Here is a 56,599-nt window from a genome sequence, read left to right on the forward strand (position 1 = left end):
GCCATCCAGCATCTGGCCGGCATGAAGGACAGCAAGGTCATCGTCGCCATCAACAAGGACGAAGAAGCCCCCATGTTCCAGGTCGCCGACTACGGTATCGTCGGTGACCTGTTCAAGATCGTCCCAGAACTGNTGGGCGGTTGACCGGACGGTGCGGCCCGGTGGCGGCCCCGTCCGGTCAAAGTTTCGGTAGCCGGCGCAGCGCAAATCCGGTGATCACCCCGACAAGGCTGAACACCAGCACGTAAAAGGCCGGCGCCAGCGGGCTGACCTGCTGCATCATGGTCACCGCGATTGGTGTCAGGCCGCCAAAAACCGCATAGGCAAGGTTATAGGAGGCCGAAAGGCCGCTGAACCGCACTGACGCCGGAAACACATGCACCATCGCATAGGGTACGGCCCCGATTGTACCCACACACAGACCGACCAGGGCTGACAGCACAAACAGCCAGGACGGGTCGATCCGCAAAGTCATGAACAGCAGGAAGGCCGACAGGGCCAGCAGCGGGCTGAAGAACATAAAGAATCGCGCAGCCCCGATCCGGTCCACAATCAGCCCGGCTAAAACACAGCCAATTGACAGGAACAATGTCGACAGGCTGTTGGCGCTAAGCGCCGTTGCGGGGTCGATCCCATAGGATTTCTGCAAAATGGCGGGTGTCATCAAGATCAGGACGATGATGCCGGATGACAGAAGTCCGGTCAGGGCCACCGACACGGCCACGCCCCGCAGGTGATCACGCGCCACCACCCGCAGCGGCAGTTCCTCGGTCAGGGTCTTACGTTCCTGCATCGCCTTAAACACCGGCGTTTCCGCCAGCCAGCGGCGCAGATAAACGGAAATGAACCCAAACACACCACCCAGCAGGAAGGGCAGGCGCCAGGCATCATCCAGGATCACCTCCTGGGTGAAGAATGTGTTCAGGCCGGTCGCCGACAAAGAACCCAGCAGAATACCCACCGTCAGGCCGCAGGTAACAGTGCCGCAGGCCAACCCTACCCGGTTGGGTGGCACATGTTCTGCCACAAAAACCCAGGCGCCGGGTACCTCGCCACCGATTGCGGCCCCTTGCGCAATCCGGAGTGCCAGCAACGCCACCGGGGCGATGATGCCGACCTGCGCATAGGTGGGCAACAGACCCATGCCCAGGGTGGAGATGGCCATCATCAGGATGGACAGGGTGAACATGCGTTTGCGGCCCAACCGGTCACCGAAATGGGCCATGATGATGCCACCCAGGGGGCGTGCAAGATAACCGGCGGCAAAGATGCCGAAGGTCTGCAACTGCTTCATCCAGTCCGGCAATTCCGGCGGAAAGAACAACTGCCCGATAATGGCCGCAAAATAGACAAAAATAATGAAATCATAAAATTCCAGGGCTCCGCCCAGGGCCGCCAGGGCCAGAGTCCGCACATCGCGGCGGGTCATGGACTGGTTCTGTGTCAAAATCGCTTCCTCCCCAACAGGCCCGGAAGCTATTGGCCGTCAGGCATCCGCTGTCAAGACGCCTTCAGATGCGCCTCCACCAGACCGACATGCAGTCGGATACCGGTGGGGATGATGGCGTCGTTGAAATCATAATGCGGGTGGTGCAATGGGCTGCTGCACGCCCCCTCGCCAGGGTTCGCCCCCTGGCCCAGCCACAGATAGGCACCCTTGGTCACTTGCAGCATGAAGGCAAAATCCTCCGATGTGAAGGCAGGCTCTGGCGCGATCTGTATATGCGGGGCCACCTTCGCCGCCACCGCCAGCGCTGCTGCCGCCGCATCGGCATCATTGATGGTGGCGGGGTAATAGCGGTCATAAGTGATATCGGCGGCGACGCCATGGGCCAGGGCCACACCCTCCACAACCTGGCGCAGGCTGGCCTCGATCCGGTCCTGGATGACAGGATCAAAGCTGCGCACGGTACCGCCCAGGTTGACGGTAGCAGGGATGACATTATGGGCATGGCCGCCGGCGATGCGGGTAACGGACAGGACGGCCGTCGCCATCGGCGGGATGCGACGCGCAAGGATGGTATTAAGCTGTCCCACCATCTCACTGGCGGCCAGGATGGCATCTGGTGTGACATGCGGCATGGCCGCGTGGCCGCCCTTGCCCTTGACCACGATCTCGAACTTGTCCGCTGCGGCCATGATCGGGCCGGGACGGGTTGCAACATGGTGGGCGGGCAGATCGGGCCAGTTATGCAGGGCGAAGACCCGTTGGCAGGGGAACCGATCGAACAGCCCCTGCTTCACCATTTCCCGCGCCCCGCCCAGACCTTCTTCGGCGGGCTGGAAAATAAAATTGACCGTGCCGTCAAACTGTCGGGTACCGGCTAAATACCGGGCGGCCCCCAGCAGCATAGTTGTATGGCCATCATGGCCACAACCGTGGAAAACACCGGCCCGGGTACTGGCATATGGCAGGGATGTGGCTTCCTGAAGGGGCAGCGCGTCCATGTCGGCGCGCAGACCGATGGTCCGGTCCGAAGATCCAACACGCAAGGTTCCCACAACACCTGTGCCCCCGATGCCCTCATGCACGTCCAGTCCGATTTCTTTTAAGGCGGCGGCGACCAGGGCGGCGGTGCGATGTTCCTGAAACCCCAGTTCGGGATGGGCGTGAATGTCGCGGCGAAAGGCCACCAACGCGGGCAGCAGATCGGACAGCGCGTCGGGCATGATCAGGCCTGATCCCCGAAAAGGGTTTGAATGGGCAGGTGATGTTTGATGAAGGGGGACTTGATCACGACGTAACTGAAATATTTTTCAATGCCGAAATCACCCTCCAGCATCCCCTCGATGATGGTCTGATAATGGGCGACCCCCTGGGTCACGAATTTCAGCAGATAATCATATCCACCGCTGACCAGATGGCATTCGACAATCTCGTCGATCTTGCGGATACGCGTTTCGAACCGCGAAAAATCGCCCGACCGATGTTCGGTCAATGTCACCTGCGTGAACACGGTTAGAAATTCACCCAGCTTGGCCAGATTGATGTGAGCGCCGTAGCCGGTGATGTAGCCTGCCTTTTCAAGCCGCTTGACGCGGGTCAGACACGGGCTTGGCGAAAGGCCCACGGCGTCCGCCAGCTCGACATTGGTGATGCGGCCCGCCTGCTGCAACTGCGCCAGGATCTTCAGGTCGATCCGATCCAATTTGGGTCCCGGTATCATCTATCGAGCGCCTTTTTCCTGAAGGTCAAAGACTAAAGATCAAGCCAGGGCCGCCCTGACATCCGGGGCGTCCAGCAGATCATCCAGGGTTTTCCGGATGCGCTGGAAAATCAATGCCATTTCGGCAGCGTTACAACAGAGCGCTGGTGCCAGTCCAATGATGTTGTCGCCAAAGGCCCGGAAAATCACGCCGTTCGCATAGCCTTGTTTGAACAGTCGGTCCGGCAGCTTCAGGGATGGGTCGAAGCGGCTCTTTTGCTGCTTGTCGGCCACCAGTTCAATGGCCCCCAGCAGCCCCCGACCCCGTACATCGCCGACCAAGGGGTGGTCAGCCAGGGACTCCAATTCGGCAGCGAAATCCTCTGCGCGCGCCTGACCATTGGCCAGGATACCGCCTTCGGTGTAAAGCCGGATCACCTCCAGACCAACAGCGGCACTGACCGGGTGACCGGAATAGGTGAAGCCATGGCCAATCACATCGGCGCCTTTGGCCGCCTCGGCAATGCCCTGATAAATCTCTTCCGACATCAAGACCGCTCCCATCGGGGCATAGCCGGCGGTCAGACCCTTGGCCACTGTCATCAGATCGGGTTCAACCTCTTCCTGCTCACAGGCGAAAAGCGGGCCGGTACGGCCAAAACCGGTGATGACTTCATCCGCCAGGAACAGGATGTCGAGATCGCGGCAGGCGTCACGCATGGCCTTCAGCCAGCCCTTGGGCGGCACGATCACGCCGCCAGATCCCTGGATCGGTTCACAGAAAAAGGCAGCGACATTGTCCGGGCCGCCCAGTTCATCGACCTTGGCCTGAAACTGGGCCACCGAACGGGCAATGATGGCCGCAGCATCGTCGCCAAGATCGGACCGGTACGGATAGGGGGACGGGATATGGTGCTGCCACGGGCGCGGCAGATCAAACAGGCGGTGGAAATTCGCCAACGCCGTCAGGCCTGCGCCGGTCGAGGACGAACCGTGATAGCCCCGCTCCAGCGCGATGTAATGCTTCTTGGTCGGCTTGCCGACAGCGTTCCAATAGTGGGTGATATAGCGCACGGCAGAATCCACCGCATCCGACCCGCCCAGTGTGAAAAAGACGCGCGTCAGGCTGGAGGGCGCCAGTTGCACCAGTCTTTCCGCCAGCTTTACCGCCGGTTCACTGCCAAAATGGAAATAGCCGGTGGCGTAGGGCAGACGGCGCATCTGTTCGGCGGCCGCCTCAACAATGCTCTCCTGACCATAACCGACATTGACGCACCACAGCCCGGCGAACGCGTCCAGCAGTTCGTTCCCGTCCCGATCCTTCACCCACATCCCCTTGCCACTTTCCAGAAAGGTGGCACCCCGCGCCTCATGCCCGTGGAAAGAGGTCACGGGATGGATCAGGTGGTCGCGGTCAATATCAAGCAGGGAGCGGTTGCGCTTCAGCATCAGCTTTGGCCTTGGCAGAGTGTCCTTGCAAAGAAGCCTAGGCGATGGCTGGCGGGGAAAGGCGCCGTTGTTGCTGGCGGATTGGCGGGGGCGGGGTCATTCGCCATCGAATGACGGCATGATATGCCGTTGGTGGGCTGACAATCAGTCGGACCCCAGCTTGGTCTCCAACTCGTCCAGGCGCCGCGCCATTGTGCGGATATTGTCGATCAGCAACTGCACCAGTTGGCGCAGCAGCGGGTCGGCCCCATAAAGGCTTTCGCGCAGCACGCTGGCAGGCATCCGCATCAGCACCGATTCCACCTCGGCTGTGGCATTGGCCATGCGTGGTTTGCGGTCAAAGATGGCCATTTCGCCAAAAATACCCGTGGTTTCGACCCTGCCGATCACCGTCGGGTGTTCGCTATCGCCGCGCCAGATGCATACACGCCCACTTTCCACCACATAAAGGCTGTCACCGGGATCACCCTCCTTGAAGATCAACTCGCCCGGTGCGAAAGTTCGGCGTTCAAAAGCGGCGGACATGGTGATTGACCCCTGCATCTGGCGGCGCCCGCAGAAAGCGCAGGCCTGCCAAGCATTACGCTGATTGCTTCCCATTTACCATGGGCTTGACAATAGTACGACCGTTCGTATTATTTGGACCTTATGAGCAAAGGCGAACGCACACGTGCCGCAATCCTGGACCAGGCGCTGGCGATGACCAGCACGGACGGACTGACCGGCTTGACCATCGGGACACTGGCCGACCGGCTGGGCATGTCGAAATCCGGGCTTTTTGCCCATTTCGGCAGCAAGGAACAGCTTCAGGCAGCGGTGTTGGAACGGGCAGCGGAACTGTTTGCCGATACGGTTGTGCGGCCGGCTCTGGCCCAGCCACGGGGGCTGCCGCGGGTGCTGGCATTATTTGAGAATTGGATTGCCTGGACGATGGACACGGTGCTGCCTGGTGGTTGCCCGATCCAGGCGGCCTCCATCGAATTTGACGACCGCCCTGGTCCTATCCAGGACTTGATCGTCAAGCAGCAGGAGGACATGCGCCGCGTTGTCATTGGGGCTACCCGCCGCGCGGTGGAGGAGGGGCATCTGCGCAGCGATCTGGATGTGGAACAGTTCGCATTTGAAGGGATTTCGCTCTGTTACGGCTTCACCCAGTCATATCGGCTGCTGAAGAATCCGAAGGCAGAGATGTGGGCGCGAACCGCTGTCCATGGTCTGGTCGACCGGGGCCGCAACCGGCAATAAAAGGGTCCTCCGGTTCCGCGTGCGGCGGGACCGGGTTAATGGTCATCGTGGCGCCCGCCCGCCTGGACGGACGTCCCCAGTCAGGGAGAGAATTCCATGGCTTATTTTTTCTCTAGAAAAAGCACGAACGTTCGTCGCATTCGGGAGGGATCGGGCTGGGTAGATGGGCTTGCCAATCTGGTGCATCCGTGGTCAGGGCAGGGGCGGGTCCTGGCGGAAGGGCGGCGCCTTTACCTGATGCCCGAGCGGACGGTGGCGCCGCCGGCCCTGCCGGAACCGGCGGGGGGTATTGTTCTGGCCGTGCCGGGCTTCACGCCACACCTTGCGGCCCGCCTTTGGGGTGCGCCTCTGGGTCCTGACGCACCCTTGGTCCTGCTTGTGCATGATTGGGAGGGGCAGACCCATGACATGCTGGCTTTTGTTCAGCCCTTGCTGGATGCTGGCGCCCGTGTTGTGGTCTTTGATGCGCCCGCGCATGGGCGCAGCAGTGGACAAGAGGTGACAGTCCTGGATATGGCTGCCGCTATTCAGGCTGTGGCGATGGCAGCCGGGGGGCGGGTATGCGCAGTGATTGCCCATGGCGTGGGGGCGGCGGCCCTTGTCCTGGCGATCCAGGAAGGGTTTGATGCCGGGCGTGCCGTGCTCCTGGCGCCATTGGTGGATCTGACCCTGCCATTACGCCAGATCGCGTATGTGTTGCGTCTGGACCTGGACGGGGAACATGCGTTGGTGCGGGAGATCGACCGTGCCTTGGGCCGGCCTCTCGCCTGCCTGCATTTGCATGGGGATGCGGATAGACCGGCGCTGCTCATCCATTCCGTCGATGACCGGATCATGCCGGTGTCTGACGGGCTGCTGCTGGCGGCGTCGTGGCAAGGTTTGTCAGCCTATCTGGTCAATGGCCTCGGCCACCGCCGGTTGCTGTCGGATACGGGTGTCGTCGACCGCGCGGTCGGCTTCGCATTGCGGGGGGAATGAACCCTCCACTATGGTGTAACAACAGAGACAAGACTGACAGGGGGGATTATGCACGTTGCTCTTTCCGCACTCTATGCCGGGCTGCTGGGTGTGCTGCTGCTGGTGCTGAGTTATCGCGTATCCATGTATCGCCGTCGTCATGGCGTGTCGCTGGGCGATGGTGGGCATAAGGACCTGCAGGCCGCGATCCGGGTGCAGGGCAATTTTGTCGAATATGTGCCCACAGCCCTGGTGCTGCTGGTTCTGGTTGAACTGTCGGGATGGCCGCCGGGCGTGGTTCATGGTCTGGGTGCTGCCCTGTTTCTGGGGCGTGTGCTGCATGCACAGGGCCTGACCGCCAATCCGGGTGGCAAGAGTTTTGGCCGCCTGACAGGCATCTTGCTGACCTGGCTGATGCTGCTGGCCGCTTCCATCCTTCTGGTGGTGGGCGCTGTTGGTCATCTTTAACCAGGCCGGTCCCTGCTGCGCGACGGTGCCGCAGGGGCAGGCAAAGTCCCACCCGCCGATAACGCCGGCCTGCCATGGCCTTGTTGGGGGAGCCCCGATCTTGCATTGGGCGGGCGTCGGCATTAGGGTCCGGCCGCATCGGGGGGCCGTCCCGGTGATGGTCCGCCGCCTTCCCTCCACCAACGGAACGGGTAACGCGGGATGAAGTCCGCCGTCATCGTCTTCCCTGGTTCCAACTGCGACCGCGACATTGCGGTTGCCTTGGAACAGGCTTCCGGCAAGAAGCCCCACATGGCCTTTCACAAGGATACGGACCTGCCGGACGTCGATGTCATCGCCGTCCCTGGCGGTTTTTCCTATGGCGACTATCTGCGCTGTGGGGCCATGGCCGCCCATTCGCCCATCATGAAGGTGGTGAAGGAACGCGCGGCCAAGGGCGTGCGCGTTGTGGGCATCTGCAACGGCTTTCAGATCATCACCGAGGCGGGTTTGCTGCCGGGTGCCCTGATCCGCAACAAGTCGCTGAAATATGTGTGCCGCACGGTCGGCCTGCGCGTTGAGACCAACGACAGCGACTTTACCCGCAAATATGCCAAGGGCCAGGTGATCGGTATTCCGGTCGGCCATGGCGAGGGCAATTACGTCGCCGACGACGAGACGCTGAAGCGTCTGGAGGGCGAGGGGCTGGTGGCGTTCCGCTATGCCGCTCTGCCGGGCCAGAGCGCCGATCAGGCCAACCCGAACGGGGCGACCAACGACATTGCCGGCATCTTCAACGCACAGCGCAACGTGCTGGGTATGATGCCGCATCCCGAACGCGCCTTCGATCCGCTGCATGGCAATACCGATGGCCGTGCCTTCTTCGATAGCCTGGTGGAGACCCTGTCGTGAGCGCCCACAAGGAACCCGTGGTGAACGAGGCCTTGGCCGCCGAACATGGCATCAAGGCCGACGAATATAAGCGCCTGCTGGAAATTGTCGGCCGTCAGCCGACCTTTACCGAGCTTGGCATCTATTCCGTGATGTGGTCGGAGCATTGCTCCTACAAGTCGTCGCGCGTCTGGCTGAAGAAGTTCCCGACCACGGCCCCCTGGGTCATCTGTGGTCCGGGCGAAAATGCCGGTGTGATCGACATTGGTGATGGTCAGGCCGCCATCTTCAAGATGGAGAGCCACAATCATCCGTCCTATATCGAGCCCTTCCAGGGTGCGGCAACGGGCGTTGGCGGCATTCTGCGCGACGTGTTCACCATGGGTGCCCGTCCCATCGCCAACCTGAATGCGCTCCGCTTTGGCGAGCCGGACCATCCCAAGACCCGCCAGCTTGTCGCCGGCGTCGTGTCGGGTATCGGCCATTACGGCAATTGCGTCGGCGTGCCCACGGTGGGTGGCGAAACCAATTTCCACAAGGCCTATAACGGCAACTGCCTGGTCAATGCCATGACCGTGGGCATCGCCGACCAGGACAAGATTTTCTATTCCAAGGCGGCGGGCGTTGGTAACCCCGTGGTCTATGTCGGGTCCAAGACGGGCCGCGACGGCATCCATGGCGCTACCATGTCCTCGGCGGAGTTCACTGAGGACAGCGAGGCCAAGCGGCCCACGGTGCAGGTCGGCGATCCGTTCACGGAAAAGCTGCTGATCGAAGCCTGCCTGGAATTGATGAATACCGACGCCATCCAGTCCATCCAGGACATGGGGGCTGCCGGCCTGACCTCCTCCTCGGTCGAAATGGCCGGCAAGGGCGGTCTGGGGATTGAGCTGCATCTGGAAAAGGTGCCGCAGCGTGAGACGGGGATGACCCCCTATGAGATCATGCTGTCGGAGAGCCAGGAACGCATGCTGATGATCCTGAAGCCCGGTTCCGAGGATGTGGCCCGCGCCATCTTCGAAAAGTGGGAACTGGATTTCGCCGTGATCGGTCACCTGACCGATACGGGCCGTTTCGTCCTGAAGATGAACGGCGACACCTATTGCGATCTGGAACTGGCCCCGCTGTTCGACGCCGCGCCGCTATACCATCGCCCCTGGGAAGAGACGCCGGCCCAGCCGCCGCTCGACCTGGACGAGGATGAGCTGTGGCCCGAAGACCTGTCGCTGGGCGATATCCTGACCAAGCTGGTCGCCTGCCCGGACCTGGCCTCCAAGCGCTGGATCTGGCAGCAATATGATAGCCAGGTGGGTGCCGATACCCGCTTCCTGTCGGGTCAGGCTGATGCCGCCGTGGTCCGTGTGCATGGCACGAACAAGGCGCTGGCCATGTCGTCCGACGTGACGCCGCGTTACTGCTTCGCCGACCCGGTGCAGGGCGGGCGTCAGGCCGTGGCCGAAAGCTATCGCAACGTGTCCGCCGTCGGCGCCCTGCCGCTGGCCATCACCGACAACATGAATTTCGGCAATCCCGAAAAGCCCCGGATCATGGGGCAGTTCGCGGGCTGTGTCGAAGGTATGGCCGAGGCCTGCCGCGTGCTGGATTACCCGGTCGTGTCGGGCAATGTGTCGCTCTACAACGAAACCAACGGCGTGGGCATCCTGCCGACCCCGACGGTGGGCGGTGTCGGCCTGCTGGCCGATGGGCACAAGGCGGTGGGCCTGGGCTTCAAGAATGATGGCGACGTCATTCTGCTGGTGGGCGAGACCGAGGGTCACCTGGGTCAGAGCCTTTACTTGCGCGAGATTCTGGGTCTGGAGGAAGGTCCCGCCCCGGCGGTTGATCTGGAAACCGAAAAGCGTCACGGCACCTTCGTGCGCGACGCCATCCAGGCCGGCCTGATCACCGCGTCGCATGACGTGTCGGATGGCGGCCTGCAGGTGGCTTTGGCCGAAATGGCCATGGCCGGCAACAAGGGTGCCGACCTGTCCGGCCTGGATGGCTGGCACGTGGCAGAACTGTTCGGTGAGGATCAGGGTCGTTATGTCCTGACGGTGAAGCCGGCCGATCTCGACGCCGTGGAAGCCCAGGCCGCTGAAGCCGGTGTCACGCTGACCCGCATCGGCACGGTCGGCGGCGACGCTCTGACGGGCGCGTCAGGGGCCATCATTTCGGTCGCGGACCTGATTGCAGCGAACGAGGCTTGGCTGCCGAACTATATGAATGGCAAGGTGGGGTAAGGTTTATCCACCGAACTGCTTCCCCCGCGAAAGCGGGGGGGGCCAGGGGCCGCCTGAACCACATGTTGGTGCTTCTGGCCCCTGGGTCCCCGCTTTCGCGGGGAAGGCAGGGAATGTTCAATGATACGCCGTCGCCATCCAGCGGCGGCGTTGATGTATAAGGACCCGACCTATGGCGATGCACGCATCCGAAATCGAGGCCCTGCTGCGCGAGGCGTTCCCCGACGCCGTTGTCCGTATTGACGACCTGCGCGGTGATGGCGACCATTACGCGGCCTATGTGGAAAGCCCGGCATTCAAAGGGAAAACCCGTGTCGCACAACATCAACTGGTCTATGCTGCCCTTAAAGGCCGTATGGGCAACGAGTTGCATGCGCTGATGCTGACCACAGCGGTGCCGAAGGACGCATGATTGGCCAACCGAACGAACCCCCTGTTAAGGGGAAGCGTTCGGCGCTATATGTCGAGAGATTTGCCATGGCGCCGCAGGGGCGGGGACCTGGCACTGCCAAGGAAGAGTGACAGATGGACCAGACGGTTGCCGAGCGCATCAAGCGCGATATCGCCGACAATGACGTCGTGTTGTATATGAAGGGGACGCCCGTGTTCCCGCAGTGCGGCTTCTCCGCCGCTGTGGTGCAGGTGCTGAGCCACCTGGGCGTCAAGTTTAAGGGCATCGACATTCTGGTCGATCCGGCCCTGCGCCAGGGCATCAAGGAATTCACCAACTGGCCGACCATCCCGCAGCTCTATGTGAAGGGCGAGTTCGTGGGCGGTTGTGATATCGTCCGCGAGATGTACGAGGCAGGAGAGCTGCAGGATCTGCTGCGCGACAAGGGCGTGGCTTTCGCCGACGCTGCCTGACCGGGCTTTTGCCTGATTGCTTAAAAGGGGGCCTTCCGTCTGGAGGCCCCCTTTTTCATTGCGCGATGATCTTTGCAGAAAAACATTACAAATCTGTAAAGGGTTGCATAAACGTAATTTATTGCAATCATTTTTGTTTTAAACGGGCATTCCCTGTTGAATATTTACTGCGGGGCTTATTCGACTGTTAGAGGTTTGGCATGCGCTATATTTCTCTTTGGATGGTTTTCTTTGTTTTGTGCGGGTCGCCGGCAGCGGCCCAGGAAACGGCAGTATCGACGACGGAGCCGATTGTTCAGACCGCACCGGATGACAAGGACCCCAGCCGCCTGATTTGCAAGACGGCAAAAGAAACCGGATCTCGGGTCAAGCGTAACAAGATTTGCAAGACCCAACAGGATTGGGAAGACATGCGGCGCAGTTCCGGCAGGCAGGTGGATGACTATACCAAGCAGGCGCCGCCGAACCCGCTGCCCTCGTCTTGATCTACCATGATCACCGCTGAAGGCGCTGATCGTTCAGCGGTGATCACCCGTCGGGGTACAATTGATTAAAGACAAACGTAGACTTGATAAATATCAAGAAAGTCTATCCATAAAGGATATCGTATACTTTTGGCTAAAATGCCAGGTCTAGACAGGGTGACTTAGGTCAAACAGCATAATCGCTAACAGTCCGATAGGGGCTATAGGGCAAATCGGCGGGAGGCGGCAGTGCGGATGACCATCAAAAAGCTGTTAGCAATGGTTTTGGGCATCTTGGCCCTGATGATCGTTGCATCAAATGTCATCAATCTTCTGGCCCTGGGCCGTGCCGATGATGGCTTGGGCACGGTCTATGTCGACCGCGTTGTACCCTTGCAGCAACTGAAAACCATTTCTGACGATTACGCCGTCTTTATCGTTGATGCCAGCCACAAGGTGAGCAATGGCAGCATGGGTTGGGCGGAGGGCCGCGAAGCGGTAAGCCAGGCCAAGGCAAGGATTGGCGAGGTTTGGCAAGCGTATATGTCGACATACATGACCGCCGATGAAAAGCGTCTGGCAGACACGGCCCAGACCTTGATGCTGGCGGCCAACCGGTCGATCGAGGACCTGACGGCGATCATGATTCGCCAGGACCAGCAGGCCCTCCAGGAATTCATCGCCAACACCCTTTATCAGACAATTGATCCGGTAACCGGTGCCATAGCGGAACTCACAGGTTTGCAGGTACGGGTGGCGGGCGAGGTCTATAAACAAAGCCATAATGATAACCTTGTGTCCTTGGCTGTGGCCAAGCTGCTGCTGGCCTTGGGACTTCTGTTTGCGGCAGCCGGCATCTTTATTGTGGACCGTCGTTTGATCCGTCCGATCGGACGATTGACTCAGACATTGGGAGTTCTGGCGAGGCATGACTTCACCGTGACCGTCACCGATACGGATCGTGGTGACGAGGTGGGAGAAATGGCCAGGGCCGTCGATGTTCTGAAACAGGGAGGGATGGAGGCGCAGCGTCTGCGGGCCCAGCAGGAGATTGCCCGCGCAGCGGCAGAACAGCAGAAGCGCGCGGCGCTGCAAACCATGGCCGCCAAAGTGGAGAGCGAAGCGGGAGCGGCCATGGCCATTGTGGCTGATCGGACCCGACTGATGGATGAGAGTTCGACCGCGATGGCCATGTCGGCGGGGCTTGTCTCCTCGAACAGCCAGAATGTTGCCGCCGCCGCCACCCAGGCTTTGCATAACAGTGAAACCGTCGCCGCAGCAGCCGAGGAACTGGCAGCCTCAATCCGGGAGATCGCGGCACAGGTGGGCAATGGCAGTGCGGCCAGCCGCCGCGCGGTTGAGGTGGGGGACCGAACCCAGGCCACCATCAGCTCCTTGTCGGAGGCCGTTGCCCGGATTGGTGATGTGGCCGGGCTGATCGGACAGATTGCAGGGCAGACAAACCTTCTGGCGCTGAATGCCACCATTGAAGCGGCGCGGGCCGGGGAAGCTGGAAAAGGATTTGCGGTGGTCGCCACCGAAGTGAAGGCGTTGGCCAACCAGACAGCCCGCGCCACCGAGGAGATTGAACGCCAGATCACCGATATCGAGGCCGTGACCCGCGCGGCAGTCGGGGCTGTACAGGAAATCAGCCTGACCATTACCGAGATGGATCAGATTTCACAGGCCATCGCCTCGGCAATTGAAGAACAGGGGGCGGCGACACAGGAGATCAGCCGCAACGTCAATCAGGCGGCCGAGGCAGCACGGGAAGTGAACAACCGTATCACCCAGGTTTCTGCCGAAGCCCAGGGGACCGGTGAGCGGGCCCGATCGATGCGGGAGGTGACGGCAACCGTTACACAATCGGTTCTTGAACTTCGTACAACCCTTGTTCAGGTCGTGCAGGGGGCGATGACGGAGGTGGACACCCAGGCCGCTTGAAGCAGGGCGGCCCTTTCCAGCCTGTGCCTCCGGGCCTCAAGGGCCGCCCCCAACACCGGAGCGGCCCTTTTGTTTTGTCTTCATAAAGGCAGCGTTCAGGCCTTCCGGGCCAGCAGATTATCGACTGCGACCGGGCCGGCGCCATGACCGGCCAGGACCAGGAAGCCGCCAGCCATCGACACATTCTTCCAGAACATGACGGTCTGAAGATAGGCCATCTGCGCATCCGCCACGGCCCAGTAATTATGGAACAGGATGGCGGAGATAATCGAGAAGCCGGCCAGTGCCAAGGCGGCGGCCCGCGTCTGAAAGCCCGCGACGATGAGGGCACCGCCCACCAGTTCCGTCACGATCGCGGCCAGCAGCAGCAGTTCGGACGGCAGTGGCAGGCCAGCGGAGCCAACATAGGCCAGGCTGCCCTCCCAACCGGTCACCTTTGAAAGGCCTGACGTGATGAAGATGGCGGCCAGCAACACGCGGCCGGCAACGGGCAGGTACTTGGCATTGTTGGCAATCAGGGTGTTCATGGTCGTAAACCTTTCCGTTCTCTTGAAGAGTGGCGCCGGCAAGGGGCGCCGTCGTCTTGAGAGGAAAGCTACGCCTGCCGAACCATTGCGACAATGCGCGCTGAATACGATTAATTGTCCTGGAAAATGGGATAATAGAGTTTGGCTTGTGAAGTGCCTCGAACTGCCGATACGGTTGCTTTAGAAATCCCGGCAGATGGTGCGTTTGGAGAAATGTGATGAAAACGCTATTCATCAACAGCATGAAATACCCAGAAGATGAGCATGAGCACATAGGTAAGGTGGTTGCTAATTTTCATTTTTTATCCATACATAATGAAGATATAAATGATGCAATCTCACTATATTTTGCTTTAAATCGGAATTATGAACAGCAAAGGAAGCGTGAATATTTAAAATGGATGTTGGTTCCGGCGCGTGATGGTGCAATATCGCTATATCATTATTGTAAGATGATCGAATTTATTAGAAATTCGTTTAAATTATGCCCGGTCTTTCGCTCTAAAGTTAAGATTGACGAACTTCGGGATGCTCAGAAGAAATTCCAGGAATATTTTCCCTTTGCAAAAGAACTACGTAACGCTGTAGCTCACTCTGCGGAGTTGGTCGAAAATGATCAGAAAATTGATAGAAATGCAGTGCGCAATTTTGAAATGGGAACTACAAAGATCGTTGAATCAAAAACAATACTTCGAAGCCATCTAGATGGAAATACTTTCATGTACACTATAGATGGTGAGGTGGTTTTTTATAATCTTACGAATGATACCTTAAATGCGCTCGCGGCAGTGACAAACCAAATTCACTCCGCATTTCCTGATGATTTAAATTTCCATTCTAAATTATAGCAGCTCAACAAAAAAGGCCGCATCCCGAAGGACGCGGCCTGATCTGTGCCCGAAGGCGACCGGACTTAGCGCGAATAGAATTCGACGACCAGGTTCGGTTCCATCTGGGTCGGGTACGGAACGTCGGCCAGGTTCGGGGCGCGCAGGTAGGTGCCCTTGAAGTTGCCGGTATCGACGGTCACGTAATCCGGGAAGTCACGCTCGCCGGACTGGATCGATTCCATGATGATGGCGAAGTTCTTGGCCTTGGCGCGAACCTCGACCACGTCATTATCCTTCACCTGATAGGAGGGGATGTTGACGCGCTTGCCATTGACCAGGATATGGCCATGGTTGACGATCTGGCGGGCCGAGAACGGAGTCGGGGCGAACTTCATGCGATAGACAACGGCGTCCAGGCGGCGCTCCAGCAACTGGATCAGGTTCTCGCCCGAGTCACCCTTACGGCGAACGGCTTCCTGGTACAGCTTGCGGAACTGCTTTTCGCCGATATTGCCGTAATAGCCCTTCAGCTTCTGCTTGGCCATCAACTGCAGGCCGTAATCCGACGGCTTCTTGCGACGCTGACCATGCTGGCCGGGGCCATATTCACGCTTGTTGACCGGGGACTTGGCGCGGCCCCACAGGTTAACGCCGAGGCGGCGGTCAATCTTATACTTGGCTTCTTGACGCTTGCTCATCACAAACTCCGTTATGCTGCCCGATGTTCAGACAGCGCTGTTGTCCCGGTAGTTCCCTGCCCTTTGACCGCTGGACGGCTCCAAAAGACAAAAACAGGGACGGGGCGCCAAAATGACCGGCGCCCGCCTTCCCAGGAATGGTGGGGGGTATAGTGGATGGCGGGGGCCGTGTCAAACCCGTTGGCAGGCCTCCCGCGCAACCCAGATTGGCGTGTCAGAGGCAGGCGTTGAGTGCTGCCGCAAACCGGCCCGCTGTCTCGACCGACAGGCCTGCCACATTAATCCGGCCGGAACCGGCCATATAAACGGCATGGTCCTCGCGCAGACGCTTCACCACGTCGGGCGACAGCGGCAGGAGGGAGAACATGCCCCGCTGCTGATCCACCCGGCCCAGCACGCCACCATGGGCGGCCAGGGCGGCGCGGATGCCCAGCAGCCGGTCGCGCATCGTATTCAGTTCAAGCGTCCAGTCAGCGACCAGGGCAGCGTCGTCCATCAGGGTGGCGATGACAGCACCGCCATGGTCAGGCGGCATGGACCAGTTGGCGCGGGCCAGCGCCAGCATGTTGGAGGACACGCGATCAGTGTCGGCGGCGCTGCCCGTCTGCACGAACAAGGCGCCGACACGGTCGCGGTAGACGCCAAAATTCTTGTCGCAGGAATAGGCCAGGACCGCTTCCGGGCAGGCATCCATCACCATACGCACACCGGCCGCATCCTGTTCCATGCCTAAGCCCAGACCCTGATAGGCCAGATCCAGGAAAGGCAGGATACCGCGCGATGACAGGGTGTCGGCGATCACCCGCCACTGTTCCAGGCTGAAATCCGCGCCGGTCGGGTTATGGCAGCAGCCATGCAGTAGCGCGACATCCCCCGCCTGCGCCCGGTTCAGCGCGTCCATGACACTATCGAAGGTCAGGGTCTGGCTGGCCGGGTCGAAATGTTTGTAGCTCTGGGCCTTCAGGCCGGCGGCGGCCAGGATGGGCGGATGGTTGGGCCAAGTGGGCGTGCCGACCCAGACGGTGACGCCGGGCCGGCTGGCCGCGATCAGTTCCGCGCCCAGGCGCAGGGCGCCGGTGCCCCCGGGTGTCTGTACGCCCGTCAGACGACCACCCAGGTCGACATCGCCCAAGGCCAGACGCGCCATATGGCGGGCAAAGGCAACATTGCCCTCCGGCCCCAGATAGGACTTGCTGTCCTGGCTTTCCCACAGCTTACGTTCCGCCGCCTTGACCGCGCGCATAACGGGGGTATGGCCGGCATCGTCACGGAAAACGCCCACGCCCAGGTCGATCTTGCCCGGACGGGGATCGTTGCGGAACATGCCGATCAGGGCCAGAAGGGCGTCGGCGGGCTGCTGGGCCAGCGGCTGAAAAAAGGACATTGGAACCTCGGGTGGGCGGGGGAAAATCAGTGAGCACAGGATAGGCTTTCGCTTGCGCAATTACTGTGCGAAGTGCGGATGATCCGGGGCGGTTGTGCCGAGAAACCATGGTTACGGTGACAAATTATTGCGCCGGCTTGCGTGTGGCCAGCCAGATGCCCGGTAGGACCAGGGCCATACCGACCAGATGGTACCCCGCCAGCCGCTCCCCCAACAGCAAGGCCGCCAGGGCGGCGTTATACAGTGGGGTGAGATAGAGGGTCATACCCGCCCGCCCCGGCCCGAAGACCGTGACCAGCCGCCCATAGACAAGGTAAGAGGCCAGGCCTGGCACCAGCGCCAGGAACAGCAAGGTGGCGATGGTGCGCCAGGATGCATCGGCCACCTGTCCCATACCCATTTCCAGCCCATAAAAGGGCAGCATGGCCATGACCCCACCGGCACAGATGCCGGAGAAGCGGGCAAACGGTGTGAGACCGGATGCACGATGGCGCAGCATGAGGGAATAAAAGGCCCAGCCATTGGCGGCCAGCACGATCCAGAGATCGCCCGCCGTGAAATGCAGATGCAGCAGGGCTATCGGGTTACCCTTGGCGATGACAGTGAGAACACCAGCCAAGCTGACCGCCACGCCGGCAGCCTGTACGGCGCTGACCCTCTCCCGCCAGAACAGGCGGCCATAGAGCACAATCAGCACCGGGGCCGACGCATAGATCAGGCTGATATTGGTGGCCGTCGTGGTCTGTCCTGCCAAATAGACAGGCGCGCCGCAGATACCCATGCCCAGCGCCCCCAGCAGCAGGAACCCACGCCAGTCACGTCGCATTTCGGGCCAGCCAGCGATCAGTTCGTGACGGATGAAGGGGGCCAGGATCAGCAGCGCCAGGGTCCAGCGCCAGAAGGCCATGGAAACCGCCGGTATCTCCCCCGCCACAAACCGCGCGGTCAGCACGTTCGACCCGAACAGCAGGGGCGAGGCGGCCAACAGCAGGAACCAGGAGAAGAGAGACGGGCGATGGGGCATGGTCAGCGGCTATAGGCCGACATCTGGACGTTGCCAAGCGTCCGATCAGAGATAAAGGCTGAGCGGTTTGCCCAGCAGGTGCGATGCCAGGGCCTGCGGAGCGACGATCAGGAGCATAATCAGTAGGGCGCAGAGCCATTGTCGGCCGATGCTGGGCCGCGACTGATAGACATTCATGCCAGTCTGATCGTCCCACGGAACGGGCCGCGCACGTTCAAGCAGCAACTTATTGTCCAGCATTGTGAAGCAAACGGCAGGGGGGATGCCGAAGGCGAAACCCAGTTTCCAGAGAAGCTTCTGTCTGTGGATAAGACAATGCAGGGACGGTTGGGTTCCGTCCTGATGACGCAGACGCAGGCCATCATGTTCCAGCCGATAGCCGGCCACTGCCAGCAGCAGCGTGACTGCGGCCTTGAGCAACTGATAATCAAGGGCCTGCGCCCAGAATCGGCTACATGGTCGTGCCAGCCGGGGATTTTCTGTGTTGGGAAGTTCGGCAGGGGACGATCCCGTATCGCAGGCATGAAGGCTGAGACGGGCAGCATGCAATTGATCGGCGAAGGCCGCGACGCTGCCGGCCTGTGCCCAGCCGGTCATCCCCGGTGCCCATAGCCAATGCCCGGCATTCAGATCGCCCATTTCGAGCATATAGCGCAGATCGGATACCTGTATCGGGCCATAGGCCTTGCCATCCTGGGCGTACCACCAGCTTTCCATCCATCTCCCCCTGGCTGATCCCCATTCTGCTGGTCAGCCTGACCAAAATTCCCACAGCAATCGCCCACCCTGGGCGTGTGCCGTTCCTACCATAGGGTTCGCTCCAACCCGTCCAGCAGGGCCTGCACCCGTGATTGTTCCGCCGCATCCTGTTCGGGCCACCAGCCGTAAATGTGCCAGACCTCGCCCGAGGCAAAGCCGCACAGCCGTGTGGTCTTTGTCTGCGGGCCGTCGTCTGTGTCGATCCGCTCATCAAAGGCGATGCAGACAGGGTGATCGGGCGTCAATTCTGGCAACGCCGTTGGTACCGGCTGTCCGGCCGCCGTTAGGGCCGCCGTCGCAATGACGGCGAAGGGCTGTGTGGCATAGGTTCGGTAGATCATACCGCGGCCGGCCCGATCTGCCTTCCAGAACACATAGGCCGTACCGCCGGAACTCAGCACCTGCGTCGTCAGCCTCCAGCCTGTAACCAGTCGCTCTTCCTTGCCGGTAACCGGGTTGGTCCAGCGTGACAGGGTGGGTATCGGCGGCGCGTGTTTCGGCGGGGGGGTTATCGTGACCTGACTGACAGACGGGGTCAGCGCGTGCAGGCCGTTGGGAAGGTTGATGAACACGGAAATGGTCGCCGAATAGACCAGAAATGCAAGCGGGTGGCGGACAAAGCCAGCACTCACCTGCACAACATTAAGACTTTCCGGTTCATCCCATACCGTCCTCTGGCCCTGGACCAATCGGCGATAGGCCATGGCCATGGTAAAGGGGGCGAGCAGGTGCAGGCCGAACCCCAGACCCAGTACCCATAATCGAAGCTGACGGCGCAGCATGGTACCCAGGCCGGGACGGGTACCATCCGCCCGCTCGACCCGCAGGCCCAACAGGCGCTTGCCCGGCGTTGTTCCGAAAAAAGCGAGCTGAAACGCCTGGAGGAGAAGGGCAAAGAAGATAAAGCTGAAAGTAGTAATAAACGTGTCGGCGCGGCTGCCCAATGTCAGTTCGCTTTGATGAAGACCCGCTGCCGTGACCAGGAGGCTGGCCACCATGTTGCCAAACAACTGATCAACACCCTGCGCCAGCAGGCGCCTGACGGGGTGGGCCGGGCGGGGGGCGTCCGGATCAGGGACCGGCAGCGGGGGCCGCGTGTCCTCCGCCCCGTCCATCCTTAAATCGGGCCGGCAATGCAGCAGCAGCGCGTTGATATCCGCTATCCGGCGCCAGCTTTGCATTCGCTGGGGGTCGGGTGACCAGACCCAGTCGGCGGGCCAGAGTGTCCCATTGCGCAGCATGGCGGTCAGATGAAAGGCCCCGGTTGGGCCCATGACCTGACCCTTGTGCAGGTACCACCACTGCGCTGTCATGCCCTTACCCCATACCCTTTATACGGGTGATGGTGGCGCCAAGGCCGTTTCTCGTCAACGGGTTGTGTTTGTCATCCGGTATACCATGCTCCATGGCCTGGGACCCATCGCGTCACCGCACACACTGGCCCGCGGCAAGGGTAGGGTGGACGCTATTGGTTGGCTGAAATCCACCCGGTGCCGGTCACATGCCTTCGAACTGGATCACCCAGGGCTCAGCCTGGGCAGCGGCCAGCCACGCCTGCATCGGGGCTAAAGCATAAATCGCGTCGATATAAGCGGCTGATACCGGATCGACGGGCACGTTCCAGGTGCGGAACCGGGTGGCCACAGGGGCGAACATGGCGTCGGCGATGGTGAAGTCACCGAAAAGAAACGGGCCGTCCGTCCCGAATCGGGCCCGGCAATCGGTCCAGATGGCCAGAACACGGTCAATATCGGTCTGGGCGGCCGCTACCCGGTCTGGGCGGTCGTACCGGCTGCGCAGATCCATGAACAGGTTTTTGCGCAGGTCGGGGAAGCCTGAGTGCATTTCTGCGGCCACTGACCGGGCCACCGCCCGCACCCCGGCGGCGGCGGGCCAGAGTTGTGCTGCCGGAAACAGCTCGTTCACATATTCGCAGATGGCCAGGCTGTCCCAGATCACCAGATCGCCATGGCGCAGGGATGGCGCCTTGCCGCTGGGCGCATGCGACAGCAGGGTAGCCTTGGTGTCCGGTTCCCGTAATGGCACCACGATCTCCGCGAAATCGGCACCGGCTTGGCGCAAGGCCAGCCAGGGGCGCAAGGACCAGGATGAATAGGCCTTGTTACCGAGGACCAGGGTCAGGGGCATAGCGTTGGCGTCGGGCATGGATCGGCTCTGCTTCACCGTTGCGGAGAGAAGAACGGGAGAGTAGGGCTGTTGGTGAAAGACCGCAAATCCCCAACTTGGGCTGGGGACAATCGCGGCACCCTGCACGACCGCTACAGCCGAGGACGAGATTTCGTGATCGACCATCTCCTGACCGCTCCCACCGCCGATACGGTACGCCTGACGTTGCTGACCAAGGCTGGACTGGACACCTGGACAGCGGGGGCCAACCCGGCCGAGGCTGCCTGGGTGAAGCGCCTTGGCTTCAAGGCGGCCCCCGGCGCCACCGCCATCCTGCCGGGCACCGAGGGACAGATCGCGCGTGTCCTGGTCGGTGTGGCGGACCGGCTCGATATTTGGTCGCTGGCCGGCCTGCCCGGCAGCCTGCCTGCCGGTTCTTATGTGATTGACGCTGACCTGGACGCGGAGACGGCAACGGCGGTCGCCACCGGCTGGGTTCTGGCGACCTATCAGTTCACCCGCTATAAACGGTCCAACAAGGAATTCGCCAGTCTGGTTCTGCCGGCCAACGCCGATGGCGCCGCTGTTGTGCGTTTTGCCAAAGCGGCCTTCATGGTTCGCGATCTGGTGAACACCCCGTGTGAGGATATGGGTCCGGCGCACCTTGCTGACGCCGCAGAGCAGTTGGCGGCGGAGTTTGGCGCAACCTTCACCGCCATCGTCGGCGATGATCTGCTGACCCAGAACTATCCCATGATCCATGCCGTGGGTCGTGCAGCCGCACGGGCCCCGCGTCTGATCGAACTGCGCTGGGGTGAAGCCTCCAACCCCCTGGTGACGCTGGTCGGCAAGGGCGTGTGTTTTGACACCGGGGGCCTGGATATCAAGCCATCAGCCGGCATGCTGCTGATGAAGAAGGACATGGGCGGGGCGGCCCATGCGCTGGGTCTGGCGCGGATGATCATGGCGGCCAACCTGCCGGTGCGCCTGCGCGTGCTGGTGCCGGCGGTAGAAAACGCCATTGCTGGCAATGCCTTCCGGCCCATGGACATTCTTCCCACCCGCAAGGGGCTGACGGTGGAGATCGGCAATACCGATGCCGAAGGCCGCCTGATCCTCTGCGATGCGTTGGCTGAAGCGGACAGCGAAAAGCCAGCCCTGCTGTTGGACTTTGCCACGCTCACCGGTGCCGCGCGCGTGGCGCTGGGGCCCGATCTGCCGGCGCTGTTCTCCAACAATGACGGTCTGGCTGCGGAAATCCTGGCCGCCGGGATTGCCAAGGATGATCCGCTCTGGCGTCTGCCGCTCTGGCAGGGCTATCGTGCGCAACTGGACAGCAAGATCGCCGATCTGAACAACGCGCCCGGCGGCGGCATGGCCGGCGCTATAACTGCCGCCCTTTATCTGGAGCAGTTTGTGTCCAAGGACACGGTTTGGGCCCATGTCGACCTGTTTTCCTGGAACCAATCAAACCGCCCCGGACGTCCCGAAGGCGGCGAAGCCATGACGTTACGCGCCATGTTTGAGGTCGTTGCCACACGTTTTGGTTCGAAACAGTAACAATCCTTGGCAGTCCACGCTTGCCGACAGGGCTGATCTTCGGCAAACTCGCGTCTCATATCCGACTGCGGCTGTCGCAGAGTCCAGGGTATGGGACGCGGGTTCGGGGGGCGGGGCATGTCACGTAACCTAGAGGCGCTGCAACTTTGGCGACGGGCACTGGTGGCCAGTGTGCGCAAAGACGGGCCCGACCTGTCGGCGCGGCAACTATCACTGCTGCTGACTGTCTTTCTGACCCCCCCACCGCATACGGTCAGGGGGCTGGCGACCACCTTGAATGTATCGAAGCCCGCGATTACACGCGCGCTGGACCGGCTGGGCCGGTTGGGCTACATCAAGCGCAAGCGCGATCAGGAGGATCGCCGTAACGTGTTGGTCCAGCGGACTGTGAAAGGGTCCGTCTTTTTGACCGAATTCGGTCAGATGGTGATTGACGCGGAAAAGGCTCCTCCGGTCAGCGACGAAGGCGCAGCCGTTGCTGAGCCCGTCCTTGATGTCAGTGGCGTTGTGCCCCCCGTGATGGTGGACGGCGCCCGAACGGAAACCTTGGCCCCATCGGCATGACCGACACTGAAAAGCTTGACCCCCGTGTGCATCCTTATCGGGATGACCTTGCTGCCGCCTATCTGCGTGGCCGCGTGAATGCCGCCCGGTTTATCGACGGCGTACCCTGTCAGATCCGCAGTGGCTTTGCTGCCATGAAGGAGGAACCGTCGTTCGAGGCACGGCAATCCACCGAACTGCTGTTCGGGGAGGCGTTCACGGTACTGGATGAACGCGATGGCTGGGCTTGGGGCCAAAATGGCACCGACGGGTATGTCGGTTGGCTGCGGGTTGAGGCGCTGGAGGCCGATCTGACTGTGCCGACGCATAAAGTGTCGGCGCTGCGCACCTTTGTGCAGCCGGAACCCGATCTGAAACTGCCTTTCCTGGATGTGCTGTCCATGGGGGCCCGTCTGGTCGTGACCGGTGATCAGGGCGAATGGCGGCAAATTGACGGCGGTGGCTGGGTCCATGCCCGTCATCTTGCCCCCATCGCTTTGGATGCGCCGGATTTTGTGGCCGTCGCGGAACGGTTTGCGGGCACCCCCTATCTGTGGGGCGGGCGTACCAGTATTGGCATTGATTGCTCGGGCCTGGTGCAGATTGCGCTGCTGGCAGCGGGTATCCATTGCCCGCGGGACAGCGATCAGCAGGCCGCCGCCATCGGCACCCTTGTTTCATCAGACGGTGCGGGCCTGTCATTTCAGCGGGGCGATCTTGTGTTTTTACCCGGCCATGTCGGTATCATGACCGACGCTGTCACTATACTGCACGCCAATGCGTTCCATATGCAGGTTTTGGCCGAACCACTGGCCGCCGTGGTCGCACGGGCGGGGGACAAGGCGATCAATGCCGTGAAGCGGCTGGTGTAACTTGCTGGATGATCCGCTGCTTTGCCATGGTCAGGGCCGGTAAACCGGACCGGACGACCAAGGGTCAGGATGGCCGCGTCCGCGAATTCAGGGTGCCGGCCGCCGATCAATCGCCGACCGAATGATGATTTGATTGATCCAACGCAAGGCGACAGGCGCCACGAAAAGGCAGGATGCCTGCCTTACATAGTGGTACCGGACATGGAACAGATCAATTTCATCGGCGGTTTTCTGCTGGGATTGGCCAGCGCGTTGCATTGCGCGGCGATGTGCGGCGGGATTGCTGGCACCCTGGTCATGGCTATGGCTCCGCCCGGTGACCACCGTCGCCAGGCGATAGCCCTGCTCTCGGTCCAACTTGGGCGGGTGGTGGCCTATATGCTGGCCGGAGCCGTGCTGGGCGGCCTGGGGGCCGGGCTTTACGGGCTGTTTGATCAGCGTGCGGCTTACGGCGTGCTGCAATGGGCTGCGGCCGTGACACTCGGATGGATTGGCCTGTCCTTGACCGGCTTGGCGCCTTCCCTGGCCCTGTTCGACCGGGTGCTGGGGCCGATTGGTGCTGGCCTGGAGATGTTGCGCCGTCGGGGTCTCGTGGCAGGCCCGCTGGCCGGCATTCTCTGGGGTTTTCTGCCCTGTGGCATGGTCTATGCCGGCCTGTTTTATGCCACGCTGGCGGGTGGGGCAAGGCAGGGGATGCTGGTCATGGCGGGATTCGGGCTAGGCACCCTGCCGGCGGTAACTCTGGCGGCCTTCGGATATTCGCGGCTACTGTCCTGGTCACGGCGGGCCTCTCTGCGCCGGGTGGTTGGCGTGTGTTTTCTGGTGTTGGCGCCGCTATCCTTGCTGATCCCGGCCACGACCATTCAGGCCCTTTGTGCCTGAATGGTCGTGATGTTTCGCCGGTGAAGACAAAACCGGTTGCCCTGTTCTATCAACAGGTCATCTTTTTCAGCCGAAGTTCTGCCGAGGTCGCGTCATGAAGCCCCCTGTTCTGCTCTATGCCTGCCCCACGGTTGATCAGAAAGGCTGGGTCACGGCCCTGGCGGCGGCCTGCCCCGGCATTGATATCCGTCTATGGCCCGATACCGGCGACAAGGCGGAGATTGAGTATGCGTTTGTGTGGAAACAGCCGCCGGGCATCCTGTCAGACCTGCCCAATCTTCAGGTGATTTTCTCCCTGGGCGCGGGCGTCGAACATGTGCTGACCGATCCCAGTCTGCCCTCTCATCTTCCGCTGATCCGCATGGTCGATCCGACGCTGGTTACAGGCATGGTGGAGTTTGTGGTGATGCAGGTCCTGCATTATCACCGTTCGATGCCCGACTACGCAGCACAGCAGAAAGCCGGCCTGTGGAAACAGTTGCCGCAACGTTTGCCCTCAGAGCGTCGCATCGGCATTCTGGGCTTGGGCGAGTTGGGGGCAGCCTGCGCCCAGGCGCTCACCGGTTTCGGTTTCAATGTGGCGGGGTGGGCTCGCACAGCCAAGGATTTGCCCAATGTGGCAACCTATGTCGGACCGACGGAGTTGCAGCCATTTCTGGCCCGCACCGATATCCTGGTCTGTCTGTTGCCACTGACCGGCCAGACGCGTGGCATCCTCAACCGCGAAACCCTGTCCATCCTGCCGCGCGGGGCGTACCTGATCAATGCCGCGCGTGGCGGGCATCTGGTGGAGGATGACCTGATCCCGCTGCTGGATGATGGTCAACTGGCAGGGGCGACGCTGGATGTGTTCACGGTGGAACCGCTACCCGCTTCCCATCCTTTCTGGACCCATCCGCAGATCACGATTGTGCCTCATGCCGCCGCGCTGACCCACCCCGCCACAGCGTCGCGGATCGTTGCTGCCAATATCGACCGGCACCGGCGCGGTGAGGCACTGCTCCATGTCGTGGATCGGGCGCGCGGTTACTGATCGCCCCTTTTACGTCAGCAAGGTGAAGTCACCTTCCGCCCAGACCGCGCCGTTGATGATCAGTTCCACACGGTGGCGGCCCGGATAATGACGCCGGGTGCTGAAATCGCGGATTACCTGGCTGATCTCCAGCTTGACCCGTCGGCCAGGGGGAAGGTCCACATTTTTCAGTTTGAATACTTTGCCCGCGGCCTTGCCGCCCGGCCGGGCATAGTGGAGCCGATAATCGACCACCAGCCGTTGATCCTGCTGACCAGTAGAGACAATCTCCACTCCGATGCAAAGCCGGTCGCCCAACCGCAGCACCGTGGGGGCCACCTGGAACGCGGCGACCGCGATGCACACCCGGTCGGCAGCCCCAACCAGGGCCAGCGCACGTGGATGCCCGGCCTTGATCAGGCTGCGCAGCGCATGGCGGATGATCCAGGCCGTGGGGGCTGCTCCCCCTTGCCAGCCTTCCATCAGCGTCAGCGCCCAATCGGGATGCCGGTAGGTGATGTCATTCAGATGGTTGGCAACCGATTTGCGCACATAGGGGCTGATATCTGCCTTGAGCCGTTCCAAAATCGGTGCGGCCAGCGCTGGATCGTCAGTCAGCGCCGGGATACGGGCGGCCCAGGGCAACCGTGGGCGCGTGCCCTCACTGGCCAGCCGCCGCACATGGTCGTCCTTATCGTCAGCGAAGCGGCGTAGATATGACAGGGCAACATCCGGATGGCGGATCAGGAATGGGCGCACGGCAAATTCCGACGATCCGAACCGGGTCAGGTCGGCCAGGGCTGTCAACGAACGTTCCGGATGCTCCAGCCCGTGACGGGCGACATAGGCCGACAGGCTGATGCCCTGAAACCCCTGGTCCACAGCCCGCCCCATTTGGCAAACGACGGCCACCGCCTGCTCATAGGGCAGGGGCAGGGCGGCATGCAACGCGTCACCGATGCGCCCCACCCGTTCCATGATCGACAGTTGTGCGAATTCGTCGCCCAGCGCGCCGTGGAATCGTATGGGATCGAAATGCGGGGATGACTGTTCCCCTGCCTGGGCAATACGCGCCAGGGCCGCAGGGCCAAGCAGGTCTTTCAGCAGCGGGGTCTGACCAATATCGTTCATGACGCACATCATACCGGATGCCATGCCGACAACATATCCCGTCGCATTGAGGAACGGACTGATGCCGGTCTTGTAGCAGCGGCTTGGGTGATCTGTTAGGCTGCCGGCAACGCAGCGATAAGAATGTCCAGGCATGGCGCCCATCATCAAGATGTCCGATATCGCCCGCATGGCCGGTGTCTCGGTTTCCACCGTCTCCCGTGCCTTGGCCGGCAGCCCGCTGGTGCCAGAGCCCAAGCGGCAGGAAATCCTGGCCCTGGCGCGCGAACATGGCTATGTCATTAATGAACAGGCCCGCAATCTACGCCTGAAAAAGACCCGGACGATCGGTGTGGTGATCCCGCTGGGGCATGAGGTGGGACAGTTAATCTCCGACCCATTCTTTATCGAACTGTTCGGTCGGCTGGCTGACGAAATCACGGCCCGTGACTTTAATGTCCTGCTGACAAAGGTGGCCAAGCCGGAAGCCGGATGGCTTGATCGTCTGATACAGTCTCGCAAGGCTGACGGGCTGATTGTAATCGGACAGTCCGACCAACATGCGGCATTAAATGCGGCAGCGCGCGATTATCTGCCGCTGGTGGTATGGGGCGCGCATCTGCCCAATCAGCTTTACTGCTCTGTCGGGTCGGACAATATTGGCGGCGCCCGTATGGCAGTTGAACATCTGATCCGCCAGGGCCGTCGGCGCATCGCCTTTCTGGGTGTGCCCAATCTGCCGGAGGTGGGCCTGCGTTTTGAAGGTTATCGTCGCGCAGTGGCCGCTGCCGGTATCGCAGAGGATCCGGCTCTGTCGGCGCCCGCACATTTCACCGTTGATACAGCCTATGACACGGTTCGTGGCCTGATTGAGGCAGGGACAACGTTCGATGCGATCTTTGCCGTATCGGACGTCATCGCGATCGCCGCGATCAAAGCCCTGACAGCCGCCGGTCTGCGGGTGCCGGAGGATGTGGCGGTCGTGGGTTTCGACGACATCACCATCGCCGCTTATGTCAACCCGCCGCTGACCAGCGTCCGGCAGGATCTGGCACGCGGCGCGAAGGTGATGATCGACCTGCTGTTCCGCCGGATGGAGGAGGAGGACACACCCTCTGCCACCATGCCCGCCGAACTTGTCATTCGTAAATCCTGCGGTCGTTAAGAACCTTCTGCGTTTGCCAGCGATGGGGCCTCCGGCGAACCGGAAGCCCCATGATGTCACCGGAACAGCCAGACGATGATCGCGGTCAGGGCCAGCAGCGCCCCCGCCTGCACCCGGTAATTCTGCCACAGCGGCTGGCCCTTCAGGGAACGGGTTTCCGCGTCGAAGTCGGCGCGGGTCCACATCAGGGTTTCGGTTTTGACACGGTCCGGCGGGGCGGTCACCAGACTGGCGATGATGACAGCGGCCAGCGACAGGGCGAACAGCAGCGTGGCCGCCAGCAGGAAATGCAGGTGAATGCTGCCCGAAACCTGCACGCCATGAAACAGATAACCACCCGCCACCAGACCGACCAGCACGCCGGCCCGTGCGCCTGCCACATTGGCTCGGCGCCAGAAGATGCCGGCCAGGAAGAGGGCCACCACCGGCGGCACGGCATAGGCCAGGACTGCCTGCAGATATTGCCAAAGCGTGTCGGTCAGGTTCTCCACAACTGGCACCCAGGCCACCGACAGCACCATGAAGCACAGGGTCGTGATGCGCCCGATCCGCACCAGTGACGCCTGCGACACGTTCGGATTGAACCGGCGGACAAAATCCATGGTGACCAGGGTGGAGGCAGAATTGAATGTGCTGGCGATGGACGACATGATCGCCGCCAGGAACCCCGCCACAACGATACCGATGATGCCCACGGGCAGCAGGTCGAAAATCAGCGTCGGATAAACCAGATCTGGGCGTTCCAGGTTGGGATAAATCAGGATGGCGGCACTGCCCGGCAGGACCATCAAGAACAGGACCGGTAACTTCAGCAGGCCTGCGAACAGGCTGCCCCAGCGGCCATGGTTCAGATCCTTGGCCGACAAAACCCGCTGCACCATGAACTGGTTGGTACACCAGAAATACAGGCCGATCAGCGGCACCCCGGTGATCAGGCCCGTCCAGGGCAGGGTCTCATCACTGGCAGGGCGGATCAGGCTCATCTTCTGTGCGTCAACCCCGGCCATCACCGCATCCCAGCCGCCGGCCTTTTCAAAGGCGAAGACGGCCACGAAGACCGAAGCCCCGCACAAAATCACGGCCTGGACGACCTCCGTGACCAGCACAGCCTTCAACCCACCGGCCGCCGTATAGGCACCAGCCGCCAATGCCAGCAGGGCAGCGATCTGCCACAGAGGTACATCGGGGAAGATCAGTTTGAACATCAGCGCCCCACCGAACAAGGTGCCGGCCGTGTCCACAACGATGTTCAGGAAGATGGTCAGGCCGGAGAAATAAAGTCGGATCGAGCCATCAAAGCGACGTTCCAGAAATTCCGGCATTGTATAGACCTGCGACCGCAGGATCACCGGCAGCAGGAACAGGCAGAAAAAGACCAGTACGACGCTGGCCATCCATTCATAGTTATAGACGGCGATTCCCGATGCATACGCCGCGCCCGCCAGACCGATCAGGGTGGTGGAGGAGATATTGGAGGCCAGAAGGGCCAGGCCGATCGTCGGCCAAGTGGAACTGCGCGCGGCCAGGAAATAATCTGTGGCCGTGGTCGACTGGCGCGACGCATAGAGCCCCAACGCCACGATAGCGACCAGGTAAAGCCCGATAATCCCAGCATCCAGCCCTGATAGCTGGCCTAACCCCTGCGGCATGACACCTGTCCTCCCCGGATGGACTGATAGGGCGATGGATTCCGCCCGTTGTTGGCTTGGATCATACGCTGGCTTTCACCGGTTTGCAAACGATTGCATAACGACGAAACGCTCTCATTTTGTTAAGACGCTCAGTGGATCGCGGGCGCGTCGGTTCGAAGCTGCGGGGACAAACCGACCGTGACAGTTCGCAATGGCGCCACACTAAAAAATATAATACTAAAAATTCTGGACAATTCAGAGGGTGCTCTGGGGATAGGGGCGAGTATCTGGCGCGTCCGGTACGGCAACAGGAAACCTGGTCGGCTTGGCAAAGGCGGGTTAGCGGCCTGTTTGCATCAGCGTCGCCCCACGCCGCGTTCCAACCGACACAGCTGCGGGACAGCAGGCCGCTTTCGCCCCTGTACCGGCGTCAAAGGCATGAGACGCCAGCGGTCCCTGACCAGACCGCATCTCTTATTCAACGTGTTGTTGACGTTACATTCGATCAGCACCGTGGCGACAGTCCGGCCGATCGGGCCACTGTCGATGAGTACGCGACGTTGGTGAGGGCGGAATACAACATCGCGGCTGAATCTTATAGAGCGACGGCCATGACCGGTGCTGCACCCTATCAGACCATGATGGCACGCCGGCTAGCCTATCTCGTTGCTTACGGGTTGGCGTGTGACAAAGCTGGCAAGCAACTGCCGGTCAATTGGGTGGCCGTTGGGACAACATTGGATGCCTGGGCTGTGGCCGTCAACGCCGCCCTCGTCGGCGCGCAGGAGCATGCCGCCGCCCATGGCGGTTATCGGGACCTGCTGACAAAGGCCGCTAAACTGCTGTTGACTTTGGAGGAAGAAGACCTGACGGACAGGGAGATGTACAAGAACCTTGCCGTAGCGCGGACAGGCTATCTCACTGCCTGTGAAACCGTCCGAAGCCGACAGCAATCATCAGATCGGCAATAAATCGGCAGGTTCCGGTAGTAACAGCGCCTGGTTTGCGATCGACATGACAAGGTAGCGTCACCCGCGACCACCCTGGGCGGCTCGCTCTTAAACTGGCGCGGGACGGCCTAGCAGATAGCCTTGCAGAAGATCGGCACCGGCCTCACGCACCCAGCCCCGTTCGGCCTCAGTTTCGATGCCTTCTGCCACAATACGGGCGCCCGTCTCCCCGGCGATGCCGACCAGATGGCGCACGATGCTCTGTTTATAATGGTCCTGATCGATACCGCGGATCAGGGCCATGTCAATTTTTACATAATCGGGTCGCAGTTCCTGCAGCATGTTGAGGCCGGAGAAACCTGCCCCGATATCATCCAGTGCCACGCGGAAACCGGATTGGCGATAAAAGGCCAGGATACCGCGCAGATGGGCCTGATCCTTCACTTCTGCGGTTTCTGTCACCTCAAACACGATATCGGCGGGGGTCAGGCCCAGTTCCCGGACGAAGGTTTGCGTGGTCCGCAGGCAATAGGCAGGATCATAGATGCTGGACGGGTTGAAGTTAACGAATAGCTTGGCACCATTGGCCCGTTTCTTGGCAAAGGCCTTAATCGCCTCCCGCCGCGCGGCAAGGTCGAGGGTGAACATCAATTGTGTTTCTGCGGCCACGGACAGAAGCGAACCGGCGGAAACGATATCGCCATCGGCCTCCCGTCCGCGCAGCAAAGCCTCGTAGCCAAAGATACTGCCATCGGGACGGCAGATCGGCTGCAGCATGGAAAACAGGCGGTCATTCTCCAACATGGTGACCAGCCATTGCCCCTTCACCGCCGCTATCAACCAACGCAGCGTGCGTGTTGACAGGTAATCCGACAGGGATGGTTCCTTGTCGCCATCCAGCAGCAGGGCGCGGCAGTGATCGGTCTCTTCCTGCGACAGGGCACCGTTGGTTTCAGTCAGGAACGGGTCCATGTCGGCCCGTGACAGACGGATATCCAGGCACGCGGGATCATCGACCGGGATGACAGTAAGGTGGCGACGCGTTGCAATATCCAGAAGTTTCTGCCGCGTGTGACTGGTGGGCGGGGACAGCAGCAGGCGGTTGGCCGGATGAACAAGCGCCTTTATCCGTTCACATTCGGGGCAGTGCATGGGTTTCCTCCTTGGATGGTAGTGAACTGGGCCCTGCTGAACCAATATCAAGGCCTGCTTATGCATGGCCTGTGATCAGGTCACCCAGCAGGGGATTGGGGAAACGGCGGTCCAGCGTCACGGCCAGAAAACTCTCCGCCATACCCGGCAGGCGGACAGCTTCCACCAGTGTACCGGCCACCAATTCATCGCGAACGACAATGGCCGGGATGACTGCCAACCCCGCATCCTCACGCACCAGCAGACGGATCATCGCCATGTCATCAACCTCCGCCACGATACGCACCGACAGGCCCAACCGGGCCACCAAGGCATCGAACGCCGCGCGCAACGCTGTTTCGGGTGTCGGCAGGATCAGGGGATGTTTGGTCAGCAACTGGTCCAATGTCACGGCGCCCTCACCGGTGCGTGCGGGACTCGCGATCAGGCTGACCGGTTGTTCATCCAGTTGATGGATCAGATAGGGGCTGGCGGCATCCCGTGGCGGCGCCAGATTGGTCAGCACAACATCCAGGGCAAGACTATCCAGGCCACGCAGCAATTCCGCCTGCGAACCGGAGCGCAGGACAATTTCGACATCGGTGCGTCCCAGCAGGGGCCTGAGGAATCCGATCTGGAAATTGCGCGACAGGGTGGCCAATGCGCCAACCCGCAGCGTCCGCTGCGCGCCGCCGGCATTGCGCAGGGTCGCGGTCAGGTCCTCGGCCGTGCGGAAGATAGCTTCTGCATGGTCCAGCGCGATACGCCCGGCCTCGGTCAGCAGCAAACCGCGTCCCTGCCGTTCAAACAGATCATGGCCCAGACTATCCTCAAGCGTGCGCAACTGCGTCGACAAGGCCGACGGTGACAGGTTCAGGTTGCGGGCCGCACCTGTCAGGGTTCCATCCCGTGCCACAGCCCGGAACAGCCGCAAATGATGCAGATTCAGGATGGCCATGGCATTTGTTCCATAAAATAGAATGTTTATGCGCAAAAGATGTAATTTTCTGGAAGTGCGTCAAGGGGTATTTCCAACGGGCATTCCCACCCCGGAGAGGTCGATGATCTTGTCGAGCCTGGCACCGGCCGCATTGGCGGTCGTGGCGGCTGCTGCCTTCCTGCGCCCTGGCCGCCGCCCCAAACCCATCCCTGTAGTGGCTGAGATCGCTACCCTGATCGCCCTTGCCTTCTGCTGCGCCGGCGCCGTGGATTTTGCCCTGGACGGCCCGGTGACGGGTGGTTGGCTGCGCGCGGACATTGTCAGCACGGTGATGACCTGTCTGGTGGCTTTCATCGGCTGGATCGTTATGCGCTACAGCCGCACCTATCTGGACGGGGCCGATCGTGAAGGCCGTTTTCACGGGCTGATGTTGTCTGCCCTGGCACTGGTCTTGCTGCTGGTACAGGCAGGAAGCCTGTGGTTGCTGGTCGCGGCCTTTGCATCGGTCGGCCTGGTTCTGCGGCAATTGCTGCTATTCTATGACGAGCGGCCTGCGGCTCGGCGGGCGGCGGCAAAGTTCAGCCGGGTCTGGGGTGCTGGTGACCTGGCTTTGCTGGCGGCGGCGGGTTTGCTCTGGGCCAGCTTTGGAACGGCGGATATTGCCGCCATCAATGAAGCCGCGCGGACGGCGCCCCTGCCGGCCCTGGCCCCGGCGGCTGTGTCCTTCATTGTTCTGGCAGCGCTGCTGAAAACAGCGGCTTTTCCGCTGCATGGCTGGCTGACAGAAGTGATGGAGGCGCCAACCCCCGTGTCGGCCCTGCTCCATGCCGGCATCATTAACGGTGGCGGTGTGCTGCTGATTACCTTTGCTTGGTTGGTCCAGGCCAGTCCTGTCGCCATGGCAGCGCTGGTGCTGCTGGGTGGCCTTACGTCCCTGTTCGGCGCCTTGGTCATGCTGACCCAAAGTGCGGTGAAGACGGCCTTGGCCTGGTCCACGGTTGCTCAGATGGGCTTTATGCTGCTGCAATGCGGTTTGGGCCTCTGGCCATTGGCGCTCCTGCACATTCTGGCTCACTCGCTCTACAAGGCCCACGCTTTCCTGTCCTCGGGCGGCGCTGTTGCGGCGGTCCAGGCGGTGCGGCGTCCAGGACCGGTGGCCACGCCCGGACCGGCGGCTGTGCTGCGGGCCTTTCTGCTTGCTCTGGCGCTCTATGCCGCAGTCGCCTTCTGCTTCATCCTGGTCTGGGGGCCAAAATCGCCGCAGGCCCTGGCGCTGGGAGCCATCCTGGTGTTCGGTGTCGCGTATCTGGTGGCCCAGGGCCTTGCCGATGCCGCCCCGCGTGCCTTGACCCGGCGGACCTTGCTGGCCTCGGCTGGCGCCACACTGGCCTATTTCGGCTTCCAGGCGCTGGTTGCCGGGTTGGTCGGGGCCGCCTTGCCCTCGGTGCCGGTTGCTGGTGCCCTGGAATGGGCGCTGCTCGCGCTGACCGTCACCTCCTTCGGTATCGTGGCCGTGGCCCAGGCACTCTTCCCCCATTGGGCCCATCACCCGGCAGCCGCTGGCCTGCGGGTGCATGTTGCCAACGGTTTTTACCTTAACGCCGCCTTTGACCGCCTGATCGGCGGGTTCCGCATCTGACAGGGAGTTGCCCCCATGTTCAAGAACCTGCCCTCCATCGCCCCGACCGCCACCATGGCGATGTTTACGGCGGCAAACGAGGCGCTGCGCGCTGTTCCGCCGGCCTTTCCGCTGGAAGCCACTGTTGCCGTGAACCCGTTCCTGGGACAGACGGGGGAAGATCTGGCCCATGCCGCCGCGCGTCTGGCGCGTGTCGGTGGCGTGCGCCTGACACGGGAACGGTCGGACTATGCGGCGATGGTCACCAGAGGGGACATCACGGATGCCGATCTGGCCGCCGCCCTGGAGGCCAGCACCCACCCGGCCCGGCCGGCGGACCTGATCCAGTTGAAGGCCGCCATGCATCTCGACACGCCCCAGCCCGAAGCGCTGCCGACCGTGGCCGATCTGGCAGCACGCGCCACCGGTACTGACTGGCCAACCATCATCGCCCGCTGCATTGGACTTTGGGCGGCGGGCTATTTTGACCGCGGGCAGGCGCTGTGGACCCCGGCGCCAGGAGCCGATGCCTTTGCCGCTTGGCGGGAATGGGCGACCCATGATCTGACACCGGAACTCGCCGGCTTGTCCGGTTTCTGCCGCCATGTCGCCACCTGTCCGGACACCCCAGAGCGCGCCCTGCTGCGCGCGGCTCAGGCGCTGGGGGTTGAGGGAAAGGGGGCTGAAACGCTGTTCCATCGTCTCCTGGTTGACCTGGGTGGGTGGGCCCAGCATGCGCGCTGGCTGCTCTGGCAGGCGGAACTGGCGGGTACCGGCGATGCCACGCTTGCCGATCTGCTGGCCATCCGCATGGTCTGGGAAGAGGCGTTGTTGGCGCATCTGCCCGAACTGGCCGGTGAATGGGCAACGATCCGGGCGGCCCACCAGATGCCAGTGGCGCCGGATGCAGCGATCGTGGTGGATTGTATCTTACAGCACGCAGCCGAGCTGGCGCATCAGCGTGCCTTGGTGTCCCTGCTTCCCGGCATCGACAGTCACACCCCCGTGCAGCGTCCCCGTTTGCAGGTGGCTTTCTGCATCGATGTGCGGTCGGAGCCGTTCCGCCGGGCCCTGGAAAGCCTGGACCCCGGCATCGCGACCATCGGGTTTGCTGGCTTTTTCGGGCTGCCGGTTGCCCATCGGGCCACGGCGTCAGATCTGGTGGAAGCACGCCTGCCGGTGCTGCTGACCCCACGTTTGCACTCGCACAGTTGCACCGTTCCAGCCATTGATACGAGAAAGCGCATCACCGCCAGGGCTGTGCGGGCCTTTGGCCGGTTTCGTCAGGCCGCTGTCTCCTCGTTCGCCTTTGTCGAGGCGGCGGGCCCCTTCTATGGTGCCAAATTGCTGAAGGATGCGCTGGGCCTGGGCCACAGCCATACCATCGACAAGCCGCCGGTCCTCACTCCCGGCCTGTCGGCGGCGGACAAGGTGGCCACAGCCGCTGCGGTTCTCAAAGCCATGTCCTTGACCAGTGGCCATGGGCGGCTGGTGCTGTTGCTGGGCCATGGCGCCAATGTCACCAACAACCCGCATGAAAGCGCATATCATTGCGGGGCTTGCGGCGGCCATAAGGGTGATGTCTCGGCCCGGCTGCTGGCAGCCTTGCTGAATGATGCGGAAGCCCGTGCCGGTCTGGCGGACCATGGTATCGACCTGCCGGCCGACACCTTGTTCCTCGCCGGTCTGCATGACACGGTGACCGACAATGTCACCCTGTTTAACGACACGCCGCGCCGCAGCCATGAGCGGGACATTGCCGAGGCACGGGCTTTCCTCGACCGCGCGGCCCAGCAGGTGCGGGTGGAGCGGGCATCGCGTCTGCCCGGTGCATCGGCGGCCAGCCTGGTGGCGCGTGCCCGCAACTGGGCAGAGGTGCGGCCTGAATGGGGCCTTGCCGGCTGCGCAGCCTTCATTGCGGGCCCTCGTGCCGTGACCGCCGCCAGTAACCTGCAAGGTCGGGCTTTCCTGCATTCCTATGACTGGCGCGGCGATGCAGGGTTCGGCACCTTGGAACTTATCCTGACGGCCCCGGTTGTGGTGGCAAGCTGGATCAGCCTGCAATATTACGGTTCAGCGGTGGCGCCGTCGCTATTTGGCGGTGGTGACAAGCTGATCCACAATGTGACCGCCGGGATCGGCGTGGTTGAGGGCAATGGTGGTCGTCTGCGCGCCGGCCTGCCCTGGCAGGCCGTGCATGATGGACAGGCGCTGGCGCACGCGCCGCTGCGTCTTTCGGTGATGGTGGAGGCTCCACAACAGGCCATCACCGACATTCTGGATCGCCATCCGCAGGTCCGCGCCCTGTTCGATAATGGCTGGCTGTCGCTTTTCGCTTTGGAAAGTGGCCGCGTGGCGGCGCGCTGGTCACCCGGTCGCGGCTGGGCCAAGGGGCTGCAATCCCATGCAGCTTAGCTGCGGTTGCGTATTTTGCCGAAAAAGCTATTGACGAAATGGGCTCCCGAAACACATTAGAACAAATCTAAGTTTTCTTACTGGCAACCCGATATATCCCATCAAGAGGAACCGTGCGTCATGGTAACCGATTTTCAAGTGGTTGAGTTCGGCAAGGCCGATATTGAAAATGTCATGTCGAACATGTCCCCTGAACAGATCGATGGCCTTGCCTTCGGTGCGGTACAGTTGGACGATTCTGGTCGTATTCTTCAGTATAACGCAGCAGAGGGGGCCATTACTGGACGTGATCCCAAGGCTGTGGCCGGCAAGAATTTTTTCACCGAGGTCGCACCCTGCACCAATACCCCGGTTTTTAAGGGCGCCTTCGACGATGGCGTGAAGGCGGGCAATCTGAACACCATGATCGAATACACATTCGACTATAATATGAAGCCCACCAAGGTGAAGGTTCACATGAAGAAGGCGCTGATTGGTGACACCTACTGGGTGTTTGTGAAGCGTCTTTGACCGTTTGACGGCCTGTTCTCCCCCCGCCTTGCGCCAGAGCGTGCCAGCGATGGACATGGTTGAACCTTTTGAAAGCGACCGCGACGGACAAGCGGGGGGGAAGGCCACGGTGTCAGGGGCGGTGGGGCCCATTTGGTGGCGCGACGGCGCAGCACTGTCCCGCTTCATTGCCGACCTGGTGGCGTCCGATCTGTCGCGTTTGCGCCCCGGTGCCACCATACCGCCTTCCGGCGGTTGGGCGCCGGAGTTAGAGTTTGGCGCCAACGGCCTGGGTATGGACAGTCTGGAACTGGTGTCGATCGCCACCAGTTTGACAGAAGTACTTCACCTTCATCGTTCTGGCATCGAGGATTACCTGCTTGCCCGCCGGCGCTTTGGCGACTGGGTCCAGATTGTCGCAAAGGGTCTTTCCATCTTTGATCAGGAAATAACCTTTCGCACCTCTGGCAGCACCGGAACTCCCAAACCCTGTACCCATCGGGTGGACGGGCTTCTACGCGAAGTGGCCGTGCATGCGCGCCTGTTCGGGGCGTGTACCCGCGTGATCAGTCTGGTGCCCGGCCACCATATTTATGGGTTCCTGTTCACCATCCTTTTGCCCCGGATGCTGGGTGCTGCGGTTGTTGATGCACGGTCGCGGTTGCCGGGCCGCATCCTGTCCGATCTGCGGCCGGGGGACCTGCTGGTGGCGGTGCCTGAACAATGGGCGTTGCTGGCCCGTACCGGCGATTATCGCCTGTCAGATGTGTCGGGTGTCTGTTCCACCGGTCCACTGGACCCGGCTGTTCACCAAACCCTCATGACGCGGGGCCTGATCTTGACGGAAGTCTATGGGTCGAGCGAGACGGCCGGCATCGGTTGGCGCCAATCACCGGAGCAGCCATTCCGTCTGTTCGACGGCCTCTCCCTGAACAGCGATGGTACCGGGTTGCATGCCGGTTGGGATGGGCTGGAAAAGGAATTGCAAGATCGGCTGGACCGTGTGGATGATTGTCACTTCCGACTGACTGGCCGCCGTGACGGCGCTGTGCAGATCGGCGGTGTCAACGTCTTTCCAGAACGGGTGGTGACTGCCCTGCGTGCGCACCCCGCTGTGCGCGACGCCGCTGTGCGGACCATGCCCGTCCCCGGTGGCCTGCGCCTGAAGGCCTTTATCGTGCCGCAAGATCCAGATCAGATCGGTCTGGAAACGACGCTGCAGGCCTGGGCCGATACCCAGCTTTCCATGCCGGAACGCCCGAAAAGCTGGACCTTCGGACCTGTCCTTCCAACATCCGCCCTGGGAAAACTGTGCGACTGGTGACGGCGCCTGTATCGTCGCCTCAGTTTGCCGCTTCCCACCGTTCATAAATCTCCAGCGTCTTCTGGGGAGCGGTGTTGTACCAGGAATAACCGTTGCGCCGTTCTTCCGACAACGCGGCCACATCATCATGGATGGTGCGGTCGCGGTCACCAAAGATCGGCTGGTTGGTATCCAGCGCATAGAACCGGGCCCAAAGTGGCTTGGCACCGGGACTGACTTTCAGCACGGATCCCTGTTCGGTTTTTTCCCAACTGCGATCCTTGATGACGCTGTCCCTCAGCCAGGCAACACCGCCCCGGATCGCGGCCTTCACTTCTTCTGTTGGGGTTTGTAGACCCATCAGGAACTGAAGGATGCGGGCACTTTCCGCGCTGGACAGCGATGCGGGTTCAAAATTGCGGGCGCCCACGGGGCGCAGGGTCAGGGCGTCATGCTGCTGCCCCCACCCCAATCGCTCGCCATCCTTGACCACCTGTGTGGTCAGGATGCAGGTGATGGCGTTGACCACCGCATTGACAGCCCGTTCGCGGGTGCTGGCGGGAACGGTGGCAAAACCTTCCTTGCCGGCTGCCACTTCCAAAAGCAGTTGCGCCACATGCACAAAGGCATCGTCATTATAGGTGATGGCGTCGTGGTAGCCGCCCTGTAGCGGCCAGACCTGCGGCCACCCGCCATTGGGCATTTGTGCGCTCAGCAGATAATCCACCCCCTTCAGCAAGGAGGCCCGGTAGGAACCGGCATCCGCCGCTGGCAGTTGAGAGACAACCCGCGACAGGAACCGTATTTCCGTGACGGTCGCATCATTATCGATGGTTCCGACATAGTTCCATGGCCGTTGCCCGTCTTTGCCATGCTCGCCCGCCACATAATGCTGCCCTGGCTGCCGGATGGCGCCGTCGCGTGGCTGGTTCTTGCCCCAACCACCGGCCGGTGTTTGGAAACTGACAATAACATCGGCAATGTGCCGCGCCTCGGCCCCGCCATACCAGGTGGCAGGTTTGTCCAGCGGCATGGATTTCGGCCCGTTGCCGCCGGCTGCGGGCGCCGGTATCGGGTGTCCGGACGGGAGCTCGGCGGCGAGACTGGCCTTGTCCTTGACCAGCAGGGAGGCGGACCGCGCCAGATAGTCCTGCCAAGCGGCCCGTTCGATCGGGGCGCTGCTGGCGATACGTTCGACCGTCAGCGGTTCTGCCGGGACCATGGTGCCGATCGTGGCGCCATGCGCCGTTGTGGTCAGCAGAAGGGCCAGCAGGGCCAGGCGTTTCATGCGCTTATCCTTATCGGAGAGTCGAGGTTTCGCGCCAATGATACCGGTTTCCTAAACGGGCGCCAGTGACTTGATGGACAAAAATATCGACCGGGTAGGGTTGCCCCTGACCCCGTTCCTTAAAGGGCGTCCATCAAGGGACGTTGTTCCAGGATCGTCTTCAGGCAGATGCGCGTGGAAAAGGACCGGACCCCTGGCAAGGGCCCCAATTGTGTGCGCAGCAGATCGTCCAAGGCGGAGACATCGCGGGCCACCACACGCAGCAGATAATCAAATTCACCGGCAGTGGTGTGACAGTCCAGCACTGCCGGTACCCCCACCACCGCCCGTTCAAAATCATCATGCCGGCCCAGGTCAATGGTAACGCTGACAAAGGCGGTGATTGACAAACCCAGCTTGTCCCGGTCCAACCGTGCCCCATAGCCTTTAACAAGCCCGGCCCGTTCCAGACTCTGCAATCGGTTCCAGCAGGCGGTCTTTGACAGGCCCGCTGCTTCAGCGATCTCCGCAAAGGAGGCGCGGCCATCCTGTTCGACAAGTGACAGTAGCCGACGATCTGTCCGATCCATTGTCGTTCCTAAATAATGTAGGAAAGCAGAATAATGTTCCGAATTTTAGATATCAGACAAGCGACTTTGCGACAATGTTCCCTCTGGGCTTTGATATGATCACAAGTAGGCCATGGGGGACGTAAAAAGAGGGACAGAGTATGACCATCACCCGCGCCATGCTGGAGGCCCTCGACAAGGGCGATCCGCTGGCCCCGTTCCGCGATGAATTCGATCTGCCGCCTGACGTGCTGTACCTGGACGGCAATTCGCTGGGCGTTCTGCCGAAGGCCGCTAAGGCCCGCATGGTCCGTGCCGTTGAACAGGAATGGGGCCGTGGCCTGATCCGGTCCTGGAACGAGGCGGGCTGGATCGATATGCCCGGTCGTGTGGGGGCGGCGATTGCCGGGCTTATCGGGGCGCATGCGGACGAAGTGATTGTCGCCGACAGCACCTCGGTGAATATTTTCAAGCTGGCCGCTGCGGCGTTGCGCCTGCGCCCCGGTCGGCGGATCATCCTTTCGGAACCCGGCAATTTCCCCACCGACCTCTATATGCTGCAGGGCCTGACGATGTTCCTGGGTGGGGCGGTGGAGGTGCGGACCGTAGCGCCCGCCGACCTGCCAACAGCCTTGACGGATGAGGTGGCCCTGCTGCTGCTGACCCAGGTTCATTACAAGACCGGACGCATGCATGATATGGCCGACCTGACGGCGCGCGCCCATGCCGTCGGCGCGTTGACCCTGTGGGATCTGTCACACAGCGCCGGTGCGCTGGAGGTCAATCTGAACGGAGCCGGTGCGGATTTCGCGGTCGGTTGCGGCTATAAATATCTCAATGGCGGGCCGGGGGCACCAGCCTTCCTGTTTGTGGCGCGCCGGCATCAGGCGGACGCGGTACAGCCCCTGTCGGGCTGGATGGGCCACGCCGCCCCCTTCGCGTTTGATGACACCTATCGCCCGGCCGATGGCATGCGGCGACACCTATGTGGCACCCCACCCATTCTGGGCCTGTCAGCGCTGGAAGAAGGGGTCGCCATCATGGCGCGCGCTGACCGGAGCCATATCCGGGAAAAGTCGCAGCGCCTGGGTGACCTGTTTATCACGCTGGTCGAACAGATGTGCGGCGATGTTTTCGGCCTGATCAGTCCGCGTGAGGCCGGGCAGCGCGGCAGTCATGTAAGCCTGTCCCATCTTGATGGCTATGCCATCATGCAGGCATTGATTGCGCGTGGCGTCATTGGTGATTTCCGCGCGCCCGATGCCCTGCGTTTTGGGTTCACGCCGCTGTATCTGCGCTATGTGGACCTGTGGGAGGCGGTGGCTCACCTGGCCAATATCATGCAGTCCGGTGAGTACCGCCAGGACCGTTTCCAGACCAAGGCAGCCGTGACATGAGTGAGCAAAGCAGAGGATGCCCCATGGGCATGACGGCGGGTGGCGACACGTTTCATGCCAGCCCCGACATCTCCTACAGCCGTTATCTGGGCCTGGACACGCTGCTGGCTTCACAGCATCCATTGTCGCCGGAGCATGACGAACTGCTGTTCATCATCATTCATCAGGCCAGCGAATTATGGATGATGCTGTGCATCCATGAATTGAAGGAAGCGCGTCAGCAAATCCGCAAGGATGAGCTTGGCCCCGCCTTCAAAATGATCGCCCGTGTGGCGCAGGTGCAGCGGCAACTTATCCAGAGTTGGGATGTCCTGACCACCATGACGCCCGCCGATTATGCCCGTATCCGCCCGCATCTGGGGCAGTCCAGCGGTTTTCAATCCTGGCAGTACCGTCTGCTGGAATTTATGCTGGGCAACAAGAATGCCGCCATGATCCAGGTCCACCGGGCCGACCCGCCCGCCTATGCGGCCCTGGAGACCGCCCTGGCTGAACCCTCACTTTATGACGAATGCTTGCGGCTGCTCGCCCGGCGCGGATTCGCCCTACCGCCCGAATGTCTGGAACGTGATTTCAGCCTCGCTTATCAGCCCAACCCGGCGGTAGAGGCGGCCTGGTGTGAGGTCTATCGCGATACGGCCCGTCATTGGGACCTCTATGAGCTGGCAGAAAAGCTGGTGGATCTGGAAGGCCGGTTCCAGCAATGGCGCTTCAACCACATGAAAACGGTGGAACGGATCATCGGCTACCGGTCCGGGACGGGCGGGACCAGCGGCGTCAAGTATCTGGTGAAGGCCCTGGATACCAGCTTCTTCCCCGAACTACTGAGCCTGAGGACCGCACTGTGAGCCGGATTTATGACATTACCCAGCCGATCCGCTCCGGCATCCCCGTCTGGCCCGGCGACACCGACTATGCCGAGCAACGGGTCTGGGCCATTGACGCGTCCTGTCCGGTGAATGTCAGCCGGCTGACATTGTCGACCCATACCGGCACCCATGCCGACGCGCCGTTGCATTATGATGCGGGCGGTTTGCCCATTGGGGCGGTGGATCTGGATCTCTACCTGGGGCCGGCCCTGGTTCTGCACCTGCCGCCGGGGCTGAACAGGGTGGAGAGTGGCCACCTGGCGGGGCGGGTGCCGACGGGAACGCGCCGCCTGCTGTTGCGGACCTATGATCGTTTCCCACAGGATGTCTGGGACAGTGACTTTACGGCGATCGGCGCCGATACAATCGACAGCCTGGCCGGGCAGGGGGTGCGTCTGATCGGGGTGGATGCTCCGTCGCTGGACCCGCAATCTTCCAAGACCATGGATGCCCATATGGCCGTCCGCCGTCATGGCATGGCCATTCTGGAGGGGCTGGTCCTGGATGATGTCCCTGAGGGGATGTTTGAGCTGATCGCCTTGCCGCTGCGGCTGGCTACCGCCGACGCTGCGCCTGTTCGCGCCATCCTGCGTTCGCTGTGAAACGGGCGTCAGTCGGGCCGGAGGGATAACAGGGCGTTGGGGAACTCCGGGTCGCCACGCCTGACATCCTGGATCACACGGCCCTGTGACAACCGGATGATCCGGTCAGCCAGGGCCGCCTCACGGCGCAGATGGGTGATCAGCAAGATGGTCCGGCCTGCTGCTGCTTCCTTGATCTTCGCCAAAATCAGGGTGGCGACGGCAAGGTCAATCCCTTCCGTGACCTCATCCAACAGCCATAAAGGCTTGTCCTGCAACAGGAACCGCGCCAGGGCCAAACGCCGCCGCTGTCCCGACGACAGGCCGCTCCCGCCTTCACCCAGTCTGGCATCCAGCCCGCCTGGCATTTCCCGCACGACACGGGCCAGCCCCGCCTGTTCCAGTACATCCCACAACAGAACATCACTGGCGGCTGGCGCGGCGAGCAGCAGGTTGGCGCGGACACTGTCCTGAAAAAGCGCGGATTCCTGGGCCAACAGCCCCCAGGCGGGGGTGGAAACGCATCCGGCCTGGGGCTGCACTTCCCTGGTCAGCAGGGCAATCAGGCTGGATTTTCCGGCCCCGCTGTCACCGATGATGGCCACATGCTGCCCCGCCGGGATTAACAGGTTGAAGCCGTCATATAAAGCAGCCACAGCCCCCGGATGCCGGAACTGGATATCGGTCAGGGTGATATCCGGCGTCATCGTCATGGACGGTGCTTCCGGCATGTCTGCTGACAGGGCATCGCCCACCCGACGCACAGCGCGCAGGCTGCGGCCCAACTCCACGGCCCCCCGCCGCAATGGTGTCAATGGCTCCATCATGCCCAGCAGGATCAGCAGGAACAGAGCCACCCCGGCACCACCCAGCAGCCCGCGGTCAACCAGTTCTGCGCATAGAAGCACCCCGCCCGATAGTAGCGCTGTGCCTGCCAGCCCCTGGCCCAGGGCCAGTCGGCTTTCCAACCGGTTCAGACGGTCATCTGCCCGTGCCAGCCGCGTCTCCGCCGCCAGGGCCAGTTTTGCCACCTGCTCTTGCCGCCCTGCGAGCCGCCATTCCACCCGGCCCGCCACCAGATCCAGCAACCGCAGGCGAAGGGCTTCCAGCGCCGCAGCACGCAGCCCCCCGGCGGCAAGCCCGCCCTGTCCGCCCAGGACCAGCATGATCAGACCGGTGAACAGCAGGAACAGACCCGGCAGCAGACCAGCCCCGCCGGCCAGGAGCGCCAGTACCACCATGCCGGCCAGCGACAACAGCAGCAGACCAGCCACGGGCACCAGTAAGCGCAGGTACAGCGTATCCAGCGTATCCAGATCGCCGGTGATGCGGAACAACATCCGCCCCGGTCGCTGTAGCAGGGCCCTGCCCAGGTTCGGCCGCGCCAGCGCCCGAAACAGGCGCACGCGCAGACCCGCAATAACCGACAAGGTGGCGTCGTGGGTGACCAGCCGTTCGCTGTATCGGGCGCCCGTGCGCAACAGGGCCAGGACCCGCACCCCCATGCTGGGCGGGAACAGGTCAAAAGCCAAGGCCCCCCCGGCTGCCAGGCCGATCATGCCGGTCGCCGCCACGAACCAGCCCGACAGGCCCAGCAGGGCCGCCCCAGTCATCGCTGTCAGGCAGGCCAGGCCCAGGCCAAAGCCCAGCTTCCAGCCCGCCGCCTCCCGGAACAGGCGGAACAGCAGCAGCAGATGCACCTTCATGCCCCAACCTCCACCACCCGATCCATGCGGGCGGCCAGTCGTGGATCGTGGGTGGCGATCAGCAGGGCGCGGCCCTGTGCCGCCGCCAGAAGCGCGTTGATCACCTCTTCTGCGGTGCTGGCATCCAGATGCGCGGTCGGTTCATCCGCCAGGATCAGGCTGGCGTCCGGATCGGCGATGGCGCGGGCCAGCGCCAGGCGCAGGGTTTCCCCGCCCGACAGGCCAATCCCGCCTTCCCCCACCCGCCGTGTCGGATCATGTCCGGGCAGCAGGCGTTGAAGCACGGGCGCTGCCGCCACTCCTGACCGGCCCAGACTGACATTTGCTGCTAGGGAAGCATTCATCACAAAAGGCCGATGGCCAATCCAGCCAACCTTTCCCCGACGCACCACCACACCCTTGTCGGGGCGCAGCAGGCCTGCCGCCAGGGCCAGAAGGGTGGATTTGCCCCCGCCGCTGGGACCATACAGCGCCAGTTTTTCACCGGGGTACAGCGCCAGGTCGACACCAGTCACCAGCGGTGCCGACCCCGGATAGGTAAAGGTCACCCCGTCCAGACGCAGGACCGGGCCTTCCGGCGGTGCTTCTGTCGGCGCCACCGGCACCAATGGCGGGCCATCCAGGGCGGTCATGGCGCGCAGGGCGGCCTCGCCGCTGGCCCGGTCATGCCACAGGGCGGACATTTCCCGCAACGGCTCGAAGAAGGCTGGCGCCAGCAGCAAGATGAACAGACCCTCTGTCAAACCCAAGGTCTGTCCCCAGGTACCGATCTCCGCCTGACCGAAAAGATGCGATCCGACATAGACCGCTACCAATGCCACCCCCAGCGCCGAAAACAGTTCCAGCGCGGCCGAAGACAAAAACGCAATCCGCAGCACGGCCAGGGTCCGCCGCTTGACATCGGCAGCCAGGGTGCCAAGCCGCTCTGCAACCAGGTGCTCAGCCTTCAGCGCGCGGATGGTCGGCAGGCCGCGTAGCCGGTCCATCAGCAGCCCGTTCATGCTGCCAACTGCTGCCAGTTGATCCTCACTGGCTTTTTTGGCGCGAATACCGACCAACGCCATGCAAAGGGGGATCAGCGGTGCTGCGACCAGCAGGATCAGTGCTGCGGCCCAGGAATGCCACGCCACCACCGGCAGAATCACCCCTGGGACCAGAATCAGACGCCAGCGCACAGGCACATAGCGCTGAAGGTAGGGAACCACTGCTTCTGCCTGCTCGGCCAGAAGGCCCGCGATCTCCCCCGATGGCGGTAGGGTCGGGTCCAGGGGGGCGCGTTGCGACAGCACGGCCACGGCCCGCGCCCGCTGTCTGGTCAGTTCGTCTCGGGCCGCCCGGAACGCCAGTCGACCGCCCCAGGCATCCAGCGCGGCGCGCAGCAGGCCCAACCCGGCAAAGACCATGGCGAGCGTCACCGCTTCGCCCGGCGACGCATATGGACCGGTCAGCGAGAACACGGCGGCCGCCAGCAGCCAAGCCTGCGGCACCCAGAGCAGCGCCGCTGCCGCCTGGACCAGGGCGGCCAGACGCAGGCGGGGTGGAACGGGGGGGCGGGCTTTTCTCGACATGGTCGCGGAAAATAACCAGCCTTGGGTCTGGGCGGTAGCGCAAAGCGCAGCTATCCGGTTTCTTGCGTCGCCCTGTCCCACCTGTTGGACAGGCGGGCGGGGATCACCGCTGCGGCCGGTACCCGGTATCGATCAACGCCCTGCCGCCAGCGATGCGCGATACACAGGCGCAGAGTTTGGTGCCCTCGCCCTTTTCCGCGTCCGACAGGAAGACATCGCGATGGTCGATCTCTCCGCTATGATCCAGCACATCGACGGCGCAGAGACCGCATTCGCCCCGGCGGCAATCATGGATCATCGGGATACCGGCCTCTTCCAGAGCATCCAGAAGTGACCGGTCTGACGGCACCGTTACCTCTCGGTCATACCCGGCAACCCGTACCGTGAACGGCGCCTCGGAGAAGCGGCCAGTATCGCCAAACACTTCATACCGGAAACGGCTAGTCGCGCGCCCGGCCTTGGCCCAGGCCCGTTTGGCCGCTTCCAGCATGGGCAGCGGGCCGCAAATATACAATTCCCCTGCGGGCGAAAGACGGGCGATGGCCGTGTCCAGGTCGATCATCGCCCCCTCATCCTGCGCATGGACCGCCAACCGGTCTCCCAGCAGGGTGCGCAACGGTTCCCGAAACGGCATTGCCCCCAGGCTCGGGCCGCCATATTCCATACGCAGATCGGCCCCATGCATGACCAGGGCCTGCGCCATGCCATAGATCGGCGTGACGCCGATGCCACCAGCCAGCAACAGATAATCCGGCGCACGCCAGGAGAGGTCGAACCGATTCTCCGGTGTCGTGATCCGGACCTTGTCGCCCACCTTCAGGCTGAACATATAGCGGGAACCGCCACGGCTATGGGGATGCAGCTTTACGCCGACCGCGACCTGACCGGGTACAGCATCAGGCAGACAGGAATAGGTGCGGATGGCCTGGCCGCCGGCGATCGGGGCCCGGATAGCGATATGCGATCCGGGGTCAAAGGCCGGCATGGGCTTGGCGGTGGCAAATTCGATCCGGCGCACGCCATCGGCAATATCGTCAGCGGCAACAATGGTGGCGTCTGTCCACACGGCGTCATTTTTCATGGATTGATGCTCCCACAAGGCAATGTTCAGCCGGCGACCAGCGCCAGGGCGGGGAAGCGGCGCAGGGCGGCGTGGCCGCCTTCCATCACTTGTTCCAGGTTGCGTCGCGCCAGCCGCGCATGTTCACGCGCCACCGCTTCGGCCCGCGCCCCTTCGCGCAAGCTGATGGCTTCCACCAGAGTGCGGTGCTGTGACTGCGCCAGTATCAGTGAATGTGGCACCACCGGTAAGCCCGGCTTGTCCAGAAAGGCACTGGGGGACGCAAAGGGCAGGCGGGTCAAGCGGTCGATCTCGCGCTCGATTGTGTCGCTGCCCGACAAGCCCGACAGCAGCGTGTGGAATTCCGCATTCAGCGCTGTATAGCGGTCCAGGGGTGGTGCAGCCGGGTTCAGGGCGATGACAGCATCAATTGCGTCCAGCACCCGGTGAATGGCCATCATCCGCCGCGGCTCCACCCCGCGCTCAGCCGCCAGCCGCGCCGCCGTACCCTCCAGCACCCCACGCAGTTCGATGGCGTCAATGGCTTCGTCCAGGGTGAAACGGCGGGGTATATGCCCACCCGCCGGCACCCGCTCCAGCAGACCTTCCTGTTCCAGCCGCGCCAAAGCTGCCCGGATGGGGGTACGGGAAATACCCAGTTTCTCTGCAAGACCGGGCTCCGATAGTCTTTCGCCTGGCTCAACCTCACCGCGCAGGATCAGGTCGCGGATGCCGGCCAGTGCCCGCACGGTCTGGGCTGCGTCCTTGTTGTAGCTCATGGCAGGACGCTCCTTATTCTGCGGCCAGGGCGGGGCGCTTCTCGCGCTCGATCATCCGGTCGATCAGGCGACGTGCCCACATTGACCCGGCATCAATATTCAGATTGTAGAAAATATGGCCGGGGTTGGCGTCGATGGCCTTCTGCTGTGCTTCCAGAATATGTTCATCCTCGCGGAAGATACCGGCCACACCCTCACGGATCTTATGGGTGCGGGCCTGATTATGGATGTCGAAATTCCGCGCAAAGGCCCAGAAATAATGACAGGTGGTCTCGGTCTCCGGTGTCAGGCAGTTGATGACCCGCCCATCCACCCCCTGGGACCGGTCACCCTCCGGCGCACCGGTACCTGTGGGTGCTACCCCCACCTCGATGATAATGGTGGAGGGGGCCGTGAAGTTAATGATCTGCCAGCGATCAACATGGTCCTTGCGACCCAGATTATCGGCCCAGAAGGGCGGTGCCTCGATATCCACCATCCAGCGCGTAATGGTGGCGGTTGTGTCGGAATGGGTGGCGGTAAACGGCGCCTCCGCCACCGCCTGATTGCCGATGGACCCGCCATGCACAAAGGTTTCGTGTGTCAGATCCATCAGATTATCGACCACCAGCCGGTAATCGCACTTGGCATGGATGACCTTGCCATCGGCGGCCCAGGTCGGATCGGTGTTCCAGTGAATATCGGGGATCAGCGCCGGATTGGCCAGGGACGGGTCACCAGGCCAGATCCACAGGAACCGATAGCGTTCGACCAGCGGATAGCTTTTCACACAAGCCGACGGGTTGATGGTGTGTTGTGACGGCATGTATACACACCGTCCTGTCTCATCATAGGCCAGCCCATGATAGCCACAGACCACCCGGTCCTCTTCCAGGCGGCCCAATGACAGTGGCAACAAGCGATGCCAGCACGCATCGGCCAAAGCCACCGCTGAACCGTCTTGCTTTCGGTATAAAACCACCTGTTTGCCGCAGATTGTGCGGGCCAGCAGCTTGCGCCCCACTTCCACATCATAGGCAGCAACATACCAGGCGTTCAGCGGAAAACTCTGGGCCATGCTGGCATCTCCCTTCTTCTGTATCTTGGTATCAAAAGCTGTATACAGCTTTTCTAGGCAAGAGTCGACGGGGCGGCTTACCGCCCCGACTTGGTGTCAGAGGGTTAATTTTATGGTTATCCCTCGGCGTCGCCGTCACTGGTGGCGAACTGGAACCCGTCCAGCAGCGCCAGCAGGGCCCCCCGTCCAGCGGCACCCAGTGACGCGGTCAATTCCTGCTCATAGGCATCGTGCCGTGCCTGGATTTCCTGCATCCGTTCCTGACCATGGTCGGTCAGATGCAGGCAGTAGGAGCGGCGATCAGCCGGAGACGGGGAACGAACCAGCAAACCGCGCCCTTCCAGCCCGTCCAGCAATGGCACCAAATTGGCCCGTTTAAGCCCAAGCGCGTCGCTGATCTGCGATTGGCTGAGCCCTGGATTGTCACGGATCACGGTGAGGATCGCGAACTGCGTCGGACGGATGTCAAATTCCGCCATGAATTGTGTGAACAGCGTGAAAGCCGCGATCTGCGCTCGACGCAACCTATACCCGATAGATCCCTGCAGGGCAGACAGATCGATACCGCTGCGATCATCCATTCCGATCACTCCACCGCCATGACGCGCTCGCCCTCGCAACCTACAATCATGTCATGGCGAATTCGAGGAATTCGTGTCATCGGCAGCCCTTTGGCGCAGCAGATGTTTCTGTACCTTGCCGGAACCGGTGCGCGGCAGGCTATCGGTGATGATGATACGCTGCGGCCGCTTGTACCGGGCGCAACGTCCTTCCAGATGGGCCAGAACCTGCTCTGGTGTCACTGAATGGCCTGCCCGCGGTACAATGTAGGCCCAACCGACTTCGCCCCAGCGCGCATCTTGTACCCCGATGACCGCTACTTCCGCCACACAATCCATCTCCAGGACCGCGGCTTCCACCTCGGCCGGATAGACATTCTCACCACCAGAGATAAACATGTCCTTCTTGCGATCGACCAGATAATAGAACCCGTCCGCATCCCGCCGTGCCGCGTCGCCGGTTCGCAACCAGCCCCCCTGTTCGGCCAGCGTCGGCAGTTCCGGTCGGTTCCAGTAGCCCGGTGACAGGTTGGGGCCATGGATCCAGATCTCCCCGACGGCGCCATCCGGTACATCAATGCCGTCATCATCAACCAGACGCAGGCGCAGAGTGGGACCAGGGATGCCGGCGGAACCGGCCTTGGCCACAATACGCTCGCGGTTGCTGATCGGCATGCCCAACACGGTTCCGGCTTCACTCATGCCATAACCATCGGCGATGGTGATGCCATCATCGCTGAACCGTTGGATCAGGGCCGCGGGCATGGGCGCTCCACCTGTACACAGGGCGACCAGACGATGCAGGCGGGCAGGGTCATAATCGGGATGCTGGCGCAAGGTCTGCGCCATCTGCGGCACACACATGTAATGGGTGATACCCAGGTCCGGGTCCGATAGACGGGCCAGGGTCACCGAGGGGTCAAACCCGCGTGACAGGATCAGGGTGCCTCCCTGCATCAGGGGCGTGCGGACCATGGTCACCAGCCCGACCACGTGGAACAGCGGCATGTCACACAGTACAACACTGGTGGCATTGACCCGGTTCATCAGGCTGAAATTTACATTGGTAAAGAAGAGGTTGCTTTCGGACAGCAGGGCACCTTTGGGTCGCCCTGAGGTGCCCGAGGTGTAAAGCAGGGTGGATGGGTGGTCGGCCGACGGTATCCGCAGCGGCCGTGCTGGCGCCAATCCGTCCCACTGGGCGAACGCGGCAGCGATGTCCATGACCCGTGTGCCGTCCTGGCCTTCTGCCGACCGCGCTGCGGTTTCCAAGAATTCCGCATCGGCCAGCAACAGGGCAGGGCCTGCGTCGGCCACCTGAAATGCCAGTTCCGCAACGGTCAGCCGCCAGTTCAACGGGGCGAAAATCGCCCCCAGCCGTGCCGCCGCCAGATGCAGGATGGGGATGGCAACATGATTACGCCCGATCACCGCGATACGCTGACCCGCCGCATCTGCCAGCAGCGATGACACCCAGGCGCAGCAACGGTTCACCGCCATATCCAACTCGGCATAGGTATAGCGGCGCCCCTCGATCAAATCGATGATCGCAATACGCTCTGGCTGCGCCGCCGCTTGAAACGCCAGCGGATCAGGGGCGGGAAGAGGGGCGATGGTCATGGCTAGCCTCTGGTAAATCTGGAACAGACCCTGGATGTCGGATCGTGCCGAAGGCGCGTCTTGGCCGACTGCCGAAGGCGCGTCTTGGCCGACTGCCGACGGCGCGCTTCGACACCTGGCCATTGCTGGCCCTGGCCAGGCCACGCCTGGTGTTTGACCTGGACCTGCGCCTTTGAACGATCATCCGCGTTTGTAGGCACCCAGGCCGGGCTTGTAGCTTTTCTCATCAATGAACTGGCGGATGCCTTCTTTGCGGCCGTCATTGTCGTAGGAGTTGGCGGCTTCCTGTGCGCGGACCAGGAAGTCCTCGGCATTGTCGTAGGTCATTTCCTTGACCCGCCGCACAGCGTCCTTGGTCGCCTTCAGCGCCACCGGGTTCTTTTCCAGCAGAACTTTGGCGATCTCCGTTACGCGATGCTTTAACCCGGCCAGCGGCACCGCCTCATTCACCAGACGCCATTCGGCAGCCTTCTTGCCGTCGATGGCTTCACCAGTCATGGCGTGATACATGGCATCACGCAGGGGAATGAGGTCGACCACCACCTTGGTGGCGCCGCCGCCGGGCAGGATGCCCCAGTTGATTTCCGACAGGCCGAATTTCGCCTCCTCTGCTGCGATAGCCAGATCACAGGCATAGAGGGGGCCATACCCACCACCAAAGCACCAGCCATTCACCATGGCGATGGTCGGCTTTTGATACCAGCGCAGGCGCCGCCACCAGCCATAGGCCTCACGCTGGGCCTGACGCGTGGCGCCCAGGCCCCGTTCCTCCGTTTCGCGGAAATATTCTTTCAGGTCCATGCCGGCGGACCAGGCCGACCCTTCGCCCGACAGTACCAGAACACCCACATCCTCGCGGAATTCCAGCTCGTCCAAAACCGCCATCATGCGGCGGTTCAGGGTCGGGCTCATGCAGTTGCGCTTGTCCGGGCGATTGAAACGAACCCAGGCGATGCCGTCCACGACATCGAACGCGACAGTGTCATCGGTGCTCATGCTGTTCATCCTGAAAGGGGAATCTCATCAGATCGGGAAATGGCCGGGGAGTGTTTCCAGCGTGATCCACCGCAGTTCGCTGAAAGCATCAATCCCGGCTTTGCCGCCGAACCGGCCATAGCCGCTATCCTTGACCCCGCCGAACGGCATCTGCGCCTCATCATGAACGGTAGCACCATTTACGTGGCAGATGCCGGACTGGATCCGTTTGGCCAGACGCAGGCCGCGTGCCGCGTCGCGGGTAAAGATGGAAGCCGAAAGCCCATACTCGGTGTCATTTGCGGCGCGGATGGCCGCATCCTCGCCATCAACACGCACGATGGTGGTGACCGGACCGAAACTCTCCTCGCCATAGATGCGCATGGCGGGCGTGACATGGTCCAGAATGGCCGCCGACATCAACGTGCCCTTGGTCGGTGTGGCCTGGTACAGTCTGGCGCCCTTGGCCACGGCGTCGTCGATCAGAGCCTGGATGCTGGTGACCGCATGCGGATCGACCACCGAACCCAGCGGCGTCTTGCCCTCGCGCGGGTCACCGGCCACCAGGGTGGCAGCCTTGGCGGCGAACTTTTCGACAAAAGCGTCTGCTACCTGATTATCGACCACGATCCGTTCGGTGGACATGCAAATCTGACCGGAATTGAAGAAGGCGCCAAAGGCAGCGGCTTTCACGGCTTCGTCCAGATCGGCATCCTCCAACACCACCAGCGGTGCCTTGCCGCCCAACTCCAGAAGCACCGGTTTCAGATTGCGGCCCGCACGTTCGGCGATGATGCGGCCGACCCGGGTTGAGCCCGTGAAATTGATCCGGCGAACCGCGGGATGGTCGATCAGGGCGCCAACAATGGCCCCGGCATCTTCTGGGGCATTCGTGATGACATTGACCACGCCTGCGGGGAAACCGGCATCGGCCAGCGCCGATCCGATCAGGGCATGGGTGCGGGGGCACAGTTCCGACGCCTTCAGGATAACGGCATTGCCGCAGGCCAGGGCGGTTGCCACGGCGCGGACGCCCAGGATTACCGGTGCATTCCACGGCGCGATACCCACAATCACGCCGACCGGCTGGCGGATGGCCATGGCGATACAGCCCGGTTTGTCGGACGGAATAACCTCACCATGGATTTGGGTGGTCAGCGACGCCGCCTCGCGCAGCATGGAGGCAGCAAGGGTGACATTGAAACCGGCCCAGCCCGCAGTGGCGCCAGTTTCAACGGCCATCGCGGCGATAAAGTCCGGCATCCGGGCCGTCAAAGCCTCGGCTGCCTTCAGCAGCAGGGCACGGCGCGCATTCGGTCCGGTTTCTGACCATGCGGCAAAGGCAGCGGCGGCGGCTTCGGCGGCGGCGCAGGCATCCGCAACACTGGCGGCAGCCGCGATACTGGCCACCTGTCCGGTCAGCGGGTTCAGGCGGGTAAAGGTACGGCCGTCGACGGCCGCGCGGGTATTGCCGCCGATCATCAGGGCGGCATCCAGTTCTGTACTCATGCGCCATTTCCTCCCAGCAGGGGCCGTTGGCCCGTTATTTAGTTATGCAATATAACAATAATGAGCATATGGCAAGCGGGAACATTCCCTTACGGGGGTCATGGCCTTATCGGCCGGTCGCTGGCCCCTCAACGCGATCTCTCAGGACCGCAACGCCCCTCATGGACATGGCAATCAGTAGAAACATCGACGCCAACACTTGTCCAATAAAATGATTATGTACAATAACGAGATTCTGTATAGTAGGGTCACGTTCACCAAAAGCCCCCGGGACGAGGGGCTACGACGGGAGGTTACCCATGGGCGCTCCAGCCCGCTCCGTGCCGCGCAGTGGCACCACTTTATTTCTCTGCTACCTGATCGCACTGCTGGAAGGTTTTGATATCCAAGCCATCGGTGTCGCCGCCCCCTATCTGATTCCCCAGCTAGGGCTAACACCGGGACAGGCTGGTGTGGTGTTCGGGGCCGGCATGGCGGGGCTGGTGCTGGGTGCTGTCACGGGTGGCTGGCTCGCTGACCGGATGGGGCGCAAGGGGCTGTTGATGGCCTGCGTGGCGATTTTTGGTCTGTTCACATTGGCCACCCTGGTGGCAACCGGGCCCATATCGTTGGGGGTCTACCGCTTCCTGGCGGGGGCTGGAATGGGGGCGGCCATGCCCAGTCTGGTGGCGGTGGCGCTGGAAATTGCATCACCGGAACGCCGGACCCGAACTATCACGTTGTTATTTTCCGGCATGCCGGCAGGCGGGGCCCTGGCTGCGGCGTTCGCTGCGGGTCTTTTGGAAGACTATGGCTGGCATTCAATTTTCCTGGCTGGCGGTGTGCTCCCCCTGCTGTTGCTGCCGGCCATGTGGATACTGATGCCGGACAGCCGGTCTTCCGCCACCGCGCAGGCTGGTCGCCCTGGTGCCGCCAAGGCCCTGTTCGGGGAAGGGAGGTTGCTGATTACGTTGCTGGCGTGGTTCACATTCGGGATGACCCTGCTGGTCTTGTATCTGCTGCTGAACTGGTTGCCCTCTTTGGTCGCTGCCAAGGGCCTGGGCGGGGTCGGTGGTGCCGGCGCGGCCTTTGCTTTCAACGCGGGCAGTATCATCGGAGCGCTCGGCATCGGGGTGTTGGTTGACCGGCTGGGCCCGCGCATTCCCATCATCGCCGCCTATCCATGTCTGGCGCTGGCCATGTTCGGTCTGGCCGGTGCGGACAGTCTGGGGCCGGTGCTGATTCTGGCAGGTTTGGCCGGATTTTTCCTGCTGGGTGCGCAATACTCGCTCTATGGTGTCATCCCGCTCTATTATCCGGGTACGGTACGCGGTTTGGCGACCGGGGCCTCCATTGCGGTCGGCCGCCTGGGTTCCATTGCCGGTCCGTTGGTGGCCGGTCACCTGTTGGGTCAGGGCTGGGGACCTGCAGGTGTGGCTATGGCCATGGTGCCGGTGGTCCTGGCCGCCGGTATCTCTGCTGCGATCATGACGATCCGTGGTCGCTATATCGACGCGTAACGGCGCTCCGACGGGGCAGGGTTGTTAACCAGCCGCGCCCTGCCGGAACCGTCCGGGTGAACATCCGACCCGGCCTGTGAAAAAGCGGTTGAAATAGGCCGGATCGGTAAAACCCAGGTCGAATGCGACTTCTGCCACCGCCAGATCGCTGTACAGAAGGCTGCGTTTGGCTTCAGCCAGCAGCCTGTCATGCAGAAGATCAAGGGGTGGATGGCCTGTCACAGCGATGCAGGCCGCGCGCAGCCGCCCCGGCGTGACGCCCAACGCATCGGCGAACTGTGCGACACCCCATCCGGCACGATAATATTGTTCAATCATGTCGCGGTAACGGGCCACCAGGGCTGCACGGGGCCCACGGGCTGCGCCGCTGCCGCCCGCCGACAGACGTGCTGCCCGCCAGGCATGAACCAGCAGCGCCATCAACGCGGCCTCAACCAGCAGCGACCGTCCCACGCGGGTACCGGACGTTTCCGCTTCCAGCAAGGTCGCCATCCGCAGGCAGTCGGCGCCGTCATCACCCAGGGGCACGATGGCCGGCCGACCGAACAGGTCACCCAGTCCCGGTTCCCGCCGCACCAACCCGCGCAGCAGTGGTTCAACAAACGTCACCACATGGCCTTGGCTGTCGGCATTCCACTGAAACCCATGCACCTCTCCCGCCGGGACCAGCAGCAGGCAGGGTGCCGTGAACCCCGTCCGCGTCCCGTCCACCAGCAACGCCCCTCCACCGCTGGCAATGACCAGGACATGGTTCAGGTCAGCATGGGCGTGCGGTTGGATCTGCCAGCCGCTAGGCTGACTACGTCGTTCCACGGTTTCGGCATGAATGAAATGTTCATCTGCCTTGGCCTCCGCCTCTCCATAAAGGAAGAAACGGGGTACGGGATTACTGGTTTTGCGGCTCATGCGCCGCAGCATGACAAGCAGGCGATGAAAAATCCAACTTTTTGATAGATGCGTGTCCTG

General features: G+C 62.0%; 54 protein-coding genes and 1 pseudogene. 27 read left to right on the forward strand and 28 right to left on the reverse strand.

Annotated elements, in window-relative coordinates:
- Positions 1-144: pseudogene (locus CHU95_RS21920) on the forward strand (electron transfer flavoprotein subunit alpha/FixB family protein); the annotation flags it as partial.
- Positions 145-178: 34 nt separating this feature from the next.
- Here the strand turns inward: CHU95_RS21920 and CHU95_RS10555 are convergent.
- From CHU95_RS10555 to CHU95_RS10575, 5 genes are all read right to left on the reverse strand, one after another.
- Positions 179-1,429, reverse strand: coding sequence for an MFS transporter (locus tag CHU95_RS10555; protein ID WP_094456313.1), 1,251 nt, complete (start codon positions 1,427-1,429; stop codon positions 179-181).
- Between the two features lie 71 nt (positions 1,430-1,500).
- A complete protein-coding gene (locus tag CHU95_RS10560) occupies positions 1,501-2,670 on the reverse strand; it encodes a M20 aminoacylase family protein (protein ID WP_094456314.1) in 1,170 nt (389 codons plus the stop codon).
- A gap of 2 nt (positions 2,671-2,672) precedes the next feature.
- Positions 2,673-3,167: an Lrp/AsnC family transcriptional regulator gene (locus CHU95_RS10565; protein ID WP_094456315.1), complete on the reverse strand. Its 495-nt coding sequence runs from the start codon at positions 3,165-3,167 to the stop codon at positions 2,673-2,675.
- Between the two features lie 39 nt (positions 3,168-3,206).
- Positions 3,207-4,595, reverse strand: coding sequence for an aspartate aminotransferase family protein (locus CHU95_RS10570; protein ID WP_094456316.1), 1,389 nt, complete (start codon positions 4,593-4,595; stop codon positions 3,207-3,209).
- A 144-nt stretch (positions 4,596-4,739) separates the two neighbouring features.
- Entirely contained in the window at positions 4,740-5,120 is a 381-nt protein-coding gene (locus CHU95_RS10575; RefSeq protein ID WP_165772116.1) for a Crp/Fnr family transcriptional regulator, read from the reverse strand.
- A 123-nt stretch (positions 5,121-5,243) separates the two neighbouring features.
- Between CHU95_RS10575 and CHU95_RS10580 the strand changes: the two genes are divergently transcribed.
- The 9 genes from CHU95_RS10580 to CHU95_RS10620 all read left to right on the forward strand — a co-directional run bounded on the left by CHU95_RS10580 (position 5,244) and on the right by CHU95_RS10620 (position 13,647).
- Positions 5,244-5,840, forward strand: a complete 597-nt coding sequence (locus CHU95_RS10580) for a TetR/AcrR family transcriptional regulator (protein ID WP_094456318.1) — start codon at positions 5,244-5,246, stop codon at positions 5,838-5,840.
- A gap of 96 nt (positions 5,841-5,936) precedes the next feature.
- On the forward strand, positions 5,937-6,818 hold the full coding sequence (locus CHU95_RS10585) for an alpha/beta fold hydrolase (RefSeq protein ID WP_133065502.1): 882 nt from the start codon (positions 5,937-5,939) through the stop codon (positions 6,816-6,818).
- A gap of 48 nt (positions 6,819-6,866) precedes the next feature.
- Positions 6,867-7,265, forward strand: a complete 399-nt coding sequence (locus CHU95_RS10590; protein WP_094456320.1) for an MAPEG family protein — start codon at positions 6,867-6,869, stop codon at positions 7,263-7,265.
- Positions 7,266-7,466: 201 nt separating this feature from the next.
- Positions 7,467-8,156, forward strand: a complete 690-nt coding sequence (gene purQ, locus CHU95_RS10595) for a phosphoribosylformylglycinamidine synthase subunit PurQ (protein ID WP_094456321.1) — start codon at positions 7,467-7,469, stop codon at positions 8,154-8,156.
- Positions 8,153-10,375, forward strand: a complete 2,223-nt coding sequence (gene purL, locus CHU95_RS10600; RefSeq protein ID WP_094456322.1) for a phosphoribosylformylglycinamidine synthase subunit PurL — start codon at positions 8,153-8,155, stop codon at positions 10,373-10,375. Before purQ ends, purL begins: the two co-directional genes overlap by 4 nt.
- A gap of 172 nt (positions 10,376-10,547) precedes the next feature.
- Positions 10,548-10,787, forward strand: coding sequence for a BolA/IbaG family iron-sulfur metabolism protein (locus tag CHU95_RS10605; RefSeq protein ID WP_094456323.1), 240 nt, complete (start codon positions 10,548-10,550; stop codon positions 10,785-10,787).
- Between the two features lie 113 nt (positions 10,788-10,900).
- Positions 10,901-11,239: a Grx4 family monothiol glutaredoxin gene (gene grxD / locus CHU95_RS10610; RefSeq protein WP_094456324.1), complete on the forward strand. Its 339-nt coding sequence runs from the start codon at positions 10,901-10,903 to the stop codon at positions 11,237-11,239.
- A gap of 200 nt (positions 11,240-11,439) precedes the next feature.
- The gene (locus CHU95_RS10615; RefSeq protein WP_094456325.1) at positions 11,440-11,724 is read left to right on the forward strand and encodes a hypothetical protein; all 285 of its coding nucleotides are present in this window, start codon (positions 11,440-11,442) and stop codon (positions 11,722-11,724) included.
- Between the two features lie 234 nt (positions 11,725-11,958).
- Positions 11,959-13,647 carry a methyl-accepting chemotaxis protein gene (locus CHU95_RS10620; protein WP_245838134.1) on the forward strand — a complete coding sequence of 563 codons (1,689 nt, stop codon included), beginning with the start codon at positions 11,959-11,961 and terminating at the stop codon, positions 13,645-13,647.
- 95 nt (positions 13,648-13,742) lie between these two features.
- Here the strand turns inward: CHU95_RS10620 and CHU95_RS10625 are convergent, their stop codons facing one another.
- On the reverse strand, positions 13,743-14,174 hold the full coding sequence (locus CHU95_RS10625; protein ID WP_094456327.1) for a DoxX family protein: 432 nt from the start codon (positions 14,172-14,174) through the stop codon (positions 13,743-13,745).
- 218 nt (positions 14,175-14,392) lie between these two features.
- On the opposite strand from CHU95_RS10625, the gene CHU95_RS22085 reads away from it, so the two are divergent.
- Positions 14,393-15,022 (forward strand): hypothetical protein, encoded by a 630-nt coding sequence (locus CHU95_RS22085; RefSeq protein WP_133065503.1) that lies wholly within the window; start codon positions 14,393-14,395, stop codon positions 15,020-15,022.
- 65 nt (positions 15,023-15,087) lie between these two features.
- Here the strand turns inward: CHU95_RS22085 and rpsD are convergent, their stop codons facing one another.
- The 6 genes from rpsD to CHU95_RS10655 form a co-directional block, all read right to left on the reverse strand.
- Positions 15,088-15,702 (reverse strand): 30S ribosomal protein S4, encoded by a 615-nt coding sequence (rpsD, locus tag CHU95_RS10630; protein WP_094456328.1) that lies wholly within the window; start codon positions 15,700-15,702, stop codon positions 15,088-15,090.
- A gap of 214 nt (positions 15,703-15,916) precedes the next feature.
- Complete coding sequence (locus CHU95_RS10635) at positions 15,917-17,086, reverse strand: amino acid aminotransferase (RefSeq protein ID WP_094456329.1); 1,170 nt, start codon at positions 17,084-17,086, stop codon at positions 15,917-15,919.
- Between the two features lie 124 nt (positions 17,087-17,210).
- Positions 17,211-18,110: a DMT family transporter gene (locus CHU95_RS10640; RefSeq protein WP_094456330.1), complete on the reverse strand. Its 900-nt coding sequence runs from the start codon at positions 18,108-18,110 to the stop codon at positions 17,211-17,213.
- A gap of 45 nt (positions 18,111-18,155) precedes the next feature.
- Positions 18,156-18,827: a DUF4339 domain-containing protein gene (locus CHU95_RS10645; protein ID WP_094456331.1), complete on the reverse strand. Its 672-nt coding sequence runs from the start codon at positions 18,825-18,827 to the stop codon at positions 18,156-18,158.
- A gap of 86 nt (positions 18,828-18,913) precedes the next feature.
- Positions 18,914-20,182 (reverse strand): RDD family protein, encoded by a 1,269-nt coding sequence (locus CHU95_RS10650; protein ID WP_094456332.1) that lies wholly within the window; start codon positions 20,180-20,182, stop codon positions 18,914-18,916.
- Positions 20,183-20,366: 184 nt separating this feature from the next.
- Complete coding sequence (locus CHU95_RS10655; RefSeq protein WP_342744721.1) at positions 20,367-21,182, reverse strand: glutathione S-transferase family protein; 816 nt, start codon at positions 21,180-21,182, stop codon at positions 20,367-20,369.
- On the opposite strand from CHU95_RS10655, the gene CHU95_RS10660 reads away from it, so the two are divergent.
- The 5 genes from CHU95_RS10660 (at position 21,171) to CHU95_RS10680 (ending at position 25,886) form a co-directional block, all read left to right on the forward strand.
- A complete protein-coding gene (locus CHU95_RS10660; protein ID WP_094456333.1) occupies positions 21,171-22,556 on the forward strand; it encodes a leucyl aminopeptidase family protein in 1,386 nt (461 codons plus the stop codon). The genes CHU95_RS10655 and CHU95_RS10660 overlap by 12 nt on opposite strands.
- A gap of 117 nt (positions 22,557-22,673) precedes the next feature.
- The gene (locus CHU95_RS10665) at positions 22,674-23,120 is read left to right on the forward strand and encodes a MarR family transcriptional regulator (protein WP_094456476.1); all 447 of its coding nucleotides are present in this window, start codon (positions 22,674-22,676) and stop codon (positions 23,118-23,120) included.
- Positions 23,117-23,971, forward strand: coding sequence for a C40 family peptidase (locus CHU95_RS10670; RefSeq protein ID WP_094456334.1), 855 nt, complete (start codon positions 23,117-23,119; stop codon positions 23,969-23,971). Before CHU95_RS10665 ends, CHU95_RS10670 begins: the two co-directional genes overlap by 4 nt.
- Before the next feature lie 201 nt (positions 23,972-24,172).
- Entirely contained in the window at positions 24,173-24,853 is a 681-nt protein-coding gene (locus tag CHU95_RS10675) for a sulfite exporter TauE/SafE family protein (protein WP_094456335.1), read from the forward strand.
- A gap of 94 nt (positions 24,854-24,947) precedes the next feature.
- Entirely contained in the window at positions 24,948-25,886 is a 939-nt protein-coding gene (locus tag CHU95_RS10680; RefSeq protein WP_094456336.1) for a 2-hydroxyacid dehydrogenase, read from the forward strand.
- A 9-nt stretch (positions 25,887-25,895) separates the two neighbouring features.
- Here CHU95_RS10680 and CHU95_RS10685 read toward each other — a convergent pair whose 3' ends face one another.
- The gene (locus CHU95_RS10685; RefSeq protein ID WP_094456477.1) at positions 25,896-26,996 is read right to left on the reverse strand and encodes a DNA alkylation repair protein; all 1,101 of its coding nucleotides are present in this window, start codon (positions 26,994-26,996) and stop codon (positions 25,896-25,898) included.
- A gap of 133 nt (positions 26,997-27,129) precedes the next feature.
- On the opposite strand from CHU95_RS10685, the gene CHU95_RS10690 reads away from it, so the two are divergent.
- The gene (locus tag CHU95_RS10690) at positions 27,130-28,140 is read left to right on the forward strand and encodes a LacI family DNA-binding transcriptional regulator (protein ID WP_207762443.1); all 1,011 of its coding nucleotides are present in this window, start codon (positions 27,130-27,132) and stop codon (positions 28,138-28,140) included.
- A gap of 56 nt (positions 28,141-28,196) precedes the next feature.
- Here CHU95_RS10690 and CHU95_RS10695 read toward each other — a convergent pair whose 3' ends face one another.
- Positions 28,197-29,789 carry a sodium:solute symporter gene (locus CHU95_RS10695; RefSeq protein ID WP_094456337.1) on the reverse strand — a complete coding sequence of 531 codons (1,593 nt, stop codon included), beginning with the start codon at positions 29,787-29,789 and terminating at the stop codon, positions 28,197-28,199.
- Positions 29,790-30,382: 593 nt separating this feature from the next.
- Between CHU95_RS10695 and CHU95_RS10700 the strand changes: the two genes are divergently transcribed.
- The gene (locus CHU95_RS10700; protein WP_094456338.1) at positions 30,383-30,742 is read left to right on the forward strand and encodes a hypothetical protein; all 360 of its coding nucleotides are present in this window, start codon (positions 30,383-30,385) and stop codon (positions 30,740-30,742) included.
- An 87-nt stretch (positions 30,743-30,829) separates the two neighbouring features.
- Here CHU95_RS10700 and CHU95_RS10705 read toward each other — a convergent pair whose 3' ends face one another.
- Both CHU95_RS10705 and CHU95_RS10710 read right to left on the reverse strand, forming a co-directional pair.
- Positions 30,830-31,873 carry an EAL domain-containing protein gene (locus tag CHU95_RS10705; protein WP_165772117.1) on the reverse strand — a complete coding sequence of 348 codons (1,044 nt, stop codon included), beginning with the start codon at positions 31,871-31,873 and terminating at the stop codon, positions 30,830-30,832.
- Between the two features lie 58 nt (positions 31,874-31,931).
- Positions 31,932-32,810 (reverse strand): LysR family transcriptional regulator, encoded by an 879-nt coding sequence (locus CHU95_RS10710; RefSeq protein WP_094456340.1) that lies wholly within the window; start codon positions 32,808-32,810, stop codon positions 31,932-31,934.
- 103 nt (positions 32,811-32,913) lie between these two features.
- Here CHU95_RS10710 and CHU95_RS10715 point away from each other — a divergent pair, with 103 nt between their 5' ends.
- The 4 genes from CHU95_RS10715 to CHU95_RS10730 all read left to right on the forward strand — a co-directional run bounded on the left by CHU95_RS10715 (position 32,914) and on the right by CHU95_RS10730 (position 38,638).
- A complete protein-coding gene (locus CHU95_RS10715; RefSeq protein WP_094456341.1) occupies positions 32,914-34,431 on the forward strand; it encodes a proton-conducting transporter transmembrane domain-containing protein in 1,518 nt (505 codons plus the stop codon).
- 15 nt (positions 34,432-34,446) lie between these two features.
- A complete protein-coding gene (locus CHU95_RS10720; protein WP_094456342.1) occupies positions 34,447-36,825 on the forward strand; it encodes a YbcC family protein in 2,379 nt (792 codons plus the stop codon).
- A gap of 120 nt (positions 36,826-36,945) precedes the next feature.
- Entirely contained in the window at positions 36,946-37,335 is a 390-nt protein-coding gene (gene pyp, locus CHU95_RS10725; RefSeq protein WP_094456343.1) for a photoactive yellow protein, read from the forward strand.
- A 49-nt stretch (positions 37,336-37,384) separates the two neighbouring features.
- Complete coding sequence (locus tag CHU95_RS10730) at positions 37,385-38,638, forward strand: AMP-binding protein (RefSeq protein ID WP_094456344.1); 1,254 nt, start codon at positions 37,385-37,387, stop codon at positions 38,636-38,638.
- A gap of 19 nt (positions 38,639-38,657) precedes the next feature.
- Here the strand turns inward: CHU95_RS10730 and pelA are convergent, their stop codons facing one another.
- Positions 38,658-39,905 (reverse strand): pectate lyase, encoded by a 1,248-nt coding sequence (gene pelA / locus CHU95_RS10735; protein ID WP_094456345.1) that lies wholly within the window; start codon positions 39,903-39,905, stop codon positions 38,658-38,660.
- Between the two features lie 119 nt (positions 39,906-40,024).
- Positions 40,025-40,474, reverse strand: a complete 450-nt coding sequence (locus CHU95_RS10740) for an Lrp/AsnC family transcriptional regulator (protein ID WP_094456346.1) — start codon at positions 40,472-40,474, stop codon at positions 40,025-40,027.
- A 140-nt stretch (positions 40,475-40,614) separates the two neighbouring features.
- Here CHU95_RS10740 and kynU point away from each other — a divergent pair, with 140 nt between their 5' ends.
- The 3 genes from kynU to kynB are packed head-to-tail and all read left to right on the forward strand — an operon-like array spanning position 40,615 to position 43,321.
- Entirely contained in the window at positions 40,615-41,850 is a 1,236-nt protein-coding gene (gene kynU / locus CHU95_RS10745; protein ID WP_094456347.1) for a kynureninase, read from the forward strand.
- A 23-nt stretch (positions 41,851-41,873) separates the two neighbouring features.
- Positions 41,874-42,698: a tryptophan 2,3-dioxygenase gene (gene kynA / locus CHU95_RS22705; protein WP_245838136.1), complete on the forward strand. Its 825-nt coding sequence runs from the start codon at positions 41,874-41,876 to the stop codon at positions 42,696-42,698.
- Positions 42,695-43,321 (forward strand): arylformamidase, encoded by a 627-nt coding sequence (kynB, locus tag CHU95_RS10755; protein WP_207762444.1) that lies wholly within the window; start codon positions 42,695-42,697, stop codon positions 43,319-43,321. Before kynA ends, kynB begins: the two co-directional genes overlap by 4 nt.
- 8 nt (positions 43,322-43,329) lie before the next feature.
- Here kynB and CHU95_RS10760 read toward each other — a convergent pair whose 3' ends face one another.
- The 7 genes from CHU95_RS10760 to CHU95_RS10790 form a co-directional block, all read right to left on the reverse strand.
- Entirely contained in the window at positions 43,330-45,006 is a 1,677-nt protein-coding gene (locus CHU95_RS10760) for an amino acid ABC transporter ATP-binding/permease protein (RefSeq protein ID WP_094456349.1), read from the reverse strand.
- Positions 45,003-46,574, reverse strand: a complete 1,572-nt coding sequence (gene cydD / locus CHU95_RS10765) for a thiol reductant ABC exporter subunit CydD (RefSeq protein WP_094456350.1) — start codon at positions 46,572-46,574, stop codon at positions 45,003-45,005. Before cydD ends, CHU95_RS10760 begins: the two co-directional genes overlap by 4 nt.
- A 103-nt stretch (positions 46,575-46,677) precedes the next feature.
- Entirely contained in the window at positions 46,678-47,655 is a 978-nt protein-coding gene (locus CHU95_RS10770; protein WP_094456351.1) for a PDR/VanB family oxidoreductase, read from the reverse strand.
- 26 nt (positions 47,656-47,681) lie between these two features.
- Positions 47,682-48,413, reverse strand: coding sequence for a GntR family transcriptional regulator (locus tag CHU95_RS10775; protein ID WP_094456352.1), 732 nt, complete (start codon positions 48,411-48,413; stop codon positions 47,682-47,684).
- Between the two features lie 13 nt (positions 48,414-48,426).
- A complete protein-coding gene (locus CHU95_RS10780) occupies positions 48,427-49,470 on the reverse strand; it encodes an aromatic ring-hydroxylating dioxygenase subunit alpha (protein WP_094456353.1) in 1,044 nt (347 codons plus the stop codon).
- A 116-nt stretch (positions 49,471-49,586) separates the two neighbouring features.
- Positions 49,587-50,051: a MarR family winged helix-turn-helix transcriptional regulator gene (locus tag CHU95_RS10785; RefSeq protein ID WP_094456354.1), complete on the reverse strand. Its 465-nt coding sequence runs from the start codon at positions 50,049-50,051 to the stop codon at positions 49,587-49,589.
- Positions 50,052-50,102: 51 nt separating this feature from the next.
- Positions 50,103-51,650, reverse strand: a complete 1,548-nt coding sequence (locus tag CHU95_RS10790) for an AMP-binding protein (protein ID WP_094456355.1) — start codon at positions 51,648-51,650, stop codon at positions 50,103-50,105.
- A gap of 44 nt (positions 51,651-51,694) precedes the next feature.
- On the opposite strand from CHU95_RS10790, the gene CHU95_RS23045 reads away from it, so the two are divergent.
- Positions 51,695-51,826 (forward strand): hypothetical protein, encoded by a 132-nt coding sequence (locus CHU95_RS23045; protein WP_281255162.1) that lies wholly within the window; start codon positions 51,695-51,697, stop codon positions 51,824-51,826.
- 4 nt (positions 51,827-51,830) lie between these two features.
- Here the strand turns inward: CHU95_RS23045 and CHU95_RS10795 are convergent, their stop codons facing one another.
- Entirely contained in the window at positions 51,831-52,646 is an 816-nt protein-coding gene (locus tag CHU95_RS10795) for a p-hydroxycinnamoyl CoA hydratase/lyase (protein ID WP_094456356.1), read from the reverse strand.
- Positions 52,647-52,673: 27 nt separating this feature from the next.
- Positions 52,674-54,134: an aldehyde dehydrogenase gene (locus CHU95_RS10800; RefSeq protein ID WP_094456357.1), complete on the reverse strand. Its 1,461-nt coding sequence runs from the start codon at positions 54,132-54,134 to the stop codon at positions 52,674-52,676.
- A gap of 299 nt (positions 54,135-54,433) precedes the next feature.
- Between CHU95_RS10800 and CHU95_RS10805 the strand changes: the two genes are divergently transcribed.
- Positions 54,434-55,633 carry an MFS transporter gene (locus tag CHU95_RS10805; RefSeq protein WP_094456358.1) on the forward strand — a complete coding sequence of 400 codons (1,200 nt, stop codon included), beginning with the start codon at positions 54,434-54,436 and terminating at the stop codon, positions 55,631-55,633.
- A 24-nt stretch (positions 55,634-55,657) separates the two neighbouring features.
- On the opposite strand, the gene CHU95_RS10810 is transcribed toward CHU95_RS10805, so the two are convergent.
- Positions 55,658-56,539 (reverse strand): helix-turn-helix domain-containing protein, encoded by an 882-nt coding sequence (locus tag CHU95_RS10810; protein ID WP_165772118.1) that lies wholly within the window; start codon positions 56,537-56,539, stop codon positions 55,658-55,660.
- Positions 56,540-56,599: the final 60 nt, after the last annotated feature.

The sequence above is a fragment of the Niveispirillum lacus genome, assembly GCF_002251795.1.
Taxonomy (GTDB): Bacteria; Pseudomonadota; Alphaproteobacteria; order Azospirillales; family Azospirillaceae; genus Niveispirillum; species Niveispirillum lacus.

Coding starts and splice junctions, on each gene's coding strand:
- CHU95_RS22085 (WP_133065503.1), top strand. CDS start 14,393: ATGAAAACGCTATTCATCAACAGCATGAAATACCCAGAAGATGAGCAT.
- CHU95_RS10675 (WP_094456335.1), top strand. CDS start 24,173: ATGGAACAGATCAATTTCATCGGCGGTTTTCTGCTGGGATTGGCCAGC.
- CHU95_RS10800 (WP_094456357.1), bottom strand. CDS start 54,134: ATGAGTACAGAACTGGATGCCGCCCTGATGATCGGCGGCAATACCCGC.
- CHU95_RS10780 (WP_094456353.1), bottom strand. CDS start 49,470: ATGGCCCAGAGTTTTCCGCTGAACGCCTGGTATGTTGCTGCCTATGAT.
- CHU95_RS10810 (WP_165772118.1), bottom strand. CDS start 56,539: ATGAGCCGCAAAACCAGTAATCCCGTACCCCGTTTCTTCCTTTATGGA.
- CHU95_RS10615 (WP_094456325.1), top strand. CDS start 11,440: ATGCGCTATATTTCTCTTTGGATGGTTTTCTTTGTTTTGTGCGGGTCG.
- CHU95_RS10670 (WP_094456334.1), top strand. CDS start 23,117: ATGACCGACACTGAAAAGCTTGACCCCCGTGTGCATCCTTATCGGGAT.
- CHU95_RS10580 (WP_094456318.1), top strand. CDS start 5,244: ATGAGCAAAGGCGAACGCACACGTGCCGCAATCCTGGACCAGGCGCTG.
- CHU95_RS10805 (WP_094456358.1), top strand. CDS start 54,434: ATGGGCGCTCCAGCCCGCTCCGTGCCGCGCAGTGGCACCACTTTATTT.
- CHU95_RS10625 (WP_094456327.1), bottom strand. CDS start 14,174: ATGAACACCCTGATTGCCAACAATGCCAAGTACCTGCCCGTTGCCGGC.
- pelA (WP_094456345.1), bottom strand. CDS start 39,905: ATGAAACGCCTGGCCCTGCTGGCCCTTCTGCTGACCACAACGGCGCAT.
- CHU95_RS10705 (WP_165772117.1), bottom strand. CDS start 31,873: ATGCACTGCCCCGAATGTGAACGGATAAAGGCGCTTGTTCATCCGGCC.
- CHU95_RS10645 (WP_094456331.1), bottom strand. CDS start 18,827: ATGGAAAGCTGGTGGTACGCCCAGGATGGCAAGGCCTATGGCCCGATA.
- CHU95_RS10620 (WP_245838134.1), top strand. CDS start 11,959: ATGACCATCAAAAAGCTGTTAGCAATGGTTTTGGGCATCTTGGCCCTG.
- CHU95_RS10695 (WP_094456337.1), bottom strand. CDS start 29,789: ATGCCGCAGGGGTTAGGCCAGCTATCAGGGCTGGATGCTGGGATTATC.
- CHU95_RS10690 (WP_207762443.1), top strand. CDS start 27,130: ATGGCGCCCATCATCAAGATGTCCGATATCGCCCGCATGGCCGGTGTC.
- cydD (WP_094456350.1), bottom strand. CDS start 46,574: ATGTCGAGAAAAGCCCGCCCCCCCGTTCCACCCCGCCTGCGTCTGGCC.
- pyp (WP_094456343.1), top strand. CDS start 36,946: ATGGTAACCGATTTTCAAGTGGTTGAGTTCGGCAAGGCCGATATTGAA.
- CHU95_RS10795 (WP_094456356.1), bottom strand. CDS start 52,646: ATGAGCACCGATGACACTGTCGCGTTCGATGTCGTGGACGGCATCGCC.
- purQ (WP_094456321.1), top strand. CDS start 7,467: ATGAAGTCCGCCGTCATCGTCTTCCCTGGTTCCAACTGCGACCGCGAC.
- CHU95_RS10790 (WP_094456355.1), bottom strand. CDS start 51,650: ATGACCATCGCCCCTCTTCCCGCCCCTGATCCGCTGGCGTTTCAAGCG.
- CHU95_RS10565 (WP_094456315.1), bottom strand. CDS start 3,167: ATGATACCGGGACCCAAATTGGATCGGATCGACCTGAAGATCCTGGCG.
- kynU (WP_094456347.1), top strand. CDS start 40,615: ATGACCATCACCCGCGCCATGCTGGAGGCCCTCGACAAGGGCGATCCG.
- CHU95_RS10730 (WP_094456344.1), top strand. CDS start 37,385: ATGGACATGGTTGAACCTTTTGAAAGCGACCGCGACGGACAAGCGGGG.
- CHU95_RS10685 (WP_094456477.1), bottom strand. CDS start 26,996: ATGAACGATATTGGTCAGACCCCGCTGCTGAAAGACCTGCTTGGCCCT.
- CHU95_RS10760 (WP_094456349.1), bottom strand. CDS start 45,006: ATGAAGGTGCATCTGCTGCTGCTGTTCCGCCTGTTCCGGGAGGCGGCG.
- CHU95_RS10665 (WP_094456476.1), top strand. CDS start 22,674: ATGTCACGTAACCTAGAGGCGCTGCAACTTTGGCGACGGGCACTGGTG.
- CHU95_RS10650 (WP_094456332.1), bottom strand. CDS start 20,182: ATGACAGCGCAGTGGTGGTACCTGCACAAGGGTCAGGTCATGGGCCCA.
- CHU95_RS10560 (WP_094456314.1), bottom strand. CDS start 2,670: ATGCCCGACGCGCTGTCCGATCTGCTGCCCGCGTTGGTGGCCTTTCGC.
- CHU95_RS10640 (WP_094456330.1), bottom strand. CDS start 18,110: ATGCCCCATCGCCCGTCTCTCTTCTCCTGGTTCCTGCTGTTGGCCGCC.
- CHU95_RS10700 (WP_094456338.1), top strand. CDS start 30,383: ATGACCGGTGCTGCACCCTATCAGACCATGATGGCACGCCGGCTAGCC.
- CHU95_RS10655 (WP_342744721.1), bottom strand. CDS start 21,182: ATGGTCGATCACGAAATCTCGTCCTCGGCTGTAGCGGTCGTGCAGGGT.
- CHU95_RS10635 (WP_094456329.1), bottom strand. CDS start 17,086: ATGTCCTTTTTTCAGCCGCTGGCCCAGCAGCCCGCCGACGCCCTTCTG.
- CHU95_RS10555 (WP_094456313.1), bottom strand. CDS start 1,429: ATGACCCGCCGCGATGTGCGGACTCTGGCCCTGGCGGCCCTGGGCGGA.
- CHU95_RS10715 (WP_094456341.1), top strand. CDS start 32,914: ATGATCTTGTCGAGCCTGGCACCGGCCGCATTGGCGGTCGTGGCGGCT.
- CHU95_RS10585 (WP_133065502.1), top strand. CDS start 5,937: ATGGCTTATTTTTTCTCTAGAAAAAGCACGAACGTTCGTCGCATTCGG.
- CHU95_RS10575 (WP_165772116.1), bottom strand. CDS start 5,120: ATGTCCGCCGCTTTTGAACGCCGAACTTTCGCACCGGGCGAGTTGATC.
- CHU95_RS10710 (WP_094456340.1), bottom strand. CDS start 32,810: ATGGCCATCCTGAATCTGCATCATTTGCGGCTGTTCCGGGCTGTGGCA.
- CHU95_RS10570 (WP_094456316.1), bottom strand. CDS start 4,595: ATGCTGAAGCGCAACCGCTCCCTGCTTGATATTGACCGCGACCACCTG.
- CHU95_RS10680 (WP_094456336.1), top strand. CDS start 24,948: ATGAAGCCCCCTGTTCTGCTCTATGCCTGCCCCACGGTTGATCAGAAA.
- rpsD (WP_094456328.1), bottom strand. CDS start 15,702: ATGAGCAAGCGTCAAGAAGCCAAGTATAAGATTGACCGCCGCCTCGGC.
- CHU95_RS10605 (WP_094456323.1), top strand. CDS start 10,548: ATGGCGATGCACGCATCCGAAATCGAGGCCCTGCTGCGCGAGGCGTTC.
- CHU95_RS10720 (WP_094456342.1), top strand. CDS start 34,447: ATGTTCAAGAACCTGCCCTCCATCGCCCCGACCGCCACCATGGCGATG.
- kynA (WP_245838136.1), top strand. CDS start 41,874: ATGGGCATGACGGCGGGTGGCGACACGTTTCATGCCAGCCCCGACATC.
- CHU95_RS10770 (WP_094456351.1), bottom strand. CDS start 47,655: ATGAAAAATGACGCCGTGTGGACAGACGCCACCATTGTTGCCGCTGAC.
- CHU95_RS10740 (WP_094456346.1), bottom strand. CDS start 40,474: ATGGATCGGACAGATCGTCGGCTACTGTCACTTGTCGAACAGGATGGC.
- CHU95_RS10775 (WP_094456352.1), bottom strand. CDS start 48,413: ATGAGCTACAACAAGGACGCAGCCCAGACCGTGCGGGCACTGGCCGGC.
- grxD (WP_094456324.1), top strand. CDS start 10,901: ATGGACCAGACGGTTGCCGAGCGCATCAAGCGCGATATCGCCGACAAT.
- CHU95_RS10785 (WP_094456354.1), bottom strand. CDS start 50,051: ATGGATGATCGCAGCGGTATCGATCTGTCTGCCCTGCAGGGATCTATC.
- CHU95_RS10590 (WP_094456320.1), top strand. CDS start 6,867: ATGCACGTTGCTCTTTCCGCACTCTATGCCGGGCTGCTGGGTGTGCTG.